General features: G+C 35.2%; 51 protein-coding genes, 3 tRNA genes and 2 pseudogenes (1 of these 56 running past the window's edge). 23 read left to right on the top strand and 33 right to left on the bottom strand.

The window, feature by feature from the left end:
* The 5 genes from ACNF4Z_RS04180 to ACNF4Z_RS04160 form a co-directional block, all read left to right on the top strand.
* Positions 1-413, top strand: partial view of an ABC transporter permease gene (locus ACNF4Z_RS04180; protein WP_458327991.1) — the 3' portion only. The gene continues 412 nt to the left of window position 1, outside the view; the window shows 413 of its 825 coding nt (coding positions 413-825); the start codon falls outside the window, past its left edge; it ends in the stop codon at positions 411-413.
* Positions 414-474: 61 nt separating this feature from the next.
* Entirely contained in the window at positions 475-2,265 is a 1,791-nt protein-coding gene (locus ACNF4Z_RS04175) for an MFS transporter (RefSeq protein WP_458327990.1), read from the top strand.
* A gap of 78 nt (positions 2,266-2,343) precedes the next feature.
* Positions 2,344-2,847, top strand: coding sequence for an ArsR family transcriptional regulator (locus tag ACNF4Z_RS04170; RefSeq protein WP_458327989.1), 504 nt, complete (start codon positions 2,344-2,346; stop codon positions 2,845-2,847).
* Position 2,848: 1 nt separating this feature from the next.
* Positions 2,849-3,379: a tRNA (cytidine(56)-2'-O)-methyltransferase gene (locus tag ACNF4Z_RS04165; protein WP_458327988.1), complete on the top strand. Its 531-nt coding sequence runs from the start codon at positions 2,849-2,851 to the stop codon at positions 3,377-3,379.
* A 79-nt stretch (positions 3,380-3,458) separates the two neighbouring features.
* Positions 3,459-3,532 (top strand) — tRNA-Asn (locus ACNF4Z_RS04160).
* Positions 3,533-3,591: 59 nt separating this feature from the next.
* Here ACNF4Z_RS04160 and ACNF4Z_RS04155 read toward each other — a convergent pair.
* Positions 3,592-4,041, bottom strand: a complete 450-nt coding sequence (locus ACNF4Z_RS04155; protein WP_458327987.1) for a D-glycero-alpha-D-manno-heptose-1,7-bisphosphate 7-phosphatase — start codon at positions 4,039-4,041, stop codon at positions 3,592-3,594.
* 90 nt (positions 4,042-4,131) lie between these two features.
* Between ACNF4Z_RS04155 and ACNF4Z_RS04150 the strand changes: the two genes are divergently transcribed.
* Positions 4,132-4,716: a D-sedoheptulose-7-phosphate isomerase gene (locus tag ACNF4Z_RS04150; protein ID WP_458327986.1), complete on the top strand. Its 585-nt coding sequence runs from the start codon at positions 4,132-4,134 to the stop codon at positions 4,714-4,716.
* The gene (locus ACNF4Z_RS04145; protein WP_458327985.1) at positions 4,713-5,711 is read left to right on the top strand and encodes a GHMP family kinase ATP-binding protein; all 999 of its coding nucleotides are present in this window, start codon (positions 4,713-4,715) and stop codon (positions 5,709-5,711) included. Before ACNF4Z_RS04150 ends, ACNF4Z_RS04145 begins: the two co-directional genes overlap by 4 nt.
* Positions 5,712-5,893: 182 nt before the next feature.
* Here the strand turns inward: ACNF4Z_RS04145 and ACNF4Z_RS04140 are convergent, their stop codons facing one another.
* The 13 genes and pseudogenes from ACNF4Z_RS04140 to ACNF4Z_RS04080 form a co-directional block, all read right to left on the bottom strand.
* The gene (locus tag ACNF4Z_RS04140) at positions 5,894-6,724 is read right to left on the bottom strand and encodes a GNAT family N-acetyltransferase (protein WP_458327984.1); all 831 of its coding nucleotides are present in this window, start codon (positions 6,722-6,724) and stop codon (positions 5,894-5,896) included.
* A gap of 881 nt (positions 6,725-7,605) precedes the next feature.
* On the bottom strand, positions 7,606-8,241 hold the full coding sequence (locus ACNF4Z_RS04135; RefSeq protein WP_458327983.1) for a hypothetical protein: 636 nt from the start codon (positions 8,239-8,241) through the stop codon (positions 7,606-7,608).
* 527 nt (positions 8,242-8,768) lie between these two features.
* Positions 8,769-8,978, bottom strand: coding sequence for a hypothetical protein (locus ACNF4Z_RS04130; protein WP_458327982.1), 210 nt, complete (start codon positions 8,976-8,978; stop codon positions 8,769-8,771).
* Between the two features lie 384 nt (positions 8,979-9,362).
* Positions 9,363-9,581 (bottom strand): type II toxin-antitoxin system HicA family toxin, encoded by a 219-nt coding sequence (locus tag ACNF4Z_RS04125; protein WP_458327981.1) that lies wholly within the window; start codon positions 9,579-9,581, stop codon positions 9,363-9,365.
* Positions 9,574-9,783 carry a type II toxin-antitoxin system HicB family antitoxin gene (locus ACNF4Z_RS04120; RefSeq protein ID WP_458327980.1) on the bottom strand — a complete coding sequence of 70 codons (210 nt, stop codon included), beginning with the start codon at positions 9,781-9,783 and terminating at the stop codon, positions 9,574-9,576. Before ACNF4Z_RS04120 ends, ACNF4Z_RS04125 begins: the two co-directional genes overlap by 8 nt.
* Positions 9,784-11,680: 1,897 nt before the next feature.
* Positions 11,681-12,373 (bottom strand): annotated as a pseudogene (locus ACNF4Z_RS04115) (DNA-methyltransferase); the annotation flags it as partial.
* Positions 12,374-12,891: 518 nt separating this feature from the next.
* Positions 12,892-13,338 carry a hypothetical protein gene (locus ACNF4Z_RS04110; protein WP_458327979.1) on the bottom strand — a complete coding sequence of 149 codons (447 nt, stop codon included), beginning with the start codon at positions 13,336-13,338 and terminating at the stop codon, positions 12,892-12,894.
* A gap of 353 nt (positions 13,339-13,691) precedes the next feature.
* The gene (locus tag ACNF4Z_RS04105; protein WP_458327978.1) at positions 13,692-13,844 is read right to left on the bottom strand and encodes a hypothetical protein; all 153 of its coding nucleotides are present in this window, start codon (positions 13,842-13,844) and stop codon (positions 13,692-13,694) included.
* Between the two features lie 190 nt (positions 13,845-14,034).
* Complete coding sequence (locus tag ACNF4Z_RS04100; RefSeq protein WP_458327977.1) at positions 14,035-14,295, bottom strand: hypothetical protein; 261 nt, start codon at positions 14,293-14,295, stop codon at positions 14,035-14,037.
* 12 nt (positions 14,296-14,307) lie between these two features.
* The gene (locus ACNF4Z_RS04095) at positions 14,308-14,640 is read right to left on the bottom strand and encodes a hypothetical protein (protein ID WP_458327976.1); all 333 of its coding nucleotides are present in this window, start codon (positions 14,638-14,640) and stop codon (positions 14,308-14,310) included.
* 359 nt (positions 14,641-14,999) lie between these two features.
* The gene (locus ACNF4Z_RS04090) at positions 15,000-15,614 is read right to left on the bottom strand and encodes a hypothetical protein (protein WP_458327975.1); all 615 of its coding nucleotides are present in this window, start codon (positions 15,612-15,614) and stop codon (positions 15,000-15,002) included.
* Positions 15,615-15,785: 171 nt separating this feature from the next.
* On the bottom strand, positions 15,786-16,310 hold the full coding sequence (locus tag ACNF4Z_RS04085) for a hypothetical protein (RefSeq protein WP_458327974.1): 525 nt from the start codon (positions 16,308-16,310) through the stop codon (positions 15,786-15,788).
* A gap of 156 nt (positions 16,311-16,466) precedes the next feature.
* Positions 16,467-16,539: transfer RNA gene (locus tag ACNF4Z_RS04080), tRNA-Val, on the bottom strand.
* Between the two features lie 161 nt (positions 16,540-16,700).
* Here ACNF4Z_RS04080 and ACNF4Z_RS04075 point away from each other — a divergent pair.
* Genes ACNF4Z_RS04075 through ACNF4Z_RS04055 form a run of 5 tightly spaced genes read left to right on the top strand, consistent with a single transcriptional unit; the run spans position 16,701 to position 22,059 of the window.
* Positions 16,701-16,991 (top strand): hypothetical protein, encoded by a 291-nt coding sequence (locus tag ACNF4Z_RS04075; RefSeq protein WP_458327973.1) that lies wholly within the window; start codon positions 16,701-16,703, stop codon positions 16,989-16,991.
* Positions 16,992-17,048: 57 nt separating this feature from the next.
* Positions 17,049-18,671 (top strand): type II/IV secretion system ATPase subunit, encoded by a 1,623-nt coding sequence (locus tag ACNF4Z_RS04070; RefSeq protein ID WP_458327972.1) that lies wholly within the window; start codon positions 17,049-17,051, stop codon positions 18,669-18,671.
* On the top strand, positions 18,650-19,612 hold the full coding sequence (locus ACNF4Z_RS04065; protein ID WP_458327971.1) for a type II secretion system F family protein: 963 nt from the start codon (positions 18,650-18,652) through the stop codon (positions 19,610-19,612). The genes ACNF4Z_RS04070 and ACNF4Z_RS04065 overlap by 22 nt, the downstream gene beginning before the upstream one ends.
* Positions 19,609-20,463, top strand: a complete 855-nt coding sequence (locus tag ACNF4Z_RS04060) for a type II secretion system F family protein (RefSeq protein WP_458327970.1) — start codon at positions 19,609-19,611, stop codon at positions 20,461-20,463. Before ACNF4Z_RS04065 ends, ACNF4Z_RS04060 begins: the two co-directional genes overlap by 4 nt.
* On the top strand, positions 20,464-22,059 hold the full coding sequence (locus ACNF4Z_RS04055) for a type II/IV secretion system ATPase subunit (protein ID WP_458327969.1): 1,596 nt from the start codon (positions 20,464-20,466) through the stop codon (positions 22,057-22,059).
* 7 nt (positions 22,060-22,066) lie between these two features.
* Here the strand turns inward: ACNF4Z_RS04055 and ACNF4Z_RS04050 are convergent, their stop codons facing one another.
* Genes ACNF4Z_RS04050 through ribA form a run of 5 tightly spaced genes read right to left on the bottom strand, consistent with a single transcriptional unit; the run spans position 22,067 to position 26,703 of the window.
* Positions 22,067-23,365, bottom strand: coding sequence for a cation:proton antiporter (locus tag ACNF4Z_RS04050; RefSeq protein WP_458327968.1), 1,299 nt, complete (start codon positions 23,363-23,365; stop codon positions 22,067-22,069).
* Positions 23,356-24,090: an NAD+ synthase gene (locus tag ACNF4Z_RS04045; protein WP_458327967.1), complete on the bottom strand. Its 735-nt coding sequence runs from the start codon at positions 24,088-24,090 to the stop codon at positions 23,356-23,358. The genes ACNF4Z_RS04050 and ACNF4Z_RS04045 overlap by 10 nt, the downstream gene beginning before the upstream one ends.
* A 42-nt stretch (positions 24,091-24,132) precedes the next feature.
* Entirely contained in the window at positions 24,133-24,999 is an 867-nt protein-coding gene (locus ACNF4Z_RS04040) for a tetrahydrofolate dehydrogenase/cyclohydrolase catalytic domain-containing protein (protein WP_458327966.1), read from the bottom strand.
* The gene (locus tag ACNF4Z_RS04035; RefSeq protein ID WP_458327965.1) at positions 24,999-26,090 is read right to left on the bottom strand and encodes a glucose 1-dehydrogenase; all 1,092 of its coding nucleotides are present in this window, start codon (positions 26,088-26,090) and stop codon (positions 24,999-25,001) included. Before ACNF4Z_RS04035 ends, ACNF4Z_RS04040 begins: the two co-directional genes overlap by 1 nt.
* Positions 26,091-26,124: 34 nt before the next feature.
* Positions 26,125-26,703: a GTP cyclohydrolase II gene (gene ribA / locus ACNF4Z_RS04030; protein WP_458327964.1), complete on the bottom strand. Its 579-nt coding sequence runs from the start codon at positions 26,701-26,703 to the stop codon at positions 26,125-26,127.
* A 120-nt stretch (positions 26,704-26,823) separates the two neighbouring features.
* Between ribA and ACNF4Z_RS04025 the strand changes: the two genes are divergently transcribed.
* Positions 26,824-27,453, top strand: a complete 630-nt coding sequence (locus tag ACNF4Z_RS04025) for an alpha/beta fold hydrolase (protein WP_458327963.1) — start codon at positions 26,824-26,826, stop codon at positions 27,451-27,453.
* Here ACNF4Z_RS04025 and egtD read toward each other — a convergent pair.
* Both egtD and egtB read right to left on the bottom strand, forming a co-directional pair.
* A complete protein-coding gene (egtD, locus tag ACNF4Z_RS04020; protein WP_458327962.1) occupies positions 27,434-28,396 on the bottom strand; it encodes an L-histidine N(alpha)-methyltransferase in 963 nt (320 codons plus the stop codon). The genes ACNF4Z_RS04025 and egtD overlap by 20 nt on opposite strands.
* Positions 28,397-29,629 carry an ergothioneine biosynthesis protein EgtB gene (gene egtB, locus ACNF4Z_RS04015; protein WP_458327961.1) on the bottom strand — a complete coding sequence of 411 codons (1,233 nt, stop codon included), beginning with the start codon at positions 29,627-29,629 and terminating at the stop codon, positions 28,397-28,399.
* Between the two features lie 122 nt (positions 29,630-29,751).
* Between egtB and ACNF4Z_RS04010 the strand changes: the two genes are divergently transcribed.
* Positions 29,752-31,206, top strand: coding sequence for an MFS transporter (locus ACNF4Z_RS04010; protein WP_458327960.1), 1,455 nt, complete (start codon positions 29,752-29,754; stop codon positions 31,204-31,206).
* A 2-nt stretch (positions 31,207-31,208) separates the two neighbouring features.
* Here ACNF4Z_RS04010 and ACNF4Z_RS04005 read toward each other — a convergent pair whose 3' ends face one another.
* From ACNF4Z_RS04005 to ACNF4Z_RS03990, 4 genes are read right to left on the bottom strand one after another with little or no spacing between them, the layout of a single operon-like run.
* The gene (locus tag ACNF4Z_RS04005; RefSeq protein ID WP_458327959.1) at positions 31,209-32,465 is read right to left on the bottom strand and encodes an acetyl-CoA hydrolase/transferase family protein; all 1,257 of its coding nucleotides are present in this window, start codon (positions 32,463-32,465) and stop codon (positions 31,209-31,211) included.
* 42 nt (positions 32,466-32,507) lie between these two features.
* Positions 32,508-33,407 carry an ABC transporter ATP-binding protein gene (locus tag ACNF4Z_RS04000; protein ID WP_458327958.1) on the bottom strand — a complete coding sequence of 300 codons (900 nt, stop codon included), beginning with the start codon at positions 33,405-33,407 and terminating at the stop codon, positions 32,508-32,510.
* Positions 33,407-34,243 carry an ABC transporter permease gene (locus ACNF4Z_RS03995; RefSeq protein ID WP_458327957.1) on the bottom strand — a complete coding sequence of 279 codons (837 nt, stop codon included), beginning with the start codon at positions 34,241-34,243 and terminating at the stop codon, positions 33,407-33,409. Before ACNF4Z_RS03995 ends, ACNF4Z_RS04000 begins: the two co-directional genes overlap by 1 nt.
* A gap of 58 nt (positions 34,244-34,301) precedes the next feature.
* Positions 34,302-35,252, bottom strand: coding sequence for a hypothetical protein (locus ACNF4Z_RS03990; protein WP_458327956.1), 951 nt, complete (start codon positions 35,250-35,252; stop codon positions 34,302-34,304).
* A 174-nt stretch (positions 35,253-35,426) separates the two neighbouring features.
* Here ACNF4Z_RS03990 and ACNF4Z_RS03985 point away from each other — a divergent pair.
* Positions 35,427-36,385, top strand: a pseudogene (locus tag ACNF4Z_RS03985) (aldo/keto reductase).
* Here ACNF4Z_RS03985 and ACNF4Z_RS03980 read toward each other — a convergent pair.
* The 3 genes from ACNF4Z_RS03980 to ACNF4Z_RS03970 form a co-directional block, all read right to left on the bottom strand.
* Entirely contained in the window at positions 36,375-41,465 is a 5,091-nt protein-coding gene (locus ACNF4Z_RS03980) for an ATP-dependent helicase (RefSeq protein ID WP_458327955.1), read from the bottom strand. The pseudogene ACNF4Z_RS03985 and the gene ACNF4Z_RS03980 sit on opposite strands and share 11 nt — an antisense overlap.
* A 77-nt stretch (positions 41,466-41,542) precedes the next feature.
* On the bottom strand, positions 41,543-42,625 hold the full coding sequence (locus tag ACNF4Z_RS03975) for a DUF763 domain-containing protein (protein ID WP_458327954.1): 1,083 nt from the start codon (positions 42,623-42,625) through the stop codon (positions 41,543-41,545).
* Entirely contained in the window at positions 42,622-44,205 is a 1,584-nt protein-coding gene (locus tag ACNF4Z_RS03970) for an acetolactate synthase large subunit (RefSeq protein ID WP_458327953.1), read from the bottom strand. Before ACNF4Z_RS03970 ends, ACNF4Z_RS03975 begins: the two co-directional genes overlap by 4 nt.
* Before the next feature lie 107 nt (positions 44,206-44,312).
* Here ACNF4Z_RS03970 and ACNF4Z_RS03965 point away from each other — a divergent pair, with 107 nt between their 5' ends.
* Positions 44,313-44,951: a histidine phosphatase family protein gene (locus ACNF4Z_RS03965; protein WP_458327952.1), complete on the top strand. Its 639-nt coding sequence runs from the start codon at positions 44,313-44,315 to the stop codon at positions 44,949-44,951.
* Here ACNF4Z_RS03965 and ACNF4Z_RS03960 read toward each other — a convergent pair.
* The gene (locus ACNF4Z_RS03960) at positions 44,920-46,221 is read right to left on the bottom strand and encodes an FAD-dependent oxidoreductase (RefSeq protein ID WP_458327951.1); all 1,302 of its coding nucleotides are present in this window, start codon (positions 46,219-46,221) and stop codon (positions 44,920-44,922) included. The genes ACNF4Z_RS03965 and ACNF4Z_RS03960 overlap by 32 nt on opposite strands.
* Positions 46,222-46,303: 82 nt before the next feature.
* Between ACNF4Z_RS03960 and ACNF4Z_RS03955 the strand changes: the two genes are divergently transcribed.
* Both ACNF4Z_RS03955 and ACNF4Z_RS03950 read left to right on the top strand, forming a co-directional pair.
* A complete protein-coding gene (locus tag ACNF4Z_RS03955; RefSeq protein ID WP_458327950.1) occupies positions 46,304-48,919 on the top strand; it encodes a hypothetical protein in 2,616 nt (871 codons plus the stop codon).
* Positions 48,920-48,940: 21 nt separating this feature from the next.
* On the top strand, positions 48,941-49,903 hold the full coding sequence (locus tag ACNF4Z_RS03950) for a glycosyltransferase family 2 protein (protein WP_458327949.1): 963 nt from the start codon (positions 48,941-48,943) through the stop codon (positions 49,901-49,903).
* Between the two features lies 1 nt (position 49,904).
* Here the strand turns inward: ACNF4Z_RS03950 and ACNF4Z_RS03945 are convergent, their stop codons facing one another.
* The 3 genes from ACNF4Z_RS03945 to ACNF4Z_RS03935 are packed head-to-tail and all read right to left on the bottom strand — an operon-like array spanning position 49,905 to position 52,603.
* On the bottom strand, positions 49,905-50,957 hold the full coding sequence (locus tag ACNF4Z_RS03945; RefSeq protein ID WP_458327948.1) for a zinc ribbon domain-containing protein: 1,053 nt from the start codon (positions 50,955-50,957) through the stop codon (positions 49,905-49,907).
* A 1-nt stretch (position 50,958) separates the two neighbouring features.
* Positions 50,959-52,059, bottom strand: a complete 1,101-nt coding sequence (locus ACNF4Z_RS03940; protein WP_458327947.1) for an SPFH domain-containing protein — start codon at positions 52,057-52,059, stop codon at positions 50,959-50,961.
* 4 nt (positions 52,060-52,063) lie between these two features.
* Entirely contained in the window at positions 52,064-52,603 is a 540-nt protein-coding gene (locus ACNF4Z_RS03935) for a hypothetical protein (RefSeq protein ID WP_458327946.1), read from the bottom strand.
* A 106-nt stretch (positions 52,604-52,709) separates the two neighbouring features.
* Here ACNF4Z_RS03935 and cysS point away from each other — a divergent pair, with 106 nt between their 5' ends.
* The 3 genes from cysS to ACNF4Z_RS03920 are packed head-to-tail and all read left to right on the top strand — an operon-like array spanning position 52,710 to position 55,756.
* A complete protein-coding gene (gene cysS / locus ACNF4Z_RS03930; protein ID WP_458327945.1) occupies positions 52,710-54,071 on the top strand; it encodes a cysteine--tRNA ligase in 1,362 nt (453 codons plus the stop codon).
* Entirely contained in the window at positions 54,064-54,582 is a 519-nt protein-coding gene (locus tag ACNF4Z_RS03925; RefSeq protein ID WP_458327944.1) for a cysteine hydrolase family protein, read from the top strand. Before cysS ends, ACNF4Z_RS03925 begins: the two co-directional genes overlap by 8 nt.
* A 1-nt stretch (position 54,583) precedes the next feature.
* Positions 54,584-55,756, top strand: coding sequence for a nicotinate phosphoribosyltransferase (locus ACNF4Z_RS03920; protein WP_458327943.1), 1,173 nt, complete (start codon positions 54,584-54,586; stop codon positions 55,754-55,756).
* Here ACNF4Z_RS03920 and ACNF4Z_RS03915 read toward each other — a convergent pair.
* Positions 55,734-56,189, bottom strand: coding sequence for a peptidylprolyl isomerase (locus ACNF4Z_RS03915; protein ID WP_458327942.1), 456 nt, complete (start codon positions 56,187-56,189; stop codon positions 55,734-55,736). The two genes, ACNF4Z_RS03920 and ACNF4Z_RS03915, sit on opposite strands and share 23 nt — an antisense overlap.
* A gap of 88 nt (positions 56,190-56,277) precedes the next feature.
* Between ACNF4Z_RS03915 and ACNF4Z_RS03910 the strand changes: the two genes are divergently transcribed.
* Together ACNF4Z_RS03910 and ACNF4Z_RS03905 are read left to right on the top strand one after the other, a co-directional pair.
* Positions 56,278-57,189 carry a hypothetical protein gene (locus ACNF4Z_RS03910; protein ID WP_458327941.1) on the top strand — a complete coding sequence of 304 codons (912 nt, stop codon included), beginning with the start codon at positions 56,278-56,280 and terminating at the stop codon, positions 57,187-57,189.
* 70 nt (positions 57,190-57,259) lie between these two features.
* Positions 57,260-57,331, top strand: a tRNA-Ala gene (locus ACNF4Z_RS03905).
* Positions 57,332-57,671 lie beyond the last annotated feature (340 nt).

Below are 57,671 nucleotides of genomic sequence, written 5' to 3'. Positions count from 1 at the left end.
TAATTCCAAACGGATTGCAATTTGTAAATGGCTTCACACTATTTGATGCACTAATAGTCATTGCTGCGCTCATAATGATTGCATTTTCATTTTCTTCCCTTTTTAGCATAATTGCAATAAGACTGAAAAGACAGGAAACAATATTTGGAATTATAAACCTGATAAACCTGCCACTTATATTCGCAAGTTTTGCTCTATTCCCGGCAACTCTTATGAGCGGCTGGCTTGCAAAGGTTGCTTATTACAATCCAGTTTCCTGGTCAACAATTTCAATAAGAGATGTCATTCTTTACGGATCACTTTCATCTTCACAGCTTCACACAGTGGGATTGAACATGCTTTACCTATTTCTTCTTTCAATATTCTTCATAATCCTAACAATTGTGTTGTCTGAAAAGGAAATAAGGGATTAAATTAAAAAAATTATTTTTTAAAAAAAGATTTATAAGTTAAATTATTAACTAATTGATAAACATGGTTAAGTACAAATGGGTAGCACTTTCAAATACAACATTAGGGGTACTAATGGCCTCTATTAATGGTACGATTATTCTTATCTCACTTCCTGCAATATTAGGGAAAAATGGTATTGACATCAATCCTTTTCAGGCCGGATCTTTCTTGTATCTTATATGGCTCATACTGGGATATAATATAATAACAGCAGTCATTCTCTTGACACTTGGAAGACTTTCTGACATATATGGAAGAACAAGATTGTTCAATCTTGGTTTTGTAATTTTTACAATTGGATCAATTATGTTATTCCTCACCCCAAATAAAGGTGATATTGGGGCAGACGAGCTTATAGGGTTCAGGCTAATACAGGGATTTGGAGCAGCTTTTCTTTTTGCAAACTCCACCGCAATACTAACTGATGCGTTTCCTCAGAACGAAAGGGGAAAGGCTCTAGGTCTGAATCAGATTGCTGCCTTGGGTGGTTCATTCATAGGTTTGATACTTGGAGGAATTCTTGCTAACCAGACTGTTGTCATAGATGGCCTGACATTATATGGGTGGAGACTGGTATTTTTGGTTAGCGTCCCAGTTGGAGTGCTTGGATCCATCTGGTCATTGCTTAAACTAAAGGATAATTCCATTAGGGATAAGTCCCAGAAAATTGATTATGCAGGCAATGTAGTCTTTGGTGTTGGAATAACCATATTTTTAATTGCTCTAACCTATGGTCTTCTTCCATACGGTTCTTCAGTGATGGGATGGTCAGATCCATATGTCATCTCCGGATTAATTATAGGAACGATTCTAATTATAGCATTCCCATTCATTGAATTGAGGGTGAAGCAGCCAATGTTTAAAATGTCACTTTTCAAGGTTAGATCATTTTCATTTGGAAACTTTGCCTCCCTGTTGGGATCTCTTGGAAGAGGTGGAGTTATGTTTATGCTTATAATACTCCTCCAGGGTGTATGGCTTCCACTGCATGGTGTTCCATACTCACTCACACCTTTTTACGCAGGAATTTATATGATTCCACTTACCCTTGGATTTTTAACCATGGGTCCAATTGGTGGAGCGCTTTCTGATAAATTTGGTGCAAGAGGAATTGCCACAATAGGCATGGCAATTGTTGCGGTTGCATTCATATTGCTATCATTCCTTCCCTATAACTTCTATTATCCTGAGTTTGCTGTTATTATCTATCTGTTTGGTTTTGGTTCTGGAATGTTTGCAGCTCCAAATACTGCTGCAATAATGAACTCAGTATCAGCAGAAAACAGAGGTATTGCATCAGGAATGGTAGCAACTGTAAGAAATGTAGCCCAGACAGCCTCAATGGGAATATTTTTTACAATAGTGATAGTGGCACTTTCAAATAATCTTCCAGGATATTTTAATTCAGCCCTCGCAACAATAGGTGCTTCTATCATTGCTCCTGTTCTTGATAAAATACCACCAACTGCAGCAATTTTTTCAGCATTTCTTGGATATAATCCTATGGGAACAATTTTAGCATCCTTGCCAACTGCATTGACATCAAAGCTTTCAGCATCTGCAATCACCACCATGGAGGGAAAAGTGTGGTTTCCAACCGCACTTGCTCCAGCAGTGATGTCAGCACTTAGGGATTCATTCTATATTGGAGCTACTCTGTCAGCAATTGCTGCAATACTCTCACTATTCAGAGGAAAAAGGTATTTCCATGAGGGTAGTGGATTGCAGAGGGAAATTGATGACACTAGAATTGTTAAAAATAGAAAAGCTGTCAGAGATAATGAGCCTGAGAGAGCTCAATTTCCAAGATAATTTAAAATTTTTTTAATTTATAGAAAATATTAAGAAAAAATGGAAAATTAAAAAATATAAAGATGTAATTATGGATCCATGCCAGGAAGAATCAAAGTGATTAATGACCCGGGAGATCTTGTTTCCATTTTTCATGCCTCAGACACAGAGGTAAAAAGAAAATTGTTGATTGACCTCTCGAATTCATGGATAACGCTCACAAAAATTACTGAAAAATATGGAAATGAGGGTAAAAAGGCACTTCTCTACCTGGATAAGATTAAAATGCTGGAAACTCAGTGGCTTACAGGTGAAAACGGACCTGAAAAAGCTTATCACAATTTTTACAATAATGTACAAATCAATTTAATGGGTTCAATGAACGAACTTTCAGACATAATTTATGCAACAGTCATATCAGACGAGGAAATAGGAAAATATGAAGAAAAGATTATTGAAATGATGAAGGATAACGATTCAATATTCATTGGTGAAGTTTCAGAGGCTCTTAATATTTCTCAAACATTGATAAAGGGTATAATAAAAAGATCTTCAATTTTGCAAATTAAAGGTTTCAAAATTGAAAAGGTAATAATGGAGTAACATGGTTAACATATACAGGTATGGCCACAGACCATTAAGAGACAAGAGAATAACTACACACATAGCACTGACGTCAAGGGCTTTCGGCGTTGAAGGCATGGCAGTTGACACGTATGATCCTGAATTGGAATCTACAATAAACAGGGTCAATAAAGAATTCGGTGGTAATTTCATTATTAAGACAGGTGTAAAGTTAAATGAATATATGTCAGCATTAGGTAAACCCTTACTTGTTCATTTGACAATGTATGGGATTCCAATAATGGATAAGATTGAGGAGATCAAGATTAAAAATGAAAAGATTGTAGTGTTCGTTGGTGCAGAAAAGGTTCCGCCTGACATATACCAGAAAGCAGATTTCAATATATCTGTCACATCACAACCCATAAGTGAACTGTCTGCCCTTACAATATTCCTGGACAGGTATTATGAAGGTAAGGAACTGAATATTAACTTTGAAGGAAAAAGAAAAATAATCCCATCAGAAAAGGGAAAGAATGTGATAGTTCGTCATAATATAAATGTTAAATGAAAGATATTGATTTGTAATTAAGGAGAATTGACTTACATTTCAAAAAATTTAATTGTTAGAATACATTAACCTTTTGAAAGCCGCTGTAGCTCAGTTTGGTAGAGCACTCGCCTGTTAAGCGAGCGGTCGTCGGTTCGAGCCCGACCGGCGGCGTTTTAGTTTTTGTTAAAGTTAGACTTGCCATTTCTAATTTTTAAAATATGGATTTTTAGTTATCTATTGATTATAACATAATCTATTTCCATTCTGCGTGCCAGTTCACCATCTATATCATCCCTGTCCCCGATAACTATTGAACTTTCAATGTCAATTTCAAAATCCTTCATTGCTTTTTTTATTAAACCGGTTTCTGGTTTTCTGCATGAGCATTTATCATCAGGGGTGTGAGGGCAAAAGTATGTTGCATCCACTTTCACACCTCTTTCTTTCAGTTTTTGAATCAAAGCGTTATGGAAATTTTCATAATCCCTCATTGAAAAATACCCTCTTCCAATGCCAGATTGATTTGTAATTATAATTATGAGATAATCTTTTTCCATGTATTCCTTCATCATCTGTACTGTATCATCGTAGAGTTTTATCTGAGAAACGTCGTGACAATATGGACAGTCATGAATTATTGTTCCGTCCCTATCAATGAAAAGGGCCTTCTTTTTCACCATTTGTTATGTCAATTTTTTATTTCCTTTTTTTGTTATTATTACTATTTGTATATGGAAAATATTAATATTTTCTAATCTTTAATCCCCTCTATGAATGATGAAGAAATCAGCTCTTATCTTGAAGAGGGATCGAAGGTCAGACTTAATATGGACATAAAAACTATAAGTTATATTGATGAGAGCATATATAAAACATTTAAGAATGGAAAAAAATTAATAATTTTTGGAAACGGAGGAAGTGCTGCAGATGCACAGCACATCGCAGCTGAGTTTGTAGGCAGGTTTGAAATGGAAAGGAAACCTCTTCCTGCAATGATATTACATGGAAATTCTTCATCAGTAACCGCTATCGGGAATGATTACTCATATGATGAAGTTTTCAGCAGACAGATCCTGGCATTTGCAGATGTGGGTGACATGATAATTGCACTGAGCACAAGTGGAAATTCAACTAATGTTGTAAGAGGGGTTGAAGCTGCAATTAAAAAAGGATGCAATGTATTTGCCATAACAGGTAAGGATGGTGGAAAATTATCCACTTTAATTAATAATAAAAACATTCTTAAAATAGAAAGTAAAAGAACATCAATAATTCAGGAGTGCACAATAGCTGCAGGGCATATCTTTTCAAAAATAGTTGAGGATAAAATTAAAGAAAATGGTGAAATCCAATGAATAGAAATATCAGAATTGTGACTACAAAAACACCTTTGAGAATTACATTCACAGGTGGTGGAACAGATATTCCTGACTTTTATAGAAATTACGGGCCTGGATCAGTTGTTTCAGCTTCCATAAACAAGTACATATATGTTACGGTTGCAAGTAATTTCAGAACCGATGAGATAAGGGTAAGTTATTCTAAAACTGAGAATGCAATAAAGAACATAGATGATATCAAACATCCCACAGTCAGGGAGGCACTACGGTTACTTGACATAAAGAAAGGTTTACAGATTGTAAGTATAACTGAAGTACCTTCTGAAGGGACTGGCTTAGGGTCCAGCAGTTCGTTCCTGGTGGGTTTATTAAATGCCCTTCATACATGGATTGGAGAAACTGTTTCACCAGGACAGCTGGCACAAGAGGCTGTTAAAATTGAGAGAGAAATACTAAAAGAGCCAGAAGGGAAACAGGATCAGTACTTAGCTGCTTATGGTGGAATACAACATCTAATATTTGAATCAAATGAAGAGGTGAAAATAAATAGAATAAAAATGGATGAAGAGGGAATTAATGCTTTGAATCAGATGCTAATGCTTTTCTACACAGGTATCGAAAGAAAATCATCCATTATCCATAATGAACAGAAAAAAAATGTTGAGAATAAAAAGTCAAATTATGAAAGGATGAGAGATATAGCATTTGAGTCTGCTCAATCCATATTAAGGATGGATTTTGAAAATCTTGGAAAACTTATGGATGAAAACTGGAAATTAAAAAGAGAACTTGGTTCAGGAATAACCATGGAAGATATCGATAGATGGTACAGTGATGCCATTAATGCTGGTGCATACGGAGGAAAATTGATTGGGGCCGGGGGAGGAGGATTTTTACTTTTCCTTTCGCCACCTGAAAATAGAACAAAGGTGATAAAAAGTTTAAATCAGCTTAAAATCTATGAGATTCACATCGAAAATTTTGGTTCCAGAATAGTCTATATGGAATGATTAAACCATATTCTTAAACTAATTGATGATTAATTTAAGTTTAAAAGTATTTTGAATTTGTTTTAAATAAAATGAAATGGTAATAGGAAATGAATAAGATATAAACGTCAAAGATTTAGGTATTTTCATCCTGAAAAGGATTAATTTCATTCGTATTAAATAAGATAAATTGTGAAGTTTAATTAGCTTTCTATCTTATAATTATACATATTTAATTCACAGATCCTTTCAAAACCAACTTTTTCAAGAATTGGTGCTGAAGTTGATTTCAAAGCATGCACAATAACATAATCAATTCCATTTTCTTTGGCAATTTCCATTCTTTTAATTATCATGTTTTTGTAAATACCCTTTCCCCGGAATTCCTTTTTTACTGCAGCACCATCCAGGATTGCGTAACCATCCTCAGTATCCATCTCCATTATGGAAAAACCAACTTTTTCCTTACTATATTTTTGTGTTGCCACAAATAACTTTATTTTTCCTTTGTATCTTTCAGTGGAATTTATCATCTTGGACATATAAACAAGTGATTCAGCAATGTTATCAATTCCCATTCCGAATGATGAAGATATAAGTTCAGTATAATTTTCCATTTCTTCTATGTTAATTTCGTCCACAGTATAATCATTATTAAATTTCAATCCAATTTCAGAAGTTTTCATTGCAACACCATATTCAGAATTAAGTTCGTCGTAATAAAAACCCTTCTTTACCAACCTTTCTTTTATATCGTTTGGCTTAGTAGAAGGCCCGATAATCCAGCTGAAGGACTTTTTTCTCTCCTTAAAAAAATTAATGACTTCATCTATTCTATGATCTATATTATCTGAGAAATTTGCAAGCCCCACATGATTAGCATTTTCAGAATTAAATGGAGTCACATATCCTTTAATTCCATCCAAATTAATCCTTTCAATACCAATTTTTTCGAAAAATTTTTCATCAAGTCCCTTTCTGTCCAGCATAGCATTTGTTTTTTCGATCGTAACTATAAGTTCTGCTCTCTCCATCTTTAAATAATGTATAGCATTATAAATTTTTTTCAATCTATTAAATATTAGTAATTTTAATTATCAATAATTTAATTTGAACCTTAAAGTCATTTTTAGGCACACATTCCTAATTTAGTTAAAAAAGAGATATTCATTATTTTAATTATACCTTAAGATGCACTTTTTTTCTCTCTATTTTTAAATACAAGATTTTAAAAAAGAGTGCTTCTAAATTTTAAAGATGTAACAAATATGGTGGATTAGTTAGTTTTTCAGGAAATGGATAAATTGCTAAAGGTTCCACCTCACTAATACAGTTAGCCATAAATTTAAACTTCTTTTTTATTGAATAAAGGCAAATTAATATTATTTAAAGAAAATATAAAAAAAATATTGTGAATTAAAAATGATTTTTCTTAATTATCATATGAATAATTATTGTTCTACTTGAATTTAAGAGTGTGGAAACTGTTTATACCAAATGCCATAAAATTAAAAAAAGGCATGAAAATGAAGAAATATGGAAATTCAACCGTTAATTACATATTAAATGGAAAAACAAAGGTATTATGGAATGTAATGCCCCCAGTACCAGAGTCAATTTTCTTTTAACCATTTATGTTTTATTCTTGAGATTGTCACCAGGTTATCATCTAAATTCATAGATATTGAGGAATTCAAACAAATCTTTTCTAAGAAAAAATTTAATTTTTAGTTGAGCATCATCATTTTCAAATTTGTATCATACATGGTAAAATAATAAAGCTTGCATATATATAATAAAATTTTTGAAACAAGATTAGAAATTTTTAATTTAAACAATAATTTAATTAAATATGTAATGTCCACACTGGATTTGATTAAACTTTTAAGTGAATACTATCTAATTACCTACTCACTTATTTGATCTGAACAAGTGATTGATAGAATTTGTGAATAAAATCATTAATATATTGAAGCTCATCAGAAATAGGTGTCTCCCCTTCGTTTAGCACCCTGGTTCTTATCTTATAAAAAGAATCAACAAAAAGACTATCAATTTGGACACCATTGCTAGATGCTTTATTAGATAGTAGTTTAACCTTATTTTGAAATGACATCTCATTGACCTTTTCCCTCTGTTCACCAAGCTGGACTAATCTTTCAGTTATCATAATGTCCAGTAATGACAGGAATAGAGCCGCTGATGCCCACTCCTCTCCTAATCTAAGCGCAAAAATTAGATCCCTGTGTGCGGCTAAAAAATCTTGACCCTGAACATTTGAAGGGACGAACGTATGTACCATATTGAGAAGGTCCTCAAAAGTCTTGGAATAATTCAGTATAAATGGAATACAACTGGCAAACATCATTTCAAATTCAATCCTTAATTCTTCAATTGTTACATTATCAGGATCGATCTCTGGCAACATTGTTATTGATTCTGGTTGAATTTCCTTTAGTATTTCTTTTAGTTCAACATACCTTTTTGCTATCGCCTGTGTGGGCATAACTTTCTGCGAATTTCCGAGAAGTTCTTTTAAGGAATTTACCATAAAGAAAAGGCTGATAGCCCTACCTGCTTGTTCAGGGGTTTTTGATTTGTTATTCTACTTAATCTTAGATCTTTTTTTAGTTTTACCCTGCATATGAAACAAATCTAGTGTAATATATTAGCATTCCCATCAAGCATCCCCTTAAGCTTCCTCTCCTGAATTGCACTCCGCAGGAGAGAATAATGTGCCCGGAGCGAGCCGGAAGTCCTGCGAAGCAGGACCGAGTGGTGTAAGCTTCAGCGGTGGGTGGTGTGTAACACCACACATAAACCAAGAGCGGCGATTACATGAGACCACTCTGAATAAACATAGCGAATGAATGGCTCTTTCGAAGAAAGAGTGCGAGCCGTAAATCAAAAGATGTGGATTGCTAAGCAAGACGGAGGTGAATTTTGATTGGAGGCGAAGCATGGGTCCTGTGCTCGGCGTGCAGGCGAGCGGAGGGAACATGGTGAATAGCGAAGGCTCAAAGAGGGGTGGCTGAGCGTAGCGAAGTCGGGGTGAATTTGAGCATGAGCAAAAGTAATTTATAAAAGATTATTAAGCTCATTGTATAATGTTCTGTAAATACTTTGGTTGCTTTTTTGCATAAAATAACCTAATAATAAACGAAGGGTTTTCTTTTCTGGGAATAACGTTAAAATAATATCATTGAAAACTTCTTTGTTTTCAAATAACTTTCTAAATACACTTGTTGGCAAATCTTTAATCTCGTTAAATGTCTCCTCTGCTTCCAAATCAAAGTCATAGAGACCACAAACTTATTGGACTCACATAATGTAAGTATGGTATTCCTAGATCAAAACATCAATCTAATGACACCAATAGGAAAGGTGCTTTTCCAGAACTGGGGAGCTTAGGCAGAATTTGATAGAAAACACATATTGAAGGGGGCACAAGAAAGGAGAATGGGCTCAATGCTTCATGTAAGCAGGTCAGAAAAACCATGCTTGGTTCCCTGAAAGATCTCCCTTAAACTGTAATAAGTCAGAAACAAAGGTAAGATAATTCTATAAATTCCTTAGCTTAAGAACAAGGTATCACATAATACCATCAGGAAAATGTTGGTAATGTCAAAGGTGAAAATAAGGAACTGAAAACTTGTTAATACATAGAAAAAATTACAGGAGTTTTTGAAAATCCTCGATGCTCAAGCCCGCCTGTTTGATTATTGCCCTTAAAAGTCCAGGGCCAATCTCTCTGTGATTTGGGACAGTAATCTTCTTTCCGGATTTGTTTACAAGTGTAATGTGACTTCCTGTTTGATGGTCTAAATTATAACCTATCTTAGAAAGAGCTTTTATTACATCGTTACCGGACAATACCGGAAGCTTAGGCATTCAGTATTACTTCCGCTCCAACATCTTCAGGAATGGGCTCATTGTGCTTTTTAAGGGAACCTATATATGATTCTATGGCCTCCTTGATGTTTTCAAGAGCTTCACTTTTCGTTTTACCTTGTGTGAAACATCCTGGTAGTGCAGGAACACTGACAACATAGAATCCTGCCTCATCCCTTTCAAATATAACAGTATACTTCATCATAGAACTATGTATATCGAATTTATAAGTTTTTTTCCTTCAGGATTATCTTAAGGTTATAGAATTCAAACAATCTTATGAATTTATCCGTTCTCTTTGTTAGAGGTCTAGGGATGAAATCATCCAATGTTATCATAGCTCCATTAGAAATCACGATATACCCTCATTATAACAATGGTAGATCCAATTATATCTTTCAGGAGACCCGGCTCATTTGAACAAATATAAGATGATTAAAAACCTGATGAAATGAAAGTGAAATAATTACATTGATTCACTTCCTTGCGCCCATTGATTTCTTCAATACAATGAATGTGACTATTTGTAGATAAGATTAAAACGAAAATGCATGATGTGTATACTTATCTGCTATTCTTCTGTGGTATATAGGAGAATTAAGTTATCTATAAGGGATGAGGACGGGAGTAACCTCCATGTTATGCTTCGTTTGCTAATAATTGGTAACTCATATGCCAACCAGGTTCAAGATTAGGGCGATATCACAAGACTTGCAATTCTAGTGTCTTTCCGTGAACTATTAATCTATAATTCCATTGAAGCCGTATTCCTTAATGAGAAATAGCAATAAGTCTAAAAATAACAATAGCAGATTTCTAAAAGAAATATACCTCATTTGTGAATTAATAAAGAGAAAAATCCACTAAAGAAAAAACCGGCTTATTGGACCCAGCGTTATTCCTCTTGGAAATTTAGTTTACAATGATGAAAAATTGACTTAGCGGATATCGATTATTTAAGAGATGTAAATGATGCAAAAATTATGAAAAATGCATAAGATTTTTGTTAAACAATCCTGAAATTTTACATAGAAATTTTGCTAAGGCATTAATTTCAAGAGTATATTGAATGAGAACTTATTTTCCCACTTAAGGAGATAAAGGCTGAAGCGCCCTACATATAGAGGATATCACATAAGGAAGCAATGAAAGTCATCTTTGAAACAGCCTATGAAATCAAAGCATTATATTCTCTGAATAAAGATATTTGGGTGTTGGTAGAACTCTTGAGGTTCGTTTTGTCAATGAAAGATTGGACATCTGGCAGTCTAAATGTCCTGAATAGATAGGATTAGAGCACAATAGGTTTTGATTTTTTCAAAATCTTAATTGGTATGGCCATCTCTTTGAGAATTTTATTCAGACAAGACGATTGGACTCCAGATGTTATCATAAAACATGACTTAAACATCTAAGATCTATATGTTCTCCTTTTTATACATGAAATGAGCGACTTGTTGGAGCATACTAAGACCTGCCCGTATACTTATGATAAAAGCTCAGGAAATAGCCTGGCAAATATAGCAGAGGAAATAGTAAATAAGTTACAGTCTTGATTTAAATTTTGGTATTTTTAATGTATGACATGCTCAAACTTTATTTGCGTAAGAAACCATGAGAATAATCAAAATGGGAAATCATGATGCTAATTATCAGTAATGTGGTTCTCATGTCTCAGGTATAGCATGTGGCAGAATCATTCAACTTTTAAAACAAGCCTCTATTTTCTATACTAAAAAAGTTTTGTATGAACGCAAATTCATATAAAAATAAAACAAATCCCTATTGTGTATGGAATTTGCACCTATTATCTATTTACACATAATCATAGAGAATTAAGATTTATTATGATATGTAAAACCACGAATTTCATTTATTTCATTGTGTATCTGTGCGCGTAATGAGACAAAGAAAGAGAGTAAGTTTTTTTATTGAGAGTGAAATTCTTGAAAATCCTAGAGTCTATGGGCTTAATCTTTCAGCTTTTCTGACCACCTGCCTGAAATCTGGCTAAAAACCATCCTTTCTTTTGCTTGCAGGAGAGCAGAAGGTACATAGTAAATAGTGAATGGAGATTGAATTTGAGCCTTAAAAAGATATTACCTTTGATCAAAAATAGTATAATCAGCAAATTGTTCATCTAACAACTTTTGAGACTTACTATTCAGTAATGATTTAATCCTTCTATTTGCTATATCTATGTATTTTTGATCTATATCATACCCAATATAATGTCTATTCAATTCAATTGCAGCCAAAGCTGTTGTTCCACTACCAATAAAAGGATCCAGCACTACTTCTTCTTCAAAAGAGTATAGTTTTATCAATCTCTTTGGTAACTCGATTGGGAAAGGTGCAGGATGACCAACTTTGGTTGCTGATTCAGCACCTATTGACCACATACTCTTTGTGTACTGTATAAAATCATCCTTAGTCATCGTGGATTTCATATTGGCTTTGACTCCTCGAGTAAAACTCTTCTTTGAGAAAACCAATATGTATTCGTGAGAATCTCGAAGAACTGGGTTTTTTGCTGACATATATGTTCCCCAGGCTACTGAGGAACTTGCAGTATTTCCCTTATCCCAGATTATCTCTCCTCGCATCAAGTAGCCTAATTTAATCATGTCTTCGATTATGTAGGCATGTAGTGGAATGTATGGCTTACGACCAAGGTTCGCGACGTTTATACAAGCTCTACCTCCGGGAATGAGCACTCTATAAACTTCTTTCCATACACTGATTAGAAAATATCTGTATTCATCTAGGGACATGTCTTTATCATAGAGTTTTCTTCAGATTTGGCACAGTCTTCAAAAAATTCCAGTTCTTAGCCTCTGGATTTGGCATACTCCTTGATTATGATCATTTCCCTCTCGCTGGACCCTTGCCGATTTCATCTTTTGCACTGGTTCGAAATTAGCCCAAAGTAACTTTTATTTGTGTCGCAGAATTTAGAGTGACGCATATGTTATTAAAATCCAGTGTTTATTGGTGTTACTAAAATTAAAAGTCAAATGACAGTTAGATCACATGCTATTTTTTTGAATCTCTAATTTTCAAGTATCTTCTTAGGAGGACTAATACTCCAAAAGCCTATAGAGCAGCGTAGAACACGGTGCTCGCTAGTGAGTTGAATCTTATACATTCATACAAATAATAAAGGCCGACTGTTAAAACCACTAAACCTGAAACTGCAATGGAAGTGGAAATGATAAAGTATTGTCTCCGGCTTAACATTTGAGTCATAAGATCTGCCTCACGATTGAACTTGGGATCATCTGAAGACACGGATATTGCATTTGCATGATTATCTTCTACTCATTTTTTCGAATTCTTCTCTTGCTCCCTTTAGGGCAAGTAAAATACGCTCTTCCTTTGGAGTGTGCTCACCTATTACAGTGAAGAATTCCTCATCAGAGTTTATTTTCCCTTGAAGGTAGAGATCAGATGCTTCTTTCAGCTTCTGTTTATAAATATCGGTGTCAGAATCGTCAACTATGTTGCTATAAATGAAGTTAGGCTTTGTCGTATTTGACCTGTAAATTATTTTTCTTCCAAAACCCGTTTTAAATCTAATAGATTGGGCGGTGAGAACCACAGCAGCGAAGGTCAGTGCATCTACGATATAGTAAAGTGGAGTATAATAAGGAGATGAGCTGGGTACAAAATATAAAACTGAGAATAATACAAGGAAGTCAACAACAGCTACAATTAATAACGGAACCCAACGCGTAAATCTACCGGAGAATGCCATTCAATTACCTCTAATGTCTGAATGTTAATTACTTTTTCTTTTAATATTTCAAAGCTTTATAACTTAACGTTACAAGTTAACCATTACTTGGTTAACCGTTTCTTAATATCCAGTTCGATGTTTTCCAAGTATTTGGCCTTTTCCTTTTCAATCATGGAGTGCTTCTCGTCACTTCTTAATAGGTTCTTCCGATCCGAAGCGCCCCGAAGTATCTCTTATGGTTTTCGTACTGCCTTTCTGTGACCTTAAAAACAACCTTTTTCTTATATTTTCCATTTTCCTTATCCTGTTCTATGTCAACACTTGAGTTCTGGGATATGAGGCTTCCAGGCCTCTCATCTTGATATTGTTCATCATTTTACCCTGAGTTTTTTTAATCTCCTTTGCCAAATATTCAGCAGATCCTTCAAGTAACGTTTTCTTAGATCGCTTAATACAACCTCTGTGAGCATATCTATTCTCCTGTCAAGCAACTTGCACTTTAGCTGGGCCGAGGAGCAGATCATCTCCCCGGAATGACTGATAATGCTATGTACAGATCGCTTGTATAAGAGTGCTGTAATTTGCGTTTCCTGTCCTTTATTGGTCTGAGAACCGTTTCCACGCTCCTGTCAGGAGGATACTTATAATCCGCGGGGTGTCAAAATCATGAAGTTTGAATAACCTAATCATTTATGTTAAAATATCAGCCTATCTTCACTTCGATTTTCTATTGTTGAAAATGTCGCTTGCCCTTTTTTGCAGCTTTCCGCTCTTTGCTGCAAGCAAAACTCCAATAAAGAGTATTAAAGCAGAGATGAAGAATATTCCCAACCCGTAGAAGAAGAACGAAATATACAATGACGCAGAATAATTAAGATCATGAAATAGAGCTCCAAGAACCATTATCACCATTGAACCTATAAACATAAAGGTTCCAACAGTCATTGTTTTGTTTATTGGATGAAATTTAACCATTTTGTCATCACCTCATTTATAATCATTCTTGAATATCTTGGTAAATTCAAGCATCTGCTCCTCCTTGGGCCCACGCTTTCCCACATAGTTATAAAATCCCTCTTCATCTATTTCCCCTGCAATATACTTATTGGCCGCTTCGTTTAGTCTTTTCGTGTATTTTGTTGATCCATAAGGCTTTCTTATGAACAAACTACTGTATTCAACTGTTTTTCCGTCAGATGATTTTACGGCACCGGGAAGTTCAGAAAGTATATCATGGTCAGTCTCCCAAGTTCTTGTGCCCTGAATCCTGTTTTGCCTAATCACCCAGGTGAAACCTCCTGAGCCTATTTTTCCAATCACGGGGTTTATCCCATAATCCTTGGCCTTAAATGCTCCGTAGAGTAGGGTTGAAAATCCTATTCAAAAGGGAATGAAGAAATCTAGGAAGGAACCCCAGAGGCTATAGATCAATATTTTTGGATACCTGAGAGCTAGCAATGTGTCAACGACCATTATTGCAATGCCCATGCTTAAACAGATTAATCTATCTCTCATTTACCTGTCACCTGAAATTTGTCACACCTTCCATTATTTTTAGTTTCCCCTCTGTATATTCCTCCTTATGTGGCACACTTAATCTTGTTGTTTTTCTCCCTTTTGCATCAAGGAAATTACTTCAAGTCATAAAGTTTGAATAAAAATATTAGATTTAAAATCTTTCAGTATATAAGAATGATTGGTAAGTTCAATGTTTCAATTAGTTTTTGTAACCTACTAAATAAGGTTAATGTCCTAATAGATATTACCTTTATGCATATTTTTATTATATTTTGGGAGAATATATAAAACAGCATTTTCATTATAGCCTTTCCTTTTGGCAAAAATGCCTGAAACTCATAGCCAAGACTGAGGAATTTTTCTATTTCGCCTACAGTCACGAGTTTCTGCTTTGAGCCGTTGCCTGACATTGCGCCTGCAACCTTGTCGCGGAGCAGTTTCTGGAATGCCTCTTTATTCATCTCTGCAAGGGTCATTCTATCGATTTCATCCTGCTTGTAGCCAACTGCAAGTAAAAGCTGTTGCTGGAGGTATATCTTTGCATCGGTTTCCGATGGGTCTGTTATCCTCGTTTCAAGGTACTTTAAGCATTTTTTATATGACGCGCGAATCTCCTCGATCTTGTCAGGTGACAATCGCTTGTTCGTGGAATATCTTGCTTCAATGTCGACCTTATGACCCATTATGAACTGCCTCCACGGATGAGATATGAGACCTTTGCTCTCTGCTATGTCAAGTGCCGTTGAGAAGTATCCCCTTAAAACATACGATCGCATTTTCATTCCTGCTCCGTATATGGCATCTCTCACATCTCTTGTAACTAGCGTTGTCCTTAGAAATGCGTTCTTCTTTATTCCTCGGACATCGAACTGCAATAGCTGTGAATCATATGTCAGTTCCTCTCCCTGCTTTCTCCTCTCCTCAAGATATTCCTTTATATATATTTCTCATTCCTCGCCTAAGAATGAGAAATACTGGTGCCTTGCCTTGCTCAGCTTGCTTCTCACCGTTACAGTAACAGGGATCTTGTTGAACCCTATCTCATCGGATAATTTCAGCTCCTTTAAATCTCCCGATCGCAATCCATCAGTGCCTTCATAATCGCAAAGCGATTCCGGTCTCAGTCCTGAAAATGCCATTAATGCCATGATAACTCTTCCACGAGAGGTTGCCTTTCTCAATATCCTTGCCAATTCTTCCTTGCTGGGCACTCTCTCATTCGCTATCGTTGGCGTTTCGTTCTCTCCGGATATGTTAACGGCTAACTGTAAACTGATACCGTTAAACTTCAGCCATGATAAGATAACCTTCTTGAACCTCGCAATGTAAGATCCTGCTTTACCCTCTCTTTCCAGCTTTCTTATAAAATCTATGAATTTATCTTTGAATTCCTTTTCATTGTTCTTTGCATTTTTTAGAATTTTCTTGGGATTTGTATCGTTGAGATGGCAATAATATCCTAATCCTCGCACATAAACTGTTTCAATGAGAACTGAATATGGATTCAGGTTCTCAAACCATCTTCACACATCATCATCGAGAAGAAGATCCTTATATCTGAGCCGAATGATCATGATATCACAACACAACGGTTAAAAGCATCAAAAGTATTCGATTAATAGTTTAAATGGGCCCGACCGGATTCGAACCAGTGACCTCTGCCTTGTAAGGGCAGCATCATAACCACTAGACTACGAGCCCTTAATCCTTTATTTTTAATACGTATTAATTTTTTTATGTGGATGAATCTAAATTATTATAATATATTATTTTTAAATGAAAAGAGGTATAAAACCTTTAAAATAAAGGAGGTTTAAACATTAGATTTAAGTAATAGTGAACACATATGTTGATGAAGCCCAATGAGGATAAATGTGGGAAACGTATGTACCATGGAGCTTGATCCAGAAGTTCTAGAAAGTGAGGAAAGAAAGATTCCTGTCTGTGTTCATTATCTTGGAACTAAAACCTTTCTTATGCTGGAATTAAATGCCTCAATGAAAAAAAGTATGGTAGATTATTTTATTAAATATAGACCAGTTAAGGGAAAATCTGTTCTTCTTACAATCAAAAGGGAGAATAAATTTAAATATGTCCTATCACCAGGAATTATAATATTGAATGATGTAAAGCTGTCAAGTAATAATTTATAAAATTATAAAAAATGGATTGAGTAAATTTATTAATAACTTTTGTTTTCTATATTCGGTATGCAAGAAGGCAAAAAAAATAATAGGCGAAGTTTTTTAAGAAAAAATAAAAAAGATGGAGAAAACCAACTAGATATTCTCAAACCTGATAAGATAAAAGAAAATAGTCTAGTTGAAAGGAAAAAATACGAAGTACTGGACGAATATGATGTAATCCCTAATGAGGTTACAGTTTCAATTTCATGGAATCAAGAGAGTATGGAAACCCTTTATGTTTTAAATGAGCCAGAGCTCACTGATCAAGAAAAATTGACGCTCGATATAATTAAAAAAAGTATGGAACAGATAATTAAAAGTATGAAAAAGTTCCCAAGTGATTTTGTAAATGTAAAGATTGGATCTGTAATTGAAAGTTACCTCAGAAATAGGGGTTACAAACTCCCCAGACAGAGTGTGGATAAGATAAAATATTATATAAAAAGGGATTATGAAGGTTACGGACCTTTGGATGCGGTAATAAGAGATCCTATGGTGGAAGATATATCCTGCAATGGAGTGGGGATACCGGTTTTTATTGAACATAAAACCCATGGATCACTTAAATCAAATATAGTATTCCAGTCAGATTATGAACTTGATTCTTACGTAATAAGGCTTGCCCAAATTTGTGGTAAAGAGGTTTCTATGAATGAACCGATTCTAGATGGTACTTTTCCAGAAGGACACAGAATCCAATTGACCTATGGAAAGGAAATATCATCTAAAGGGAGCTCTTTTACCATAAGATTGTTCAGGGAGACTCCTTTCACACCAATAGAATTAATAAAATATGGGGCAGCTTCATCAGAGGTTGTTACATATCTCTGGTTTGCAGTGGAAAATCTTAAATCAGGGATAATTGCTGGTGTTCCTGGTGTAGGAAAAACATCAACAATAAATGCAATGCTCATGTTTATTCCAGGGAATACAAAGGTATTCACCATAGAGGAGACAAGGGAGATCAACATAATGCATGAGAACTGGGTTGCAACATCCACAAGGGAAAGTATATATTCCACATCAAACGCAGATATCAAAAATCCACCAATAGGAATGTTTGAACTTGTTAAAATGGCAATGAGACAAAGACCAACTTACATAGTTCTTGGAGAGATTAGAGGAAGAGAATCCTATTCTCTGTTCCAGGCGATTTCTACAGGCCATACAGCATATTCAACAATTCATGCAGATTCAATGGAAACACTTATCAACAGACTTGAATCAAACCCTTTGAATATTCCTAGGGTCCTCATAAGTGCACTTAACTTCGTTATATTTAACAAATTCATTAGAATGGGTAGAAGAAATATGAGAAAAATTACAGAGATAGATGAGATAATGGGAATAGATCCGGAAAATGGAGAAATACTCTATAACAAGGTATTTCATTTTGATTACAATGAAAATGAACAAATTTATAGTGGCTATTCAAAAATACTAAACGATATAAAAAATCAGAAGCAAATGACCGATGAGGACTTTGAAAAGGAATTTGAAAGAAGAAAGGCCCTTATTGAGGGAATGGTTAATAGCGATATTCGGGACTATATCAATATTTCAAGAATAATAAATGTGTATTACAAGGATCCTGAGACAGCTCTTAAAATGGCAGGTGTTAAAAATTGGATTCAGGTAGAGAGATAAAACTAAAGGAAAAAACAGAAAAACCAACAAAGTTCAAGCTGATGAAGGAGAAGGACAAAATGACCTCAGTGATTCCAAAGCTGGGGGCATTTGACAGGTTATCAATAAAACTATTTGGAAATTTAGTTCAGAAATATGCTGACACCACAAACATAGATCTGGCTCTTCAGAAGGCAAGGATTCCTCTGACAGGTGTTGAATATTACTCTAGAGGGTTGTTTATTGCACTTATAATGATCCCTGTAACTTTAATTGCTGCAGATTTTCTTGAATTTCTCATACCAAGTTTTGGTTATCTTGTCTTTGCTTTTTGGTTTTTAATTATTGTGGTCTATTTCAGTGTCCTTGCAGAATATCCAAATTCAGTGGCTGGAACAAGAAGGAAAAAGATTGACGCCCTTCTTCCATCAGCAATGTCATTTATTGCTACCATGGCCTCAGCAGACGTACCTGTTGAGAATATAATTTATGAGCTATCAAATAACAAGGATTATGGTGAGGTTTCAACAGAAGCTAAATTCATATCTATAAATACAAGAATTTTCGGTAAAGATATAGTATCAAGTTTGAAAGAGGCAGCAACATATACACCATCCCAAAGGTTTTCCGAATTTTTGCAGGGGATAATAACGACAATGACTTCTGGAGGAGACATAAAAGAATATTTTAAGGAAAAAGCACTTCAATTTCAAACTGAGTTAAGTACTCTTATCAAGAGAAATACAGAATCACTTTCAGTTCTGGCAGAAAGTTATATCATTGTAGGTATAATGTTTCCACTCATACTTATGGTCATCATAGGAACATTAACAACAGTCATACCAGGTGAATCCGGATTGACCGTGGTAGTACTGTATCTTATTGTTTTTCTTATAATACCAATAATAGCAGGAATGTTTGCACTTATTCTCAGCAGTACAATAGGCGAGGTGAAGGTATGAAATATTCCATTGGTGGAATATCTTTAAGATATTTTGTTTTGTCGCTGTCCATACTAGCCGTTATTATCATGAATCTTCTAGGAATTATTTACAAAATTCCATATATGAATGTTCTTGTTCATCCTATTTCCGTTTCGAGTATAATCATTCTGATAATATTGATGCCTTTTGGTGTGGCTGATTTTGCAGAACAGAAGAGAAAAGAAACTGCTGAAAAAAGACTGCCCGATTTCCTCAGGGATTTGGCAGGATTCACAAATTTTGGAACACCTATGTCTGAGGCACTATTGAAGGCTTCTGAAACAAATTATGGCCCTCTGAATGAGGAAATAGATCATATTGCCGGAATGATTAAACTTGGCATTCCTGTTGAAACTGCAATTGAGGATTTTGGAACAAGAATTAAATCTAAAAATATAAAAATGACAGGAGACATAATTAAAAAGGCAAGTGAAGCAGGATCAAATACATCGGATGTTGTATCATTGGTGTCCAGCTTTGCCACACAAACTTACCTCATGAGAGAGAGCAGATATGCAGATATGAGAAGTTATTCAACTACACTTGCAACTTCCTTTGGTGTTTTCCTGTTTGTCATAATAATGTTAGATCTTTATTTCTTCCCAAAACTTTCTGCAAGTGGGCTTTCCTCCAGCAGTTCTCTGAATTTTACAAGCTCTTCATCATACATAATAGAAAAAATATTCAGTGCTGGCATAATTGTTCAAAGTGTTGCAAGTGGTCTTATTTCAGGTGTTTTCAGGGACGGAAGAGTTGTGTCAGGTTCAATGCTTGCTGGTATTCTCACATTGATAAGTATAGTAGTTCTTGCAATAGTGGGGGTTCTGTAAATGGCGTTAATAGGAAGAAAAAAGAAGTCCCAGAGAAGATTTTATTCCTCTAAAAATGTAGAAGCAATAGCTCCAGCACGAACAAAGGATGACAGAGACTACCATGATATAATTCCAGGATTTGTTTATGCAAGGGTTTATTTTGACAGAGGAGTAAACCTTTTCAAATACGAAATTACTGAACCGTCAATAAGAGACAGAACATTCAGATTGTATAAGAAATTCAGGGAGGAATTTTTCAAAAATATAACAGATCCCAATCTTTTTGAACAGGAAAAAATTAACAAGAATGAAACTGTAGAGAAATTTAAGAGAGCATTAAAATCCTCGGGTTCATTCACAGCTGAGGAGATAGAAAAGCTGGATTATTACGTAAACAGGGATATTCTAGGTTTTGGAAAGATAGATCCCCTGATGAAAGACCCATCTGTGGAAGATATCTCCTGCGATATGCCAAATGCTCCTGTTTATATCTATCACAGATCATTTGGGTACATACCTACGAACATTCAATTTGAGGAGGATGAACTTGATAACTTTATTAAAAAAATATTGCAGGATGTGGGAAGGCATATTTCAATTTCTAATCCAATAGTTGATGCGACTCTTGAAGATGGTTCCAGAATTTCTGCTTCCTTTGGAAAATTCATTACGAACAGGGGATCTTCCTTCACCATCAGAAAATTCAAAGAGGAACCACTTACCCCACTTGATCTCATAAAGAAGAATCTGGCAAGTTCAAGGGTTTTTGCATATTTCTGGGTTCTGGTTGAAAACGGTGCTAATATTATGGTTGTTGGGGGAACAGCAACTGGTAAAACTACTCTCCTTAATGCAATACTCCTTTTCGTTCCAGCCCAGAAAAAAATAGTATCAATAGAAGATACAAGGGAAATAAATCTTATACATGAAAATTGGGTTCCAATGGTTACAAGGGTAGGTTACGGTCCTTTAGATAAGGAAACGGGAAAAAGAATGGGTGAAATAGATATGTTTGACCTTCTCACAGTAACCATGAGACAAAGACCAAGTTACATAGTGGTGGGAGAGGTCAGGGGGGCTGAAGCGTTCACAATTTTTCAGGCAATGTCAATTGGAAGATATGTTTTTGGAACATTCCACGCTGATGATATAAGCACTTTCATACATAGAATGGAGTCAAAACCAATTAATGTTCCAAGAAACCTTTTATTGACTCTTGACGTAGTTGTTATTCTTCAGAATGTTCTTGATGAGAAGGGGGCAAGAAGAAGGATAAAAAGTGTGACTGAGATAACAGGCCAGGATGACGTTACTGAAGATATTGTGGTTAACAACGCATATAGCCTGAACGAAATAACTGATACACAGACATATTCAGGTTACAGCTATGTGTTGAAGAGAATTGCTGAGAAGGAAGGAAAAATGGAATCAGAGCTTGAAGAGGAGATAACACTGAGGGCAGAAATTCTTGATAAGATGATTGAAAAGGGCATATCAAATTACAAGGATTTTTACAGGTTTGTCAACTATTTCTACAAGGAGAGAAAACTTGTCTTCAGGGCACTTGACATGACAGATAAGATGGATACAAGTGAAGAGGAAAAGATAGAATAATAACTTTTTATGAACCTTGTTCCACCTGGATGGATGCGTCTTTGGGAAGCAGATGACCAGAAAGAGCTGGAATGTAAAGGGTCTGAAAAACTATTGAAAATAAGACCACAAAACTGACAACAATTTCAATGAAACCTCCCCATTTTATAAGGAGAGTATTTCCTGTTGCCAGACCCACACTTAGTGGTATTGTTGACTGAACTATAGATACCACCCCCTTTGGGCCGGAAAGTGAAATAAAAAGCTTGGTACGCCAGTTAAAAATTGTTTTTTTCTTCCTTTCATATGCTATGGACAGAAATACTGCAATTGGTCTTGCCACAAACATGATCAATAATGTTAGTATCACACCTATAATAAGGTAATTTGAAAAATCATTCACAGTAAGGATTGAACCAACAAGTATGAATATCAATCCTTGAGAAAGATAGGAAAGATTTTGCTGAAAACTCTCTTCCCTTGTCCAGAATATATTTTTGCTTGCATAATTTCCTATTATAGCACCGGTCCCTATAATTGCAGGAAATGGTGTTATTCCCAGCCCTTCAAAAACGGTTAGTTCAAACAGGATTGTGCCAAGCATTAGACCAACTATTAGATTTTCGAAATTTAGGAATTTATTCAGATAGATTATTGTAAATCCTATTATAACACCGGCAATAGAAGGGACTGTTATCTGTATAAGGAAATAATATACGGCTCCCATTGCAACTCCAGAGGAATTAAGAAGATAGGAAAAAACTGGAGATGTTGATGACGTTGGATCTATAAGTACAACCGCTATTGCTGTAAGTATAATACTCAGAGGATCGTTGAATATGCTTTCCCCTATAAGTGTTCCTGTATAATCATCCTTAATTCTGATCTTCTTGAAGAGTGGAATGAGAGTGGAAGGATCTGTGGGGGAAACTATAACACCAAAGAGAAATCCTATAAGGAAGGGTGCACCTGTCAACATGGAAAATAAGAAACCCGCTACAATAGCTGTTATAAATATACCAAGTGTTGAAAGAGATATTATACTGGCCGCGAATTTTCTGAAAATCCTAAAGTTGATAGTATGGCTTTCTGAGTAAAGAATAATTGTAAGACCAAAAATACCTATTCCAAATTGTGCAAAACTATCAAGCATGTATGAGGAGAAAGATGTATTTATAAAATTAAGAACAGGACCAAAAAGGAGACCAAAACCTATAAGAACTGGAATCTCCACTATTGAGGCTTTCCTGGCTATAGGTATTGAAAATGATGCAATTATGAGAATAAGACTGACCTGAAGGAGAGACAATTCCCCATTCAGTACCATCTGTCTACATCCTCAGGAGAAATGGGTAATCTTCTTTTGTGGGCAGATTTTTCGTACATCTCCCTCAAACGATTTCCATTCTTGCTTTCCCTGAATTTTTTATTTTTCCTTAAAAAATTAATTTCCTCATCTATTTCATCATATGTCATACCAAGTTCACCTTCGTCTGTCTGATTTTCCCATAATCCTGCTGAGGGAGGTTTATCTATGATTCTCTTTGGAATTCCAAGATATTTTGCAGCTTCTCTCACTTCACTTTTTGTGAGGTTTATGATTGGCTCAATATCACATGCTCCGTCTCCAAATTTGGTATAATAGCCTGTGATGTATTCACTTAGATTTGTTGTTCCAATTACTAAACCATCCAGTGAATTTGAAAATAAATACAAAATGGACATCCTTATCCTTGATTTCAGATTTCCTGACCACCTAACATCTTTTATATTTGTTTCCGCAAGTATTGAATTTACCGGGTCATCAATTTTTATTGTTTTTACTGGAATATTTAGTGATCTGGATATTAAATCAATATCTTCATAATCCTCTTTTTTTGTTGAACTTGAAGGCATGAATATTGCATGAATTTTTTTGGCATCAATGGAATTTTTCAAAATATACAGAACTAGGGTGCTATCTATTCCTGAACTGAGTCCCAACACGGCACTTTTATCACCTATTTTGCTCGTGAGGAACGAAGATATTTCCTCTATCTTCTTATCAATCATAAAACCATATTTTTTAACACATTAATTAACTATTCTCATACTTCAGTACTGTCTCGATATCCTGTTCTTTATTCTCTCTATATTTATCTTCATAAAATTATTAAACAGAACTGACGTAGTTACAGGTCCTACACCACCGGGAACTGGTGTTATAAATCCTGCCTTTCCGTTAAGGCTTTCAAAATCTGCATCCCCTGTTATACCGTTGTCTGTCTGTATTATTCCCACATCTATCACAGCAGCTCCTTTCCTTATGTAAGCGTCATTGAGATAATTTTTAACCCCTGTTGCAGTAACTATTATATCTGAATTTTTTGTAACCTTACTTAACTCCTTCGTCTTGGAATGACACACTGTTACCGTATAATCATGGTTGATAAGATAAGCCATAAGAGGTCTTCCTATAACTGGTGATCTGTTCACAATGCATATGTTTTTACCATATTCCTTCAATTCCTGCTGGATGATTAGATATGAAGCCATAGCAGTGGCTGGAATTACGGTTTCAATTCCATAAAGATTCTGTCCCATTGTTCTATATGATATACCTTCAACATCCATATATTCAGGTATTAGATTTTCCATATCTTCCATTGATATCCACTGCGGAAATGGTCTTTCAAGGATCACCCCATCAGGTTCTATCTCTGAAATACTCTCTTCTATGGACTTTACTGGATTTTTCTCATTGTTTTTATTTGTTACCATGAATGTGACATCTATCCCAAGTTTTGAGCCTTTTCTGATTTTACTCCTTCCATATATTGATGCCTCAGGACTGATGCCCCAGTCAATGTCTAAGAAACGTGGATTTCTACCCCTAATGCTTCTAAATTTCTCAACCATCTCCTTTGTCTGATTATCAATGTTCTCTGAAAATCTATTTCCGTTAAAAATTTTGGTTTCCATTATTCCCACTCAATCACACTTTTAATTTCTCCATTTGCCTTTTTGAAAAATATTTCCGTATTACCTGGTGAAATCCTGTTGGAAATAATTGAAGAAAAAACTGACCCGTATCTTCTATTCCATTTTGAAAGATCATCCAGCGCCTTAACATAATGTGTTTTGGCTGCATCAACTGAACCGGCTATTGTTATGTTCCTTTCGATTATATAATCGATGTCCTCCCCTGAAACTTCCGTGGCGGGAGCTTTTCCGTTTGTACCGAATAGGATTGCAATACCATTGTAATTCATATTTCTTATGTAATTGAATATTGTTCCCGGGTCCCCACTTGTATCTATTAGAAGATCTGCCTTAATTCTTTTGCTGAAATCTTTGTCCTGAGATGTATCTACAAAATTAATCCCAAATGTATCCAGCATTTCAGTGATATTTTTTTGCAAAGAATGCCTGTTAACCATAAATGTATTAAAACCCCTATCCTTTGCCGATAATCCGTATAAAAATGCCTCATTTCCTGTTCCAATTATGATACAGTTCTTATCAAGAAATGTGGAATCCCCTGATGGGTAGATGGATCTTGATGACACCCTGTCAACAACTTCCATTGCTTTTTCCACATTTTTTGTTGGCTCAGTCAAAACCGCAACATCCTTAAGTGAAGGATCCTCCACCTTAACAAGGTTTATACCCTGTTCATAAAATTGTCCTCTCATGAAACCATGCAACCCGGTTATTCCTGCCTCATGCTTATTTCCATCTGAACAGTTATCAGGTCTTCCAATTCTGCAATTTGGGCAGTCTCCAGCTCTTCTAACAACAGGTACAACAAGATCTCCTGTTTTAAAATTTTTGTCGGAACTTTCAACCACTTTGCATAATGACTCATGACCCATAACTAGGAAATCATAACCAATTGGATTGTAAGCAAAACTTAAGGATCCACTAACTATTCCTCTGTCGGTTCCGCATATTCCAGTCAGGACTGGCTTTAAAAGAACATCTCCAATTTCAGAATTTATTTTAATTTTCTTATACTCAATAGAACCTTCAGGAGCCTTAGTCACATATGCAAAAGTTTCATAAGAGTTCATAATTAATGGATAAAATCAATTCTAAAATATGTTTCTATATCTGATGGCCCATTTTTTCTTTTTTTGTCATGAGATAGAATTTGTTATATTCTGTAGTCTGACTCTTTATTGGAATTCTTCCACTAACATTTATTCCGTTGGCTTCAAGGAAAGATATTTTTTCCGGATTATTTGTCATGATCTTTACGGATTTTATCCTGAAGAATTTTAAAACCTCAACAGCATAAGTGTAATCCCTGGAGTCGGCGGGAAGACCCAGTTTAAGATTGGCCTCAACTGTATCGTATCCCTGTTCCTGAAGGCTGTATGCCTTTATCTTATTGATGAGACCTATTCCCCTTCCTTCCTGTCTCAGATATATCAACAATCCATATTCCTGTTCTCCAAGGTATACCAATGACTTTAGAAGCTGATCTCTGCAATCACATCTCTTTGAACCAAATACGTCACCAGTTAAACATTCACTGTGTATTCTCACAGGAACATCAGATTTTCCTTCAACATTTCCCTTTACAATAACCGCATTTTCATTTGATTCTCCATTCTCAAATGTGTAAATATCAAACTGACCAGCCAATGTTGGTAATTTAGCCTTTGCTGCCAATCGTATCATTTCTTATCTTAGTAAGATTATTAATGCATATAAAAACATATATTTGATATATTTTTACATTATCAAGAAGAAATTTTTTCATCTAAAATTAAATATTACAATTTCTTTCCAATAAAATAAATGGAAAGCAATTATGTTATTGTGAATGGTAAGAAAGTAAGGATGAGGAAATTAACAAATGAGAATTACAGTAAAAATTTTATTCTTTTGCATGGTTATTCATTCAACGGTAGAGTGTGGGAGGATCAAGGAGTTGCCAACACAATATTCAAAAAAGGTTTCAACGTTTACATGCCAGACTATCCTGGTTTTGGGGAGTCTGAAATTAACGAAAAATATTCTATACAAAGGGGTGTTTTGGAAAAATCTCCTGAATTTATTAATGACCTTGTGAAAATTCTTGATCTTTTTGAATATTACATTCTGGGTTCATCAATGGGTGGAGGTATGGCATTGATGAATGAAATCAAATATCCGGGGAGTTGCAAGGGTATGGTGCTTGTTTCCCCTGCCTGGGTAGAAAAATATAAGGAAAGGTTCAGGGAAATCAAGATTCCTGTAGAATTGATATGGGGCGAAAATGATAATGCTGTAAATCCAAGTGTAGGCAAAGAATACACTGAACTTATTCCCAATAGCACAATGACTCTAATAATGAAAGCAGGTCATGCTGCATATATTGATAATAATAAGGAATTTTTATCAGTGCTCTTAAGAATCCTGGATAATTTTATAAAAGCTGAATTATGAATATTGAATAGATATCATTTTCATCCCTAAGCCTTTTTAAAACCTTATAACCTGCCATTTCACACATCTCCTTGAATTTTTCTGGCTTATATTTGTAGGAATATTCAGTAATTATATGTTCGCCCTTTCCTATTTTTATTGTTTCACTATCTATATTGAATTTCAAATTTTTCTTTGCAACCAGATGCATCTCAATCCTTGATTCCTTTTCATTTAGAAATGCCAGATGTGAAAAATCATTTTCATTAATTTTGATTCCCAATTCCTTCCTCATTCTAACAATAATATTTTTGTTAAAATCTTCTGTTATCCCTTCTTTATCATTGTAGGCCCTCTCAATCATATCCTTTTCTTTCATGTTGTCAACACCAATAATAAATATATCGTCCTTTCCCAGAATTTTTTCTCCTATCATTTTCATAAAATTTAATGCCTCCTGAGGTTCAAAATTTCCTATGGTTGATCCGAGAAAGAAGGCACCAAGGTTTCCTCTATGGCTTAGATATGGTAATTTTATGTCACTTGTGTAGTCTGAACATACTCCAACTATGTTAAGATATTCAAATTTCGAAGAAATAAGAACGTTTATATTCTGAAGAAATGATATTGATATATCAACCGGAAGATAAAAGGAAATTTTTCTGCACTTCTTTAGAAATATTGATGCCTTACTAATGTCACCAGGGCCAAATTCCATCATTATTGAGTCTTCTGGCAATAGTTTGCATATTTCTGCTGAATATTTTTCCAGAATTGATTTTTCAACCCTGGTTGGGTAATATTCATCAAGTTCTGTTATTCTTCTGAAAAGCTCAGAACCTCTCTCATCATAAAAAAATTTTGGTGGCGTTCTCTTTACTTGGGATTTTAAACCTTTAAGAAGCTCAGCTTTAAAATCTGCTAACTGTGGTTTCATATCCATGATTTGAATGATTCTTGACATCTAAATATCCTCCGCCAGCCTGAAACCACAGAATTGCCACCTATCCCAGGGATGATAAAAATTTCTATAAGTTGGGCGAAAATGTTTTCCTGGAGTGCCGTATGAACCTCCTCTTAACACATACTGGCCTGACATAAATTTATAATTGTATTCACCAACTTCACCGGATTCCTCCCTTCCACCAGGATATCTGATATAAGGACTTGAAGTCCATTCCCATAGATTTCCAAAAGCATTTATATTATTATTGGATATGCAAATTGCTCTGAAGTTTTTACTTTCGAGAAAGTTTTCCAGATCATTTCTTTCCTTATTTCCAAAAGCTATTTCCCATTCATACTCGGTTGGAAGCCTTTTACCTTTCCATCTTGCATAAGCATCTGCTTCATAATATGATATGTGGGAGACTGGTGCATTTTCATCAATGTCTTCAAAACCTGACATTTCATAGGTCTGGATATTTCCCGATTGCTCCTTCCAATACATTGGCATACTAATTCCATTTTTCACTATAAAGTTCCAACCTTCTGAGAGCCATAAAAGAGGATTTTTATATCCTCCTGCTTTTATAAATTCCATATACTCTCCGTTTGTCACTTCCTGATCTGAAATTCGAAAACCGTTTGAATACACTTTATGCCTGGGCCTCTCATTGTCAAAAGAGAACTCGTTTCCTCCATAGCCTATTTCATAAATTCCCTCTTTCACCTCCAAATACCCGCTTTTTCTATTATGGCAAATACTATTGGCTTTTTCACAATAATCATCCCTTATTATGCTGAAATAATTGTTTGCCTTTATGTCCATTAAAAGAAGTTCCTGGTGCTGTTCTTCATGATTTATTCCAAGTTCAATTAGATACATTTCTCTTTCATCGAAACTTTGAATTGAATCCAAAATTAATTCATCCACATATTCTCTGTACGATCTTATTTCTTCTACAGTAGGCCTGGACTGAGTACCTCTTTTTACTTTCTCCATCTGCGATCCTATGCTATTGTAATATGAATTGAAAATGAGATCAAATTTTTCATTAAATTTTCTGTAATTTTTAAAATATTTTTCAAGAATAAATTTTTCAAAAAACCAGGTGGTATGGCCTAGATGCCATTTTGGAGGGCTTGATTCTTCCAGGTATTGAACAACGTAATCTTCAATTTTAAGTGGACTGCATAATTCCAGAGTTCTTTTTCTAACCTTATTGTATAGTTTTTCAAGACTCTGTGCGTTCATAAATATAGATGAATATCTTTGTATATAATTTTAAATGTGGAATATTTTAACTTACCAAATTTTAAAGATAAAATGAAAAAAATTTTCAAAATTATTTAAGTAAAAGTTTATGATTTTGAAAAGTGGATAATGAAAACAAATTAATTGCTGCATTACTCATAGGTGTCTTGATGGGTGCTGTAGATTCCACAATTGTTTTACTGGCACTCCCTTCCATAAATTCTGCTTTAGATACCACAATACAAACCAGCATTTGGATTATAATCATCTATCTGCTTGTAACTGCCGTTGGAACAACCCAGTTTGGACGGGTTGGAGATATAATTCCAAGAAAATATATATTCAATGCTGGCTTGATAATATTTACAATAAGCTCAGGCCTCTGCGGTATTTCAGGATCAATATACGAATTAATCGGATTCAGAGGAGTTCAAGCCATAGGTGCAGGATTAATTCAGTCCAATAATGGTGCAATAATAGCAGATAATTTTCCTCCTCACAGGAGAGGGAGAGTATTTGGTTATACCTCCTTTGGTTACAATGCAGGTGCCATGCTGGGAATAGTACTTGGAGGAGTAATAACAACATTCATTGGATGGAGGTACATATTTTACATAAATGTTCCAATTGGGTTTTTTGCCATATACATTGCGTTGAAATATCTAAAGAAAGGGACTCCGGTTAAAAATAAGCTAGATATACTGGGTGCTGTTTTACTTGCATCACTACTAACATTTTTCAGTTATGGTGGAATACAGATAACTTCCAACGGTTTTGACGGAATTGCACAACTATTCATTCTTCTAGGTTTAATAACTACAATAATTTTCATCTTTGTTGAAAGGTTCACCAAAAGACCACTTATACCCTTCCAGGTTTTTAGGATAAGAATACTTTCTTTATCAATAACTGCTGCATTCTTACAGAGTCTTGGCTTTCTTTCTGTTGTATTTCTCATAATCATGTACCTGCAGGGTGCAAGAGGTCTTTCTCCATTTGCAAGTTCACTTCTCCTTCTTCCTGGATACATTGTAGGGAGCGTGCTTGGACCATATTTTGGAAAACTTACTGACAGAATAGGATCAAAAATTCCTGCAACTGCAGGCCTCATAATGATGGGTGTTGCTGTACTCATATATGCACAAATTTCACTTACCTCCACATTGCTTCTCATAATTTTAGCTTCACTGGTTACAGGTATTGGCTCATCACTTTTTTATCCTGCAAACAATAGTGCAGTAATGGCAAATTCACCAAAAGAACTATACGGAATGTCTTCTGGATTCCTGAGAACAATGTCAAATGTTGGGATGGTTAGTAGTTTCATCATATCATTGTCAATCGCATCATTGAGTATTCCAAGATATCTCGCATTTGAGGTATTTGCAGGTACAGTAAACCTCTCAGGCATAAATGAGTCAGTGGCTCAGGCACTAATAAATGGAATTCATTCTGCTCTTTACGTATCATTTGCAATACTCATGTTAGGAGCACTTATGTCCGCGATAAGAGGTGTTGATGCAAGACAGAAAATGAATAGCGGTGGATCTCTTCAAAAGATTGGTTCAAAAAATTGAAATTAAAAACCTGGAAATATTTCCCTGGCATATTTTTCAAGTGTGTCTTTGAAATTGGGATGTGAAATTTTTATCATCTCCCTTGCCCTCTCTCTCAGATCCTTTCCCTTTAACTTGGCGATTCCGTTTTCAGTAACAATATAATCAACGTGAGCTCTTGTTGTGGTTACACCAGCTCCCTTATCAATAAATGGTTGAATTTTGCTAATCCCTTTTGGTGTCATGGATGTGATTGCAATTATTGATATTCCCCCCTCAGAGAGTGATGCACCTCTTATGAAATCCATCTGTCCCCCTACACCTGAAATGATATTCTTTCCAATTGATTCAGCAACCACCTGGCCAGTGATATCAACCTGTACTGCTGAATTGACTGATACCATATTCTTATGTCTTCTTATTACAGATGTATCATTTGTGTATTCCGAGGATCTAAGAAGAAGTTCAGGATTGTCGTCTATATATTTGTAAAGCCTATCTGTACCCTTCACAAATGTTGATACAGAATGGTCCCTGTCAACTGCCTTGTATCTGTTTGTTACTGCACCTTTTTCAATGAGGTTAAGCATACCATCAGAAAACAACTCGGTGTGAATACCAAGTTCCCTATGACCTTCCAGAGCCTTAAGGGCTGAATTTGGAACCGCACCTATGCCTGCCTGGATAACCGATCTGTCCCTTATTATGGATGATACATTTTCACCTATTTCCTGCTCTATCCTTCCACCAATGGCAGGATTTTCTGGATAAATTTTTTCATTTCCCTCTATCACTATGAAATTATCCTGAATCTTGACCGTTGAATCCCCAAATGTTCTTGGAATATTTGGACTCTCTATGAGTATTATTTTTTTGCCAGTCTCTATTGCTCTCCTTATACCTATAACGGATGCACCAGTTGAAACATTACCATGGGAATCCTTTGATGATACTGTGCTGATGACCAGATCAGGTTTAAGATAATTTTCAATAAAATTTGGAATTTCAGAGAGAAATATTGGTATGTATGAAGTCACTCCCTTCAGATATGCTTCCCTGGCATTTTTACCTATGAAAAAACTGAAATCCTTGATCCCCTCTTTTTTTTCATTAATAAAATATTCATCCCCGGAAATCTCTTCATGATAAAAGGAAAGTTGCTTTCCCTTTGAATTTTCAACCATCTCCTTTATGAAATTAATGGGTGTCTGGGGAGCAGATTGCAAGTATATTTTGTCACCGTCAGAAATCACATTATGAAAATCGTCCATTGATTTCATTCTAAAATTATATTTATGTGAGAAATAAACTTTTTTAATTTTTCAAATTCTCCACCCAATTGTCTCAATGTATTTTTTTTCAATAACGTTGGTGGGTTCAACCCATTTCACATCATATCCCTTATTTTTGAAACTTTCAATCAGATCCATGTTTGAAATGCCATCCTTAACCTCGATTTCCATTGATAGATCTTTCTTTCCAGTTATCCTGCCAAGTGACCCGTCAATTTCATCAGGCATCTTCTGATCAAATGTTAGCTTCACAACTCTTACATCCTTAAGGTTTGTAATATCCGCTGCGATCTCTCCATTGTTCAGAATTATTACGCGATCTGCAAGTTCCCTGGCCTCAGACACCAGATGGGTGCTCATAATGACAGTTTTACCCTCCTTTTTGTTTTTTCTGTTTATAATGTCTGAAAATTCTCTCATCCCAGATGGATCCAGACCGAATGTTGGTTCATCAAGTATGAGTATTTCTGGATCCATGGCAAAGGCACAGGCCAGGGCAAGCCTCTGCTTCATTCCCCGTGAATACCCACCGCATTTTGATTCTATGAATGAATCCATTCTTAAAAGTGATGAAAGTGATTTTACCTCTTTTTCTGCCTCTTGCTTGTTGGCACCCTTGATCCTGCATACATTGTATATTATATCAAATCCCTTTAGGTATGGATAAAATTCTGGTAATTCTATGAGAGGCCCAACCAGTTTTAATGCATTCATGGGATCGTTGCTCACATTTATACCCTTTATGAGAAGCTCTCCTGTGGTTGGCTTTATGATATTTGTTGAAATTTTGAAGAATGTACTCTTTCCAGCCCCATTTGGACCGAGCACGACCACAAATTCACCCTGATCAATTGAAAGATTGAAATTTTTGAGGGCTTTGAATTTTCCATAATTTTTTGATAAATTTTTTGCTTCCAGTGACAATGACATTACTTCACCTCCTTCCTTTCAAATAGTATTGTGGCAGCTCCAATTGATACTATTGCATATATTAGCATTACCAGTGCTGCAGTTATTTCAGTGTGGAATGATGCTGGAAATGGACTGTTTGATGTGGTTGTTATTCCAAACTGTAAATTTACAAAAACTCTCTCTATGGCAGTTTCAGCATAGTTTAACAGGTAAAATGGTTTCACCTTATAAAGTAACTCAATCACAATTTCTGCTGCGTTAAAAACTAAAACGTATGTTATTAGCACAACTATGTAAGCATATGTGTTTTTGTTAAATATGCTTGATACCAGGAATGTGAATGCTGAAATTGCGATTATAAAAAGAACTGTTAGGAGAAAAGCATATAGAAAACCAATCACAAGAAATCCGTAAATGTACTGAAAGACTGCCAGTTCAAATACAGTATATACAACAGCTATCAGAATTGTTGCAAGAACAGAAGCAAAATACTTTCCTATCAATAGTATATATCTGGGAATTGGAAGTGTGAACACATGAAATGCTGTTTTAGTTTCTATTTCACTTGAAATGGCAGGGGACCCAAAAAAGACAGCAGCAAAAACAGGGAGATAGGAAAGAATAAAATTCCAGAGCCAAGCAAGAACCCTTTCATATGCAGTCGTACCAACTAGTGTTATACCGCCAGCCTTTGCAAAGGTTGGTATTTTTGATGAATATTTGAATGAAAGGTAAGTCAAGAGTATTGAAACTATAAATGAAAGAATGAGCATAAGATAAAAACTTCTTGAACGGTAATAATTTCTGAAATAATAAACAAATGTCTGACTCAGCAGAGATATTTTATTTGTCATCAGGAAGACATTTTAATATTATATTAATTAATTGCACAAAAAATTTTTTTGTTTTAAATTAATTTTTAAAGTTTATGGATGTGTTCAAAAAATTTCCAATAAATAATAAAGGTTCATTTATTGTTACATAAAAATAGTATGAATTATCAACGGATGATACAAGACTGATCTTTTGAATGAACTGTGCATTTTTGCTCATCTCAAGATTTAATAATCCATTGATTTCACTTTCAAGTGTCATGTTGTTCGATATAATAGTGACATTTCCCAATGTTGTATTCATTTCTCCATATACCCTAAGGTTATCTGACTCAAGTGAAGATATAGTTATACCATTGAGAGCTGAAACGTTTGCTGATGCATTAAATGGTATTGCTGTGAGTTTTCCATATGAAATCAATGCTGAAATGTTTGTGTAAAATGAAATGGTGTTCATATTCACATTACTAATGCCGGGAAGAGTGGAAGGATTGAGAAATATTCCTTTTTCATAAACATAAATGCTGAATTTTACTGAACTCAGGTTGCCTATTGTTAGATATGAGAAAACTGATCCTATGTAAATTGTTTCATTTGTACCAAACAGTGAACTTAGATTTAAACCGGATGCTGATAATCCGTTTACTTTAAGGCCTGAAGCCTGATAAATGCTAAAACCGTAGTATGATTCAACTTTTGTCAATGTAACATTAAATGTATTGTTTTTTGTCTGTACCTTTGATGCAGTGCTGTTTTTGTTCAAACTTACTGTGGAATTGAAATTGGATAGCAAAGCACTCTTTGTCATGGATGTCACAATCCCTGTATTGTTACCATTGCTGTATATTATCTCTGTGGCATTTGCAAACTGCGTTTGAACCACGAGTTTAGAATCTGATGGTACAAATTCATATATTGAATGTGAAGGTTGTGATTCGTAATTATAAAGCACATATCCCGCTGGGACAGTAATGCCTGCAACAATTATTATTGCAATTATGGCTTTTACAGCTGGTATCATTTTTATCATTAAAGTAATGAAAGTAATCAAATAAACGTTATGTAAAAAATTTTTTACATCACTTACCTGATTTTACTATATAAAAGAATACAAAGATTATCTTTTTAAAGATTCTATACCCTTATGAAATATGTAAGATATTGAAATACGGCTGTACTCGTATCCCAGTTGGCGTTTGGAGCAATGACATTTGGGGAGAAAAACCAGTGGAAATTAGGTGGTGTTGGGGCAGAACTTGCGGAAAAGATGATAAAAAAATCATTTGATGCAGGTATAAATCTATATGATACTGCAGATGTCTACGAATCTGGAGACTCAGAGGTATTACTTGGAAGGGCTTTGAAAAACATCAGGCATGAGGTGTTGGTAGCAACCAAGGTAAGAGGAAGAATGGGTCCGGGTATAAACGATCAGGGGCTTTCAATGTATCACATTGAACACTCAATACGGGGTAGCCTGGAAAGATTAAACTTTGATTATGTAGATATTTATCAATTTCATGGATGGGATGCAATTGGAAACCCACAAGAGATGCTTCTCACAATGGAGAAACTTGTGAATGAAGGAAAAATACTTTATCCTGCCGTATCTAACTTTTCTTCATGGCAACTATCAATGCTAAATACAATGGCTGAAGAAAGAGGATTGCAGAGATTCGAAAGTGCACAGATGAACTACAGCCTTTTAAACAGGGATATCGAACACGACATTCTTCAATACATGAATATGAAAAAATATCCCTTCTTGCGTGGAGTCCTCTCCATGGAGGAGTTCTTTCGGGAAAGTACAGGAAAGGTGAAAAACCCCCTGAGAGCTTCAGAATGGGATCTAGAGGTTTCTTTTTCCCCTATTTTGATGAAGAAACAGGATGGAAGATTGTGGATGAGGTGAAAAATATTTCAGAGGAAGTTGGCGCAACCCCTTCTCAGGTCTCCCTGGCCTGGATAATTTCCAAGGGGCATGTTGCAATAATAGGAGCGAGAACATTGGAGCAGCTTGAGGAGAATCTGGAGAGTGTTAATGTGACACTGAAAAAAGAACAGATTGAAAGGCTGGATAAGATAAGTGAGCCCAGACAGGTATATCCTTCATGGATGATACAGAGACAGAACAGCGAGAGGAAAGACACGGTTATTTTGTAGAGACAGAAAAACCATTATTTGAAAGTATTTTCATTATTTTTCTTTTATCTGTAATCTCCCCTGTCAATCCTGTTATTTCAATTTCATTCCTGTTTCTTTTAACCTCAATAACACTTTCGACCCTGCCCCTGTTCACAAGGAGAAATCCCTTTCCTGTTTTAAACAGGCTCTTTATTATATTTTTGAAAACCCTGAAAAACAGATCCCTGGGGCTCACAATAAATGGTTCACCATTGCTTACATTTTCATCCCTTATGTACCCTGTTTCCTCAATATCTGGAAATATTGTATATGTAAGATTCATTTCAGAAATTAACTTTGAAAGAGCCTTTGAATAGAGAGCGTGGTCACTGTTTAATGATAGGGACCTGAAAAGATCAAAATTAATCTGGCCAAAATACTCCAGAATCCCTTTTATGAATTTCTCTGCCGCCTCCTCTTTATCAAATTTCTCTGGAACTATCCTCAATGTTCCATCTGAATTCTTGCATATAACACATGAATCATAAAGTTGAGAAATGATCATTCTACCCTTTTCTATACCCAACCCGCTTTCAAGGATCAGCTCACCCTCTGTGTATCGTTCTCCAATAACCAGTTTAATTATACCTTTCTCTTCCTCACCCATGCTTTTTGATCTCAATGATCTGAAAATTGAAATGGCCTCTATAGGGGCAATTGATTGAACTGCTGCAGGGCCGCAGAAAGTGAACATGAGGTCTGATCGAAGCAGCATATCAACATCAGCCCATGATATCCCATATCTCAGGGATTCGCTGGGCTCTCTTAAACCGAGGATTAGTGAAGGCATGACGTCAATAGCAGTGCCCTGTATTGCTCTTAGTTTTCCATAAAATTTTAATGAATGATTGAAACTGTCCTCAACATACATTATCCTTGCATTTTCTTTTTTACCATTTTTGTATGCCACAGAACCAACTTTTTTGAATCCCAGTTTTTCTATTTGAGAATATAGCTTTGAATTACATTCTGTGAATATTATATCCAGTGGTGAGAAATTCTTTTCCACATATCTTATGACAGAATAAACGGCCCCATCTTTTTCCTCTGATATCTGGTGTATCCAGAATATATTATCCTTTAATTTATAAGAAATGAGACAGTTCATTGCATTTTTTGAAAAAAATGCACCATTGAATGGAGAATCATGAGAAACTACCCTCCTGAAATTTATGAATACAGGATCGTCAATGGGAAGTATTATGTCTTCACCATCAACCTTCTCAAGCGTTCCATAATATGTTCCACCTGATCCTGAATTTTCTTGTATTCCATCCAGGTCACCTTTTTTAATATAAAACCAGAAAGATGACATAATTTCATTTTGCGTCAATGGCCCTGAAAATTTCAGGAGAGTTTTCATAGCATCATTTCTTGTCATTTTTGAAATTCTGCATTTTGAATACATGTTGTTTTCATTCAATGAGACCAGAACCCTGTGTTCAAGACCTTTCATTATTTGTTTAACATCTTTAATATCGATTGAAAGATGCCTGGATATACCATCAAGAGAAGCATTACCATATGAGAGAAAATCAAGAATTTTCTGCTCAGTTTCATTTAAATCCTCTTTCCTAAGCACCTGAAGACACATTGCCATTTTTTCGTTCATAATTGTCATTTTGTGTTTGAAGAAATGACCCCTTAATGTTCTTACTGAGAGAGGTTTTAAACTATCCACTCTTATTTTCATTGAATCTTCCGATACATAAAATCCAATGTTCTCCATGTATTGATCAGGATCACTGTATTTTTTGAGAAATCTGCCTATCCTGTCCCTTGCAGGATCATTATTTTTAAACTCCAGGAGTTTTTCCAGATCCTCCTTTAGAATGTATTGTTTTGCAAATACTGGAGTTATATAATCGAATAATGCAATGCCCTTTGATACCAGTAAATCCAGTGTCTTTGTGATCTTTTCCCTGTCTCCTGGTATTTTTACAAGTATTTCATCCAGGGTCATTGGACCCATGGAATAGAGAAGGGAATGAATCAGTTTTTCGTATGAATAATTATCTGACATTAAGTCAACATTTTCCTCTACCAAATGATATTCCACCTGATCATCCCTGTATTTTCTGTAAATGAGATACATTGATTCAAGATCATTTATTGCAGTTTTAACATCCTGTTCCTGTTTCTTTAATAATGAAGAAATTTCTTTTATTGTTTTACCCTTACAGATTTTAAGAATTTCCATATCAATTTCCTTAAGTTCCCTGACCCTTCTGAAATTTTCACTGAAAAACTTGAATCTGTCTGGAATTGTAAAATAAGTGCTCCTCAAATATATACTTACAAGTTTTCCATCATTTACCAGTTTTCTTCCCATTTCAACAATATTTTCATTTTTCTCAGTTGAATATGGAAATGGAGAGTTGACTCTGTTTCTCGCTATATCTATGAAAGGAAAATATTCAAGAAGTTTCAAGTATGAATCTTCATCATGTACAGATGGAATCTTATTTTTGAAATATTCTTCAACAATCTTGGAATCTTTTATCTTAAAATCCATCAGTTCTGTTCCGTAAACTCTGTCAAGTATACGACTCTGAAGCTCCCTCATCAATTTGGCACGATCCTCCATAAGTACTACGTCACTAACCCCAGCAAGTACCAGTGAGAGTGAAAAGGGAGAAGCCTCTTTCGAATATTCAATTATCTCATAATTTTTACCATCTATGACCTCTTTCACATATTGTTCTGCAGCTGGCACATCCATAAGGTCTTCCATGATCTCACGATATGTTTCCTTTATTACAGGAAAATCTGGAATTTCTTCAAGTGCCCTGAGAAGCCTGTCACTTCTTAATTGCTGGATAGCAGTTGAAACCTCATGCCCCTTATACCTTCTGAGTATCATGAATGAACGAGCGGCACACTGCCTGAATCTTTCCTTAAACACAGTTGTATTTGAAATTGATCTTTTAACAAGATCGGTAAAATTGTATCCGTTTACAAGTGATATTGCAGACCTTATATCCACCTTTTGTTCAAGTGTTATCATGAAACCATCATCTGTCACTGTTATCCTTGTGTTTTTTCCATATGTGTTTGCAATTGCCTGAGCATAGGCTCGTGAAATTGCATCATTGATCCTTCTCCCAAGTGGGATAAAAAATATAATGTTGTAAAATTCATCATCAAAATAACCTTCCACCAGTAACTTTTGGTCTGTGGGCACAAAAAAATTGTTCTGCGCTTTTATGTATGCTATAATGCTCCTTGCCCCGTTTTCATCCACGTGATAATTTTTAATTAGATCCTTAAAAATTTCCTCCCTTTTATTCAGGTTGTTTTTAACATAATCCCTAAACCTTCCTATAAGTGTTCCCAGATCCTTTGATCTGGGAAGCATTTCACCTGTCCATGAAGGGATTGTGGGTTTAAGTCCTGTTGCATCCCTAACTATTACCCGGTTGCCCCTAGTCTTAACAAGGCTGTATGTTCTTGCTCCTAGAACAAATATATCTCCAGTGACCATTCGTTCAACAAATTTATCACTGAGCTGCCCAAGATGCCTTCCGTTGACATCAACAACCTTATAATCCGAATCGTCAGGGATTGTCCCCAAATTCATAAAATAGATCATTCTTGTACTTTTCTTCCTTCCAATTATGTTCTTTTCCTCATCATACCATATTTTTGAAAATATATTGTTATTGTCAATTTTACCTGAAAGGTAATTCACCACGCTCATATAATCTGACCATTTTAGTGTGTGGAATGCATATGATCTTTTCACAACATCGTATGCTTTTCTTATATCCCATTGTGTTTCAAGAACCATTCCGGTTATTATCTGTGTGAGTACATCCAGAGGATTTTCAGGAATGCTGACCCTATCAATTGTTCTATCATATGCTGCTTTCGTAAGAACTGCACATTCAACAAGATCATCCAGGGTAAATACAACGAATCTTCCTGTACTTAAACGTGATATTGAATGCCCTGCCCTTCCAATTCTCTGTAATCCCTTGGATACAGATTTTGGACTTCCAATCTGAACAACTATGTCTATGCTTCCAATATCGATGCCCAGTTCAAGTGAAGTTGATGATATAACACATTTCAGATTCCCCTTTTTTAATTTTTCCTCCACTTGAAGTCTTGTCTCTTTTCCAAGAGAAGAATGATGTGCCTCTATATCCTCTATGCCTCTGGCCTTAAGCCTTACCGCCACCTGCTCTGTTGAACTCCTTGTATTTGTAAAAATCAATGTTGTTTTGTGTGCCTGTATAATTTCAGCCAGAACATCATACATCTTTTCGTTAGCAACTTGAAAATTTGCAGTTGTAAGATCCTCAACAGGGGTAATTGTCATCAGATCAAGCTGCTTTTTTAAATCTATGTCAATTATTTCGCACGGTCTTGGAGTATCCTCCTCGAATCCACATAAAAAATTGGCAATCTTGTCCAGAGGAGCCTGAGTAGCAGAGAGGCCAATTCTCACAAAATTAGAATTGATCTCCTGCAATCTTTCCAGGTTTGCAGAAAGCATTGAGCCCCTTTTTGATGATGAAATTTCGTGTATTTCATCAACAATAACATATCTAAGGTTTTTGAATTTCTCCCTGAATTTTGGAGCGGTCAGTGCAAGTGCAAATGATTCTGGTGTTGTGATCAGTATGTGAGGTGGTTTTTTTAGCATTTTCTGCCTTTCCTTCTGATCTGTGTCTCCGCTTCTTACTGCAACGTTTATCTTTGGAATTTTTAATTTTTTTGTATCTGCAAGTTCATATATCTCTGAAAGTGGCTCCTGAAGATTTTTATTAATGTCATTAGCCAGAGCCTTTAATGGACTTACATATAGACAGAATATTTCATCTTCAAGTTTGTTATCCCTTGCCTTCAGAAATAACTCATTTATTATGGATAAAAAACCTGTTAAAGTTTTACCTGTTCCAGTTGGACTTGATACAAGTACATTTTTGCCCTGGTGAATCAACGGTATTACAAGTCTTTGTGGCTCAGTAAATGAACTGTATTTTGAATCGAACCATTCTGAAATGATACTATCAAGAAATGGGAATATTTCTCCTGATCTGAACCTATGCATTACTTTTCACTTTATTCCAATCTAATAATTTGAAGATATAAAAAAATTGCCAAATAAAATTATACAAAATATTGTATTTAACTTATTCTTCTAACATAGAAACCCCTTTTCTCACTTTCCATTGATAGTTTTTCAAGCAGTTGGATTCTCTTCCACCTCTCATAACCGGCTGTTCTCATTGTTTCCTCAAAGAAATTTATGACTTCATCATAATCATGATGGTTTATTGGATGTGGTATTCCATCCTTTCCACCAAGTGCATAAGAATATCTGACAGGATCAGTTTTTGATGGCTCCTTTCCATAGACCACCTCACCTATGTAGGATAATGCCCTGATAGTTGATTTTCCAACTCCTTTCATGTTCACAAGCTCGATGAAATCAGAAGGTTCGTACTGATAAATTTCATCAAGTTCCCTCCAGGGTATTTTCAAACTTAGATTAAGGATTTTAAAATCTGTAAAATTATCAAGAGTAGCTTGATTATTTCCTGTTATACGAATTCTTTCACTTATGGCTTTCATTATGGCCTGTCTGTTTTCCCTGCTCTTCTCCGAAGTGAGATCCAAAGTTTTATCAGAAATGGATTCTGAGGATATTCCCCATCTTGATTCAATATCATTTCCTGAGTTGTACCAGTGATATCTGCGGGCCATTTTTATATTACTGTTCATACCCTGATTTATGCAGGTATAATTGCCTTTGTAATCACCAATTATTCCATGAATGTATATGTCAAAACCATCCTGAAGAAGTATGCTGTCAGATCTCAATAGCAGGTCAGTATCCTTCTTCATTTTTTCAATTTTCAATTGGTTTCCGTTGTATTTTATTCTTTCCAGATCCTGAGATTTCTTTCCAATATTCTCATTTTTTCCCCCAGCAAGAAAGAAATCTACCTCATTGTTCTCAGCATATATCTTAAGAGCATGAAAAGTAGTTGTTGTTGCACCACTGGAATTCCAGTCAAACCCGGTTACAAGTGAAAGAGAATGAAACCAGAAAGGATCTGCGAATCTTCTTATTAATTCCTCTGTTCCAAAAACCTCAGTGACAGTTTTGCAGATCAAACCTGTTAATTTGACCATCTTGTTAAAAAGAAATTCTGGTGGTTTCCCGTAGTGTAGGGGCAGGTCAGCCATTCCTTTTCTTTCTGTCATCTGTTTACCTGAACTTCTATTATTTTAACACCTTCTATCTTTTCGGCTTCCTTATAACTTTTTTTGAATGAATCGAGGTCTTCTGAAAGAAAATGCTGCGCTCCAAAACTCTTTGCAAGAAGGGAAAAGTCAGGGTTTGTGAATCTTACATATTCTGGCTTATATCCTGCATCCTCCTGCTTTGATTCTATTAGACTGTATGTACAATCATTGAATACAACAACCTTGAAATCTGCACCTGTTCTCCTGGCCGTTTCAAGTTCCTGCACATTCATCAAAAAGCCCCCATCTCCACTAAACACAGTTATGTCCAAATCAGGTTTAACCATGTTAATACCTATTGCTGCAGGTAGAGATGCCCCCATTGAGGCAAATCCATTATAGATTATTGTTCTATCAGGGGAAGCAGGCTGATAGTATCTGCTCACCCATAATTTATGCAGACCAACATCAGAAACTACCAATGAATTTGGCCCGCTGATTTCACCCATAAATTTCATAATTTTTTTTGGCAGAATCTCTTTTCCCTTTCCCTCTGACTCAAAATATTGCTTCCTTTTCTCCCTGACCTCCCTGTGAATTGGACTCAAAGATCTTTTTGCAATCTTTTCCCCCATTATTGCAAGTGTAATGTCAATATTCCCAACCAGATCAAAAGCAACAGGGAAATGCTCATCGGTTTCAGCCATACTTGTGTTTATGTTAATTATTTTTCTTTTTCTGTCATCATTCCAAGTAACAGGATCATATTCCACCATATCGAAACCTATGGCAATTACAAGATCTGCTGAGAGCAGAGGTCTCATGGATTTTTCAGGAAAAGGCTTTGCTCCCACCACAAAAAGATTAAGTGGATGATCATAGGGCAGTATACCCTTAGCCATGAAAGTTGATACAAGAGGAATTCCACTTATGTCAACAAATCTTTTAACAGATTCCCAAACCTCTTCCCTTATTACCCCATTCCCTGCAAGTATCAATGGGGACTGGGATGAATTTATCAAGGCAGCGGCCTTTTCTATAAGTTTTCCGTTTGCCTCATATACTGCATCTCCAGGTTTCTCCATTATGTAAAAGTCTGTAATTTTTTCCTTTGCAATATCTTCTGGGAACTGAATATGACTTGCACCATAGGGATTTTTACCAGCCGTTGAAAATGCCTTTCTCACAATCTCTGGAATACTTTCCTTTACAATAACTGCCCTGTTGTATTTTGTAATTCCTGAAAAAAGGGCCAGTGTATCCACATTCTGATGTGATTCCTTGTGCAATCTGTTCCTTGATGCCTGTGCAGTTATTGCAACCAGCGGAACCCTGTCCAGATTTGCATTAGCAACTCCTGTAACAAGATTTGTTGCTCCTGGCCCAAGTGTAGATATACAAACACCTGGCTTTCTAGTAACTCTTCCAACTGCATCGGCCATAAATGCGGCACCCTGTTCATGCCTTGTCACAACGAAATTAATATCGCTTTTAGAGATTGCCTCAAGGAGATCTATGTTTTCTTCACCCGGCAAACCAAATATGAATTTTACATCTTCGTTTTCTAGTGATTTGGTGAAAAGTTCTGCGCCGTTCATAATTTATAAAAGATAATTACCTAATAAGATTTGTGATAAAAAGGACTTGAAAGCCTTTTTTTAATTAAATTGAAAAGTGTTATGAACGTTAAAGAAATGTTAAAAGGATGGAAGAATATGAGAATATATCTTTTTTAAGACATGGAGAAACTGATTATAACCAGATGGGTATGTGGTACACACCATTCGAAGCAGTATTAAATCAAAATGGGAGGAAACAGGCAAAGGATATTTCAGAATATGTTTGGAAATTTAACCCTGAGGTTATCTATACAAGTCCCGCAAACAGATGTATAGAAACAATGAACATTGTAATTGAAAACCATGATAACATTACCGTTATAATCAATGATAATTTTATGGAAAGGGATCTTGAGGGCCTTGGATCTCTGACTTCAGCTGAAATATATGAAAAATATGGAATTGAACTGAAGGACCCCATTAATTCACAGATAGATATTATTGAAAATGTAGAAAATTCTCTTTTATTTTTAAAAAGGGTGGAAGATGGGGTAAGAGAGGTACTTTCAGATGACAGAAGAAAACTTGTGGTGACACATGGAGGTGTTATGTGGGCTTTTGCAACCATTTTCATGAAAATGAATCCAAAGGTTAAAACTTTCAGAAATTGTGCCTTTTTTGGTGCAAAAGAAATTAATGGTATATTTTATCCAACGTTCTCTTACAACATGAGGGAGGACTGGTATAGTGATGTTAATCCCTCATGGAAAGGCTGGCAGCTATGATTATGGGGTCCCAGACAGGTCCGAAGGGAGGGGTGTATCCCATATCATTATAAAATAAATCATCAATTGTCATCCCTGCGTAAATTGCAGTTTCAAGTGTGTTTAACCTCCATGCTCCATTTGTTTTTGAGCATATCTGGCCCCCAAGCAATCTTCCCGTTGATTGATCGTAAATAACCTGCAGGTAAATGTATCCATTATCCCCATAATAGAGCGGTGTGGCCCTTGTTTTAACTTCAATCTTTTTAGGAGAAAAATTTTCAATTTCAGCTTCATCAATTGAAAGTCCGGTCTTTCCTAATTCATAATCCAGAATCTTCACAACTGTTGTTCTTAAGGATCCTTTGAATTCCATTCTAACTCCTGCAGCGTTGCTTCCCGCAACTCTTCCCATCTTATTTGCAACCTGAGCTGCGGGATCAGGAAAATTTTTTCCAGTAATTCTGTTGATTGAAAGTGCACAGTCACCGGCCGCATAGACATCCTGTATGTTTGTTTCCATTCTGTTGTTCACCATAATGTAACCTTTCCTGTCCATTGCAAGACCAGAATTTATTAAAAATTCAGTGTTTGGAGTAATGCCTGTGCATACAATTATGAAATCATGGATTCCAAAAGATTTGTCCCCATTAACAAAAAGTGAATCCTGTATAACATCAATTGAATCTATGGAAATATCATAAAAAATTTTTATTTTGCTTCTTAGGGAATTTTCCAGCTCATCCTTAACAGAGTCACTGAATTCCCTCAGTATCCTTTTATGTTTTGAATAAAGTGTTACATTAAATCCGCTCATCAGGAATTCAGAAGCCAGTTCCGTACCCAGTATTCCATCACCTATGATGCCAATTCTCTTCCCTTTCATTGCTTTCCTTATCATTATGGCTTCATCCAGTGTTCTCACTGAGAATACTCCTGCAACACCTGAAAATGGGTTTTGAGCTCTTGCACCTGTAGATATGATAAGTTTATCATAATATATTTCACCCATGTTTGTAAAAATTTTATGATTCTTAAAGTCAATTCCATTTACTGACGTTCCAATTTTCACATCAATTTTTCTTTTTACTGTGAATTCTTCTATTGGATAGTGAAGAAGTCTTTCAGGTTCCTGGAATTTCTCAGACAGATAGTACGGAATACCACATTCTCCATATGAGACGAAGTTCCCTGATTCCAAAACTGTAATTTCAAGTGATGGATCGATTCTCTTTGCTTTTGAGGCTGCAGACATTCCTGCAGCACCCCCTCCTATTACAACAATCTTCATGAATTATGATGCCCAGTTATCATATTATATTTTTTAATGGATTTATTCAAAATGTATAAATGGAAGATTTAATTTTAAATATGTGAGTAAAAAAATTAAGCAATCCTTGACAATGCTTATTTTTTTCATACTTTTAATAGTGAGTGTTGCAGGATTCAGTAACTCACAAATTAATGCTGAAAATTATCATTCGTTAAAAAGTTTGAGGGTTAATCCATTCACTCAAAATGGTACAGGAGATGAAAAAACGGGTGAAATTTTTAATGAAGAGACCTTTTCATTCATAAATTCATCAATAAGCAGTAAAATTTACAATTCCAGGAACAATCTAGTTCTGGATCTTTCAGTTGTTTGCGACCCTCAAAACCATGTGTACTATGCAGGTGTTCTTGAAATATCAAACAGGACAAAAAGAGGATTGATGTATGAATACAACTATCATCAGATTCACGGTTATTTCACTTCTGCAAATTACTACATATATGGGTATAATTTGAGTGGAAATTTGAAATACAAAATCAAAATTGAAAATGTCATACCTGGAGAAATATTCTTTTCCAAACTGAGCAAACAAATATTTGTTTACTGTAAAAGTGAGGACGCAATGTGTTCAATAGGAGTGGCCAATAACGGTTCACTTTATGATGAAAATTTAATAAGAATTGGAGTTGAGCCATCTTCAGTCATATGTGATGAAAAAATTGAAAAAATAATTGTAGGATCAGATCAGTCCAAGGATATCATTGAAATAAATCCTTTCATAGATAAGGTTGTTGCCAATGTAGTTATTGGTTTTGGAATTTCATACCTTACACTTGCCAATTCAGTTAACTTGCTTTTTGCAATAGAGGATTCTAAAAATTGCATATATGAGATAAATCCTGAAAACCTCAGTCTGATAAATAACACTCAGACAAAATCTGTTCCAATCAGAGTTTTTTTTAACAAGTACGATAAGCAAATTTACATTCTATGCCAGAATTTCTGTTCCTTATATTCTTATAATTTTACTGAAGAAAATTACAGCTCATTCAACAAATATAGAGTGGTTGGCATAATTCCTGAATCCATATTATTTCAGTATAACAAGATAGATAATTATTTTTATTGTGTACCGGATAATAAATTTGAAGATACATTCTCAACAGTAAATATTTGGAATGAAAATGAAAAAGTAACAATATCCTGTAATATTCCATTTTTTGGAATTCCTTCATTTATTTATATAACCCCTTCCGGAGATTCCATAATTGGCCCTGGCCCTTTTTATTTATATATGTTAAAACCGGATTTTATATTTTTAAATCCCCCTTTACTTCGTAATATCCCTCCGAATGGAAAAGTGGCAATCTGCATTAATACATACGTTGACTCAGCAATATATTGCAATGAAAATGGACTTTTTTATGCCCTTTCTGGGCAGAGTGGGTATTATAATCCGGTCATAAGAATATATAACCAGTACGGTTGTTTTGGAAAAATTTCCTCAGGATTTTTTATTGGAAAGATTCTTCCGGATGAACATAAGGATATCCTAATTATATTCCCATCGATTTATGAAATTAATTTTCTTTCTGGTAACATTTTCTACAGTTCCAGCTGTACAAATATTTACAGTTCTTTTATAAGTGGAAGTTTTATTTCAATAAATAATTTGATGGATTTTAAAAATCTAATGGACAAAATTCTTAACTATACTCTAATTTATAATTTGAATGAAACTAATGGAGCTTTGCTTACAAATGTTGGTGAAAATTTCTTTGCAAACACCTCAGGATCAAATAATATTTTTAATTATTCAGGAATAGGATTTGTTTCATTACAATCTGATTACATTTCAATATTCCAGGATCATGATTTAATGAACAGCTCATTCATTAATATTTTTGATGGTGAAGGTTCTCTTGCGATTTATAACTATTTAACTGGGAAACTTGTTTTTGAAAAAAATGTTACAGGTTTTCCATTATTGAGTAAGTTTGAAAATTTTAAGAAACTGATGTTTTATACAATTTTAATTGCCAGAAGTGTAAAGATAATGATAACAAATTTAAGTAATGGGATAATATCAACTGATCTTTTACCACCAATTTTTTATTTCAGTTATCTTTTAAACTACAAACTTACCGAATTTAATAATTCACTTTTTTTCAACTATCAGTCTGATTTATTTTATTATTTTGCAGATATTCACCTAATTCCCTGTGAATCAAATTTTTCCTTAAATTTAAAAAACCTTATTGATAAGGATGGAATAAGAATAGCTTACTTTGCAAATATCACAAATAAAGAAAATTTAACATCAGTCAATTCTTTCAACAAATTAAATTTTATATTCCGCAATAACCAATCAATAGGGAATGTTACTGTAACTCAATTAGGTAATTATTTTGTTTTAAACTATAATAATACTTCTGGTCTGACCTATATATATGATGATAATTTTTCAAGAACCATGGGTACATTCTACAATATAAGTTCAATATCCATTACAGGAACCGGATATTCACAAATAATATCCTTGCTCTCCCCTCAATCAGGATATTCAATCATAATTTCTCCCATTTTTATTCAACAAACCTTTTCACTATTTGGAACTAATGCAATAATATTTTTTGCTTTTCAGGTAGCACTTCTTTCAGCTGGAATTGCCACATTCTATATTACAAAAAAATATAGAACTCCGAAAAAATATTAAGGATTCAAACACTGCAACAATGTGATATCAGTAATTATTCCAGTGCATAACAGAAAAGATTATGTCATCAATGCCGTTAAGTCCGTTTTAAAAGACAAGGAAAAAGATGTTGAAATAATAGTCACAAAAAATTACATTGATGATAACATAGATAGGGAACTGGACAGATATGGTGTTATTAATGTTTATGAAAAACATGACTGGATTGGAAAAAAAATAAAAACTGCCCTGCTTCATTCCCATGGAGACACCATATTGTTCCTGGAAGATGACGATCAATTCATAACTGGAAAAATTTCAAATGTAATTAAGAGTAAAAAAGAGAAGAAATGGAACTACTATCACAATGGCAGAATAATAACAGATGAGAACGGAAATGAGATAAGGACTGAAATTGAATTCGATCCTTTCGTTGCAAAGCCGAAATATACTATGGATGATTTGATGAACATTCACAGGAAAAAAGTATACTATAATTCGAGTTCAATGGCTGTGGATTTCTCTATTCTTGAAAACAATAAAAACAAAATGGAAAATTTAAAACTCGTACTGGACATATTTATATTTTTTTCAAGCCTTCTTGAAGATGCAGTAATTTATGAGTCAGGAAGAAATTTAACATCCTATATGAAGCACAACAGTGCCTCCGGATTCTACACTTATGATTATGAAGTTTTTCTTGAAAAAGCCTCTTCTTTCTTTAAAACAACCTTAGAGGATGCATCACTTTTTCATGATGATTTCAACAATCACTATCTGGAAAAATATTACATGTCATGGCTCACATTCCTGCAGAAAAGTTATGACCTCTTTTCTTTTAATACCAGCCGATCAAAGTACTACAGGGATATTATAAAGTTTGTGCCATTTGGTAGGAGGTTAAATTTCTTAACGGATGCCCTATTAAAATCACCACCTGCAATAAAAAACATAATATTGAAAAGAATGTTTATTGGTGAATACAAAATAGAAAGAAGAAATTAATCTATCTTTTGTTTCTTTTCACAGGCATTTCATCTTTTCTTATTATCATTCCAGAATTTCCATCTATGGCTATGTCAAATTCCTCTTTTTTTGTTTCGTATGTTACTTTCCATATTGGAACATGAAGCATTTCAGGAGTTCCAGTTTGGCATTGGGTATTTATTGACTCTATGTGGTGATGCTGCTGTTTTATTGACTCCTCCTGTAAATTTGTTACCATAGCCTGAGCCATCTGCTTTGATGACTCCTCATCAATATCCCCGTTAAGAAGTTTTATTCCCTTTGGTATCTTGGAAAAATCGAAATCAATCCTCTCATCAAGCTTGAAGGCAAATTTTTTTGGCTGGTAGAAAGTTGTTGCTTTTATGGCACATACAGGCATCAGATAATTATGTCCAAAACTTCCGCCTCTGATATTATTCATTCCTCCACCCATTCCTCCTCCCATCATTCCTCCTATCATCATACCCCCAAGCAAACCATCACCCATTCCCATTCCGAAGCCTCTTCCACGACCACCTCCCATGTCTGCCACGGCACCGATCATTGCTGCATCTATGGCAAAGGTAGCCACCTCTGCACCCACGCTTATATATTTATATTGAGAGACAGCACTCACCGGAACAATCCAGTAGGGAACATATGAAAGAATCATGTCTTTTTCAGTTGCCTCTTCGAAAACATGCCTTGCAAATAATCCGTGATCCAAAGATTTCTTTATAACTTCCCTAATCTTGTTTTCATCAGATACATTTACTGAAAGCATTGTATGCTTAGCCACATTCTGCCACCCTGCAACATTAAGTGTTACAGTGGTTCCACAATATTGACATGTGGCAACAGCTTCACCTTCAACGGGCTTGATAGGTGCTCCGCATCCCGGGCACTTTATTTCTGTGGCACCCTTTCCTGCAACAACGTTCCTTGTATCATTTTGATCTGCCTGTGTTTGAGGGGTCTGTTGTGATGTTGCTTGCATTCCTGTTTTAGCTCCGCACTTATAACAGAACTGAGCATTATCCGGCAGCTGAGTTCCACAATTTATACAATACATTTTAATTACCTCCCATCTTGTTTCCACATTCAGGACAGAATTTAGAGTTTGAGGGTACTTCTGAGCCGCATTTTGGACATTTAATGGTCTGAACCTGCTGTGTCTGATTTTGTGTTCTCATGTCAAAACCACAGTTCGGACAGAAATTAACATTTGGTGGTACCTGTGTATTACATTTTGGACAGACCCTCTGATTCATACCAGATGCTGGCTGACTGAAACCGCTCATCATAGGACCTGACATTGCATATCCCATGGAGGAGCCAACGCCCACTCCTACACCAAGACCTGGCCCTAACCCTGCAAGTCCCCCTGGATTTTTGGCTGCATCAACCATTGCCTGACCTGCCTGAAATTGCAGATAATTAACACCAAGAACTGACATTTCGCTCCTTGTATCTATTGCCTTCTGAACAGTTTCTGGAAGATTTATGTTTATTCCCTGTATCTTTTCAATCTCCACACCATATTGTCTAAAATTCTCCTTTGAAAGGGCAAGAACAGCCTGCTCAATATTTGGAAGATTGGAAGGTAGATCTGTAACCTTCATATTATTTTCCTTCATCTTGCCCAACACTGAGTATATGAGAAGAACTATCTGATCCCTCAATCTTGATTCCACATCCTCAGAAGTTTCTACATTAAATGTACCAACAAATTGGTTTATGAACAGTGATGGATCCGTTATTTTCCACCTGTATTCCCCATAAACTCTAAGGTTTACAATCCCAAATACCTGATCCAGAAACTGATATGGCTCCTTACTTCCATATTTTCCATCCATTATCCTTCTCTGCAAATAATAAACCTCTGCCTGCTGTTGAACACCAGTGAAATATTTCAGAAGTTCCCCAACAACAGGTGCGTTGAAATCTGTCAATGCATATCTTCCTGGTTGATCAAAGTATGTGAGAACTTTTCCGTCCCTGTAAAAAACAGCGGTCTCATCCTCCCTGACAACTATATTGTCGTTTAGCCTTATGAGACGTGGAACCTTCCACATTGCATTTCCTTCCTTAAATTGTGTCTCCCAGGCAATTGTTATTGAGCCAAATACACTACCCCCTTTTTCTGGAATTTCCTTGGATCTTCTTCCTATCATAAAATCACACCTTTAAACCTTTTATATTGTCCAGCCTTCCCTCTAAAGCATTATTACAATCGTTAATAAGTTCTTCTATTTTATTGCAGTAAGTATCTGGATCTCCTGTATATTGGGATGATGCCTCCTCCATATTTTTGCATGCACTGAGCATGTTGTAATCATACATATACAGAAGGTTAAGTTTTTTAAAATCAACGTTTATGTTTGCTGCAATTCCTGAATATCCTTCCTCTGCAAATTTAAGCTTTCCTTCCAGCTCCTCTATCTTTGTGGCAATGTGTCCTATTCTTGTCAGATTTTGAAACAATCCATTTTCAACCATCTTTTCTCTAAGATTAAGCACATTATTTCTTGCATTTTCTATCATTCTTGCACCATAATTCCTTATTGTCTGATCCGCCACTCTAACGTCCTCTTTCATTCTATATCCTGAAAAACCTGGAATTATTAATTCAATTTTCTTTAGTATTCCTCTGTTTTCATCCACACTTTCTCTCACGTCTGCAGGTTTTTCTGTATCGTTGTTCCCCGGACTGTTCATGAATTGTTAAACAAATACATATTAATTAAACTTTTTTTAATATTATGAATACAATATATTTTTTCCCTTTTCTAAAAAATTAAATCTAACTCCACATTACAACATTATGAAAATTTATGATCATCTTGATGACAGAATGAAGGAAATTTCCTCAGCTGAAAACTCATTAAAAATTTACGTTTGTGGACCTACTGTATATGATGAACCCCACCTAGGCCATTTGAGAACATATATCTTTTATGATACCCTTGCAAAATATCTAAAAGCAAAAGGAAAGGAAGTATTTTACATTCAAAATATAACGGATATCGATGACAAAATAATAAACAGGGCAAGAGAACTTGAAAAGGATCCTTTAGAATTGTCCAGGGAATTTGAAAGGAAATATATGGAAATTATGCAGATGGCCGGCGTTGACTCTGTTAATATTTATGTGAGGGCGACGGACCACATCAAGGATATGATAAAATTAATAAGGTCAATGGAAAAAAGGGGACTCACATACAAATTGCCTGACGGTATTTATTTCAGGGTCTGGATGGATAAGAATTATGGTGTTCTTTCCAGGCAAAAATCGGATAAACAGGTAAAAGGTGCCAGGGCAAACGTTTCTGATTACAAAGAGGATGACAGGGATTTTGTTTTGTGGAAATTTCAAAAAGAAGGTGAGATTAATTGGAATTCCCCATGGGGAAGGGGTAGGCCTGGGTGGCATCTTGAGGATGTTGCAATTTCCTCCAGGTATCTCGGAAAAACATTCAACATACATGGTGCAGGATTGGATCTTAAATTTCCACACAATGAATCTGAGCTTTCCATAATGAGAATGATTAAAGGAAACAATCATATGTGTGATTTTTGGACATTCACTGGGTTGCTTCAGATAAATGGAGAAAAAATGTCAAAATCTTTGGGAAATACAGTAAGTGCGGAAAAAATACTTGAAAAATACGGGAAGGAATCTGTAAGAGCATGGGTTCTGATGTCTCATTATTCAAGTGATCTTAACTTTTCAGAAGATTCAATAAAGGAGGCTGAAGAAATAGTATTTCAAATAAACAGGGCATACCAATTGCTCTGGAAGAATTCAATGGGCACTGTTGATCTTAAAATTTCCAAATTCAAAGCAGTAATGAATAAACACATGGAAAACAATTATGATACAAGAAATGCCTTACTTTCCCTTCTTGAACTGTCTAAAACAATAAATGAAATAAATGACGGGATCTCACCAACATCCAGATCAGAGGCAATTAATTTCTTTAATTATGCCAACAGTTTTCTTGGAATTCTTAGAAAAACTGAAAGATATTTGAAAAAAGAGACTGTGGACATGATAGTTAAGGTGAGGAATGAGCTGAGAAAAAAGAAGATGTTCAATGAGGCAGATATATTAAGGGAATCAATGTTAAAATCAGGGATTGTGATTGAAGACAAAAATGAACAGAGCGAATGGTATTATGAGTAGGGCTTTCATTGTTGTTGATCTGGTTAATGACTTTGTCAAAGGTAAATTCGGTAGCAGTGAGGCAGTTAAAATCGCCGAAAAGGCATATAAATTCTTGAAGAGCAGGGAAAATGAAGAATTGATTATATTTACAATGGATTCTCACATAAAAGATGATCCTGAATTCAAAGTCTGGGGTGAACATTGTCTGGAAAATACAGAGGGTTCTGAATTGTATGGCTCACTCAATGAGATTAAGGGGTTTAAAATAAAAAAAAGACATTACGACTCATTCTATGATTCTGATCTGGATGGTATTTTGAGAGCCCACAATATTAATGATGTCTTTATTTTCGGAATAAGCACAGACATATGTGTGATGCATACTGTTTCAGGTGCATTTTTCAGATATTACAAAATAACAGTCATAGAGGACTTGTGTGCAGCAATTAACGGGGAAATAAGCGAAAGGGCAATTAATGAAATGAAAAGATTGTATGGAATAAGTGTAGTAAGAACAGAGGTGCTCTGAATTGTGGAATAAAAAATTCTTCTCTGCAACCGATGAGGACATAATGAATGGTAAAGCCAGCGACGTCTATTTTTCCCTTAACAAGAAATTTATTATTGAAAATAAGGAGATTATTGCCGAGATTACAAGTTCATCCTCTGAGAAATGGATAGTTTTCTCTGGACTAGCAGAGATTTTAAATCTTCTGGAAGGTAAAGATGTCTCGGTAAATGCAATAGAGGAGGGTGTAACAATACCTTTAAGAGATGCAAAAAAAATACCCATACCATTCATACAGATATCTGGAAAATACAGAGAGATAATGGAATTTGAAACTGCAATTTTGGGAATGATATGCCAGTCAACTGGCATTTCAACAGAAAGTGGAAAGGTGTTTAGAGAATGCAGAGGAAAGCCTTTCTTTTCATTTGGTATAAGAAGAATGCACCCCTCAATTTCCCCAATGATTGACAGGGCTGCATATATAGGGGGTGCTTCAGGAGTAAGTGGAATTCTAGGGGCCAAGTTGACAGGTACTGATCCAGTTGGTACAATGCCCCATTCTGCGGCTCTCATAATGGGAGAGGAGAAGGCATGGGAATTTATAGTAAATAATATGCCAAAGGGAAGAAGAGTAATTCTGATTGATACTTTTGGTGATGAAAAATTTAAGGCAATAGAGGCAGCTGAAAAATTCCCCGATATTGATTACATAAGGCTTGATACACCATCCTCCAGGAGGGGGAATTTTCCTAACATAATTAGGGAGGTAAGATGGGAACTTGATCTAAGGGGTCACGAAAATGTCAAGATAATGGTTTCGGGCGGAATAAGGGTGGAACAGATTCCTGAACTCATAGATGCAGGGGTCGAAGCTTTTGGCATAGGAACATCTATTTCCTCGGCAAAATCTATAGATTTTGGAATGGACATTGTTGAGGTTGAGGGTATAAACATAACAAAAAGAGGTAAATTTTCAGGCAAAAAAAAGGTATTTAGATGTGAAGAATGTGGAAAAGTTTATGTCCTGCCGGAAAAATCAGAGATTCCTGTTTGCCATGACAATAAGATGAATCTGATACTTAAGGAGAAATTGAAAAATGGGAAAAAGGTTGATGAACCTGAAGTTGGCCAAATAAGGAAGAAGGCAATTCAGGAAATTTACAAATATTCTAAATTATACGACAGCTTATGATCTTTACCTCTGTTAATGGCCTGTCTCTCCTGTCTGTTTTAACCTTCCCTATTTTATCAACAACATCCATACCCTTAACTACCTTACCAAAGACTGGATGCATCTTATCAAGATAGAGATTGTCCACTAGATTTATGAAAAACTGGCTTCCTCCAGTGTTTGGGCCTGCGTTTGCCATTGCTATGGTTCCCCTTTTATTGTGATTTTCTTTTCCAAATTCATCTTTTATGCTATATCCAGGACCACCCATTCCAGTGCCTGTGGGGTCCCCACCTTGGATCATGAAGCCGTCAATTACCCTGTGGAATATGGTGCCGTTGTAAAAACCTTTTTCCACTAATTTTAAAAAATTTTCACCTGTAATTTTCATATTATCATTATCTATCTCAAGCTCAAAATCACCCAATGTTGTTTTAACTGCGCATCTTTTCATTGTTATGTTATATGCATCCTTTTAATATAGATTGCCAAATTTACATTTATAAATAAAAAATATTTATATTATGTAAAGATTCTTTCATATGGAAAAGACAGAAATGCGCATATTGGATTATCTTAACGCAGAACTTGTTATAACTACAAATTATGAATATCCAATTGATACTTTTCAGAGAAATGTTGGATTCATGATTCCATCAATGCTAATAACCAATAAAGATAATATTGGTTCACTATACTATTTCAATGAAAAAATGATGAAATGGGATCGGGAGGTTGAGATGTTTCTAAGCCGATATAAGGCAATGAATTTTAGTGGAAATTATACCCTTTATGCCAATAATAAGATATATCCTGATTTCAGCTTTTTCAGGAAGTTAATTGCCATAAAAAGTGTGGTCAATTATGCAAATTACATTTGGGCTGGAAAGCATCATTTTCATTTTGCTTTTAATTATAAGTATTTACCAGAGATTTCAAATCTTCTGTTGGATATTGAACCCGAATCCACAATAGTGGTTGAAAAAATGATCAGAGAAAACAGAGTAATGGAAACAATAAATACAATAAATAAACAGATAAGGGTTAAAAAAATAATTTTTGAGGCAAAAGCACCTTCTTTCGAACTTAAAGTTGATAGAAATCCAGTTTCAGATTCGTGGGAGAGGATTATTAAAATAAGATCCAGGGAGGACAGGCTGGAATCACTTTACCTAAATACGGGAAAACCAAACAATGTAATAGAACCTATTGAGCCTAATGTTTATGAATATACTACCAATAATGAATTTCTTTATTTTCTTTTAAACAGACAGAATGGAATAATAATTCCAACATTTTTTATGATTGAAAAACTTGATAATGACATTTTACTGAATGAGGTTTATCTACCAGAAATTTTCGGAGTTAATTTCATAAGGAGAGTTGGTGCATATTCTAACATAGAAAATAAGGACTGGGATATAATTCTTAAAGAGATAGATTACATTAAATGAAAAAGATAGTATCAATTCAAACCAGTGTTTATCAAATAAATTTTATAGTTGAGTATATTATGGGAATTGAGGGCTGGTAGATCAGAGGTAGATCGCTTCCTTGGCATGGAAGAGGCCAGGGGTTCAAATCCCCTCCAGTCCATTATAAATATTCAATTGTTTAAATTTTATTATGGTATTTCAGATTTTAAAACTACCATCATATATTTCAAAATTTTATCATTTTTTTAATGAATTTCGTTTGTATATTTATTAATAACATTCAAACAATGTTTCCTAGAAATTATTATTTCAAAAAAATTAAAAGAAATCATAAAGACATTATTTTTTAATTCGAGTTGTTGATAGTATCCCGAATTTTGTGTAAGAACAAATGAAATAACTCCATCAACAATGGATAAATTTCATGAAACATAAAAGGATGCCTCCTAAGAACAACCCAAGGAGGCAATGAATAATGGAAGAGTTTGATAAAAAGATAT

It is taken from the genome of Caldiplasma sukawensis (assembly GCF_052315375.1).
Lineage (GTDB): Archaea > Thermoplasmatota > Thermoplasmata > Thermoplasmatales > Thermoplasmataceae > Cuniculiplasma.
Note: the sequence above shows the minus strand (reverse complement) of the source record. Positions and strands in the feature narration are given on the sequence as shown.

Coding starts and splice junctions, on each gene's coding strand:
- ACNF4Z_RS04110 (WP_458327979.1), bottom strand. CDS start 13,338: ATGGCATTCTCCGGTAGATTTACGCGTTGGGTTCCGTTATTAATTGTA.
- ACNF4Z_RS04165 (WP_458327988.1), top strand. CDS start 2,849: ATGGTTAACATATACAGGTATGGCCACAGACCATTAAGAGACAAGAGA.
- ACNF4Z_RS03915 (WP_458327942.1), bottom strand. CDS start 56,189: ATGAAAAGATGCGCAGTTAAAACAACATTGGGTGATTTTGAGCTTGAG.
- ACNF4Z_RS03975 (WP_458327954.1), bottom strand. CDS start 42,625: ATGACAGAAAGAAAAGGAATGGCTGACCTGCCCCTACACTACGGGAAA.
- ACNF4Z_RS04120 (WP_458327980.1), bottom strand. CDS start 9,783: ATGAAGTATACTGTTATATTTGAAAGGGATGAGGCAGGATTCTATGTT.
- ACNF4Z_RS04150 (WP_458327986.1), top strand. CDS start 4,132: ATGAATGATGAAGAAATCAGCTCTTATCTTGAAGAGGGATCGAAGGTC.
- ACNF4Z_RS04145 (WP_458327985.1), top strand. CDS start 4,713: ATGAATAGAAATATCAGAATTGTGACTACAAAAACACCTTTGAGAATT.
- ACNF4Z_RS03965 (WP_458327952.1), top strand. CDS start 44,313: ATGGAAGAATATGAGAATATATCTTTTTTAAGACATGGAGAAACTGAT.
- ACNF4Z_RS03995 (WP_458327957.1), bottom strand. CDS start 34,243: ATGACAAATAAAATATCTCTGCTGAGTCAGACATTTGTTTATTATTTC.
- ACNF4Z_RS04135 (WP_458327983.1), bottom strand. CDS start 8,241: ATGGTAAATTCCTTAAAAGAACTTCTCGGAAATTCGCAGAAAGTTATG.
- ACNF4Z_RS03910 (WP_458327941.1), top strand. CDS start 56,278: ATGGAAAAGACAGAAATGCGCATATTGGATTATCTTAACGCAGAACTT.
- ACNF4Z_RS04025 (WP_458327963.1), top strand. CDS start 26,824: ATGGAAAGCAATTATGTTATTGTGAATGGTAAGAAAGTAAGGATGAGG.
- ACNF4Z_RS03935 (WP_458327946.1), bottom strand. CDS start 52,603: ATGAACAGTCCGGGGAACAACGATACAGAAAAACCTGCAGACGTGAGA.
- ACNF4Z_RS04105 (WP_458327978.1), bottom strand. CDS start 13,844: ATGATCTGCTCCTCGGCCCAGCTAAAGTGCAAGTTGCTTGACAGGAGA.
- ACNF4Z_RS04000 (WP_458327958.1), bottom strand. CDS start 33,407: ATGTCATTGTCACTGGAAGCAAAAAATTTATCAAAAAATTATGGAAAA.
- ACNF4Z_RS04060 (WP_458327970.1), top strand. CDS start 19,609: ATGAAATATTCCATTGGTGGAATATCTTTAAGATATTTTGTTTTGTCG.
- ACNF4Z_RS04125 (WP_458327981.1), bottom strand. CDS start 9,581: ATGCCTAAGCTTCCGGTATTGTCCGGTAACGATGTAATAAAAGCTCTT.
- ACNF4Z_RS03990 (WP_458327956.1), bottom strand. CDS start 35,252: ATGATAAAAATGATACCAGCTGTAAAAGCCATAATTGCAATAATAATT.
- egtB (WP_458327961.1), bottom strand. CDS start 29,629: ATGAACGCACAGAGTCTTGAAAAACTATACAATAAGGTTAGAAAAAGA.
- ACNF4Z_RS04035 (WP_458327965.1), bottom strand. CDS start 26,090: ATGAACTCTTATGAAACTTTTGCATATGTGACTAAGGCTCCTGAAGGT.
- ACNF4Z_RS03945 (WP_458327948.1), bottom strand. CDS start 50,957: ATGTATTGTATAAATTGTGGAACTCAGCTGCCGGATAATGCTCAGTTC.
- ACNF4Z_RS04155 (WP_458327987.1), bottom strand. CDS start 4,041: ATGGTGAAAAAGAAGGCCCTTTTCATTGATAGGGACGGAACAATAATT.
- ACNF4Z_RS03960 (WP_458327951.1), bottom strand. CDS start 46,221: ATGAAGATTGTTGTAATAGGAGGGGGTGCTGCAGGAATGTCTGCAGCC.
- ACNF4Z_RS04075 (WP_458327973.1), top strand. CDS start 16,701: ATGAGGATAAATGTGGGAAACGTATGTACCATGGAGCTTGATCCAGAA.
- ACNF4Z_RS04170 (WP_458327989.1), top strand. CDS start 2,344: ATGCCAGGAAGAATCAAAGTGATTAATGACCCGGGAGATCTTGTTTCC.
- ACNF4Z_RS04100 (WP_458327977.1), bottom strand. CDS start 14,295: ATGGTTAAATTTCATCCAATAAACAAAACAATGACTGTTGGAACCTTT.
- ACNF4Z_RS03980 (WP_458327955.1), bottom strand. CDS start 41,465: ATGCATAGGTTCAGATCAGGAGAAATATTCCCATTTCTTGATAGTATC.
- cysS (WP_458327945.1), top strand. CDS start 52,710: ATGAAAATTTATGATCATCTTGATGACAGAATGAAGGAAATTTCCTCA.
- ACNF4Z_RS04140 (WP_458327984.1), bottom strand. CDS start 6,724: ATGGAGAGAGCAGAACTTATAGTTACGATCGAAAAAACAAATGCTATG.
- ACNF4Z_RS04175 (WP_458327990.1), top strand. CDS start 475: ATGGTTAAGTACAAATGGGTAGCACTTTCAAATACAACATTAGGGGTA.
- ACNF4Z_RS03940 (WP_458327947.1), bottom strand. CDS start 52,059: ATGATAGGAAGAAGATCCAAGGAAATTCCAGAAAAAGGGGGTAGTGTA.
- ribA (WP_458327964.1), bottom strand. CDS start 26,703: ATGATACGATTGGCAGCAAAGGCTAAATTACCAACATTGGCTGGTCAG.
- ACNF4Z_RS04070 (WP_458327972.1), top strand. CDS start 17,049: ATGCAAGAAGGCAAAAAAAATAATAGGCGAAGTTTTTTAAGAAAAAAT.
- ACNF4Z_RS04050 (WP_458327968.1), bottom strand. CDS start 23,365: ATGGTACTGAATGGGGAATTGTCTCTCCTTCAGGTCAGTCTTATTCTC.
- ACNF4Z_RS04045 (WP_458327967.1), bottom strand. CDS start 24,090: ATGATTGATAAGAAGATAGAGGAAATATCTTCGTTCCTCACGAGCAAA.
- ACNF4Z_RS04005 (WP_458327959.1), bottom strand. CDS start 32,465: ATGAAATCAATGGACGATTTTCATAATGTGATTTCTGACGGTGACAAA.
- egtD (WP_458327962.1), bottom strand. CDS start 28,396: ATGTCAAGAATCATTCAAATCATGGATATGAAACCACAGTTAGCAGAT.
- ACNF4Z_RS04090 (WP_458327975.1), bottom strand. CDS start 15,614: ATGCGATCGTATGTTTTAAGGGGATACTTCTCAACGGCACTTGACATA.
- ACNF4Z_RS03925 (WP_458327944.1), top strand. CDS start 54,064: ATGAGTAGGGCTTTCATTGTTGTTGATCTGGTTAATGACTTTGTCAAA.
- ACNF4Z_RS04040 (WP_458327966.1), bottom strand. CDS start 24,999: ATGGAAACCAAAATTTTTAACGGAAATAGATTTTCAGAGAACATTGAT.
- ACNF4Z_RS04055 (WP_458327969.1), top strand. CDS start 20,464: ATGGCGTTAATAGGAAGAAAAAAGAAGTCCCAGAGAAGATTTTATTCC.
- ACNF4Z_RS03970 (WP_458327953.1), bottom strand. CDS start 44,205: ATGAACGGCGCAGAACTTTTCACCAAATCACTAGAAAACGAAGATGTA.